Annotated in this window: 58 protein-coding genes and 2 riboswitches (1 of these 60 running past the window's edge); of the genes, 38 read left to right on the top strand and 20 right to left on the bottom strand. The window is 43.6% G+C overall.

The window, feature by feature from the left end:
• The 14 genes from ACQCT5_RS18215 to thiE all read left to right on the top strand — a co-directional run.
• On the top strand, positions 1-57 hold the end of the coding sequence (locus ACQCT5_RS18215; protein ID WP_499643880.1) for a quinone oxidoreductase family protein. 924 nt of this gene lie to the left of the window's left edge; the window shows 57 of its 981 coding nt (coding positions 925-981); the start codon falls outside the window, past its left edge; the stop codon is at positions 55-57.
• Between the two features lie 283 nt (positions 58-340).
• On the top strand, positions 341-1,621 hold the full coding sequence (locus tag ACQCT5_RS18210; RefSeq protein WP_499644058.1) for an MFS transporter: 1,281 nt from the start codon (positions 341-343) through the stop codon (positions 1,619-1,621).
• 214 nt (positions 1,622-1,835) lie between these two features.
• Positions 1,836-4,895 carry an efflux RND transporter permease subunit gene (locus ACQCT5_RS18205; RefSeq protein WP_499643878.1) on the top strand — a complete coding sequence of 1,020 codons (3,060 nt, stop codon included), beginning with the start codon at positions 1,836-1,838 and terminating at the stop codon, positions 4,893-4,895.
• Between the two features lie 82 nt (positions 4,896-4,977).
• Positions 4,978-5,084: riboswitch (TPP riboswitch) on the top strand.
• A gap of 118 nt (positions 5,085-5,202) precedes the next feature.
• Positions 5,203-5,886: a thiaminase II gene (gene tenA / locus ACQCT5_RS18200; RefSeq protein ID WP_499643876.1), complete on the top strand. Its 684-nt coding sequence runs from the start codon at positions 5,203-5,205 to the stop codon at positions 5,884-5,886.
• Between the two features lie 3 nt (positions 5,887-5,889).
• The gene (locus ACQCT5_RS18195; RefSeq protein ID WP_499643874.1) at positions 5,890-6,480 is read left to right on the top strand and encodes an ECF transporter S component; all 591 of its coding nucleotides are present in this window, start codon (positions 5,890-5,892) and stop codon (positions 6,478-6,480) included.
• Positions 6,481-6,493: 13 nt separating this feature from the next.
• Positions 6,494-7,972: an ABC transporter ATP-binding protein gene (locus ACQCT5_RS18190; protein WP_499643872.1), complete on the top strand. Its 1,479-nt coding sequence runs from the start codon at positions 6,494-6,496 to the stop codon at positions 7,970-7,972.
• Positions 7,953-8,753: an energy-coupling factor transporter transmembrane component T family protein gene (locus ACQCT5_RS18185; RefSeq protein WP_499643870.1), complete on the top strand. Its 801-nt coding sequence runs from the start codon at positions 7,953-7,955 to the stop codon at positions 8,751-8,753. The genes ACQCT5_RS18190 and ACQCT5_RS18185 overlap by 20 nt, the downstream gene beginning before the upstream one ends.
• A 63-nt stretch (positions 8,754-8,816) precedes the next feature.
• Positions 8,817-8,923: riboswitch (TPP riboswitch) on the top strand.
• 341 nt (positions 8,924-9,264) lie between these two features.
• Positions 9,265-9,885 (top strand): thiazole tautomerase TenI, encoded by a 621-nt coding sequence (gene tenI / locus ACQCT5_RS18180; protein ID WP_499643868.1) that lies wholly within the window; start codon positions 9,265-9,267, stop codon positions 9,883-9,885.
• Positions 9,869-10,996: a glycine oxidase ThiO gene (gene thiO / locus ACQCT5_RS18175; protein WP_499643866.1), complete on the top strand. Its 1,128-nt coding sequence runs from the start codon at positions 9,869-9,871 to the stop codon at positions 10,994-10,996. Before tenI ends, thiO begins: the two co-directional genes overlap by 17 nt.
• Positions 10,997-11,000: 4 nt before the next feature.
• Positions 11,001-11,204: a sulfur carrier protein ThiS gene (thiS, locus tag ACQCT5_RS18170; protein ID WP_499643864.1), complete on the top strand. Its 204-nt coding sequence runs from the start codon at positions 11,001-11,003 to the stop codon at positions 11,202-11,204.
• Between the two features lies 1 nt (position 11,205).
• Positions 11,206-11,973, top strand: a complete 768-nt coding sequence (locus tag ACQCT5_RS18165) for a thiazole synthase (RefSeq protein WP_499643862.1) — start codon at positions 11,206-11,208, stop codon at positions 11,971-11,973.
• Complete coding sequence (locus ACQCT5_RS18160) at positions 11,970-12,995, top strand: thiazole biosynthesis adenylyltransferase ThiF (protein WP_499644056.1); 1,026 nt, start codon at positions 11,970-11,972, stop codon at positions 12,993-12,995. Before ACQCT5_RS18165 ends, ACQCT5_RS18160 begins: the two co-directional genes overlap by 4 nt.
• A gap of 34 nt (positions 12,996-13,029) precedes the next feature.
• The gene (gene thiD, locus ACQCT5_RS18155) at positions 13,030-13,839 is read left to right on the top strand and encodes a bifunctional hydroxymethylpyrimidine kinase/phosphomethylpyrimidine kinase (RefSeq protein ID WP_499643860.1); all 810 of its coding nucleotides are present in this window, start codon (positions 13,030-13,032) and stop codon (positions 13,837-13,839) included.
• Between the two features lie 23 nt (positions 13,840-13,862).
• Positions 13,863-14,504, top strand: a complete 642-nt coding sequence (gene thiE, locus ACQCT5_RS18150; protein WP_499644054.1) for a thiamine phosphate synthase — start codon at positions 13,863-13,865, stop codon at positions 14,502-14,504.
• Between the two features lie 235 nt (positions 14,505-14,739).
• Here thiE and hmpA read toward each other — a convergent pair whose 3' ends face one another.
• On the bottom strand, positions 14,740-15,969 hold the full coding sequence (gene hmpA, locus ACQCT5_RS18145; protein WP_499643858.1) for an NO-inducible flavohemoprotein: 1,230 nt from the start codon (positions 15,967-15,969) through the stop codon (positions 14,740-14,742).
• A gap of 245 nt (positions 15,970-16,214) precedes the next feature.
• Positions 16,215-16,415: a cold-shock protein gene (locus ACQCT5_RS18140; protein ID WP_386636799.1), complete on the bottom strand. Its 201-nt coding sequence runs from the start codon at positions 16,413-16,415 to the stop codon at positions 16,215-16,217.
• Between the two features lie 784 nt (positions 16,416-17,199).
• Between ACQCT5_RS18140 and ACQCT5_RS18135 the strand changes: the two genes are divergently transcribed.
• The 5 genes from ACQCT5_RS18135 to ACQCT5_RS18115 all read left to right on the top strand — a co-directional run bounded on the left by ACQCT5_RS18135 (position 17,200) and on the right by ACQCT5_RS18115 (position 23,687).
• Entirely contained in the window at positions 17,200-18,957 is a 1,758-nt protein-coding gene (locus tag ACQCT5_RS18135; RefSeq protein ID WP_499643855.1) for an ABC transporter ATP-binding protein, read from the top strand.
• Positions 18,954-20,984 (top strand): ABC transporter ATP-binding protein, encoded by a 2,031-nt coding sequence (locus ACQCT5_RS18130; protein ID WP_499643853.1) that lies wholly within the window; start codon positions 18,954-18,956, stop codon positions 20,982-20,984. The genes ACQCT5_RS18135 and ACQCT5_RS18130 overlap by 4 nt, the downstream gene beginning before the upstream one ends.
• A gap of 246 nt (positions 20,985-21,230) precedes the next feature.
• A complete protein-coding gene (locus ACQCT5_RS18125; protein ID WP_499643851.1) occupies positions 21,231-22,052 on the top strand; it encodes an amino acid ABC transporter substrate-binding protein in 822 nt (273 codons plus the stop codon).
• Complete coding sequence (locus ACQCT5_RS18120; protein ID WP_318245848.1) at positions 22,039-22,740, top strand: amino acid ABC transporter permease; 702 nt, start codon at positions 22,039-22,041, stop codon at positions 22,738-22,740. The genes ACQCT5_RS18125 and ACQCT5_RS18120 overlap by 14 nt, the downstream gene beginning before the upstream one ends.
• 203 nt (positions 22,741-22,943) lie before the next feature.
• A complete protein-coding gene (locus ACQCT5_RS18115; protein WP_499644052.1) occupies positions 22,944-23,687 on the top strand; it encodes an amino acid ABC transporter ATP-binding protein in 744 nt (247 codons plus the stop codon).
• A 135-nt stretch (positions 23,688-23,822) separates the two neighbouring features.
• Here ACQCT5_RS18115 and ACQCT5_RS18110 read toward each other — a convergent pair whose 3' ends face one another.
• Positions 23,823-24,026: an alpha/beta-type small acid-soluble spore protein gene (locus tag ACQCT5_RS18110; protein WP_386636789.1), complete on the bottom strand. Its 204-nt coding sequence runs from the start codon at positions 24,024-24,026 to the stop codon at positions 23,823-23,825.
• 248 nt (positions 24,027-24,274) lie between these two features.
• On the opposite strand from ACQCT5_RS18110, the gene ACQCT5_RS18105 reads away from it, so the two are divergent.
• The gene (locus tag ACQCT5_RS18105; protein ID WP_499643848.1) at positions 24,275-24,517 is read left to right on the top strand and encodes a hypothetical protein; all 243 of its coding nucleotides are present in this window, start codon (positions 24,275-24,277) and stop codon (positions 24,515-24,517) included.
• A 45-nt stretch (positions 24,518-24,562) separates the two neighbouring features.
• Here ACQCT5_RS18105 and ACQCT5_RS18100 read toward each other — a convergent pair whose 3' ends face one another.
• The 8 genes from ACQCT5_RS18100 to ACQCT5_RS18065 form a co-directional block, all read right to left on the bottom strand.
• On the bottom strand, positions 24,563-25,666 hold the full coding sequence (locus tag ACQCT5_RS18100) for an ABC transporter ATP-binding protein (RefSeq protein ID WP_386636785.1): 1,104 nt from the start codon (positions 25,664-25,666) through the stop codon (positions 24,563-24,565).
• Between the two features lie 147 nt (positions 25,667-25,813).
• Positions 25,814-26,749: a PucR family transcriptional regulator gene (locus ACQCT5_RS18095; RefSeq protein ID WP_499643845.1), complete on the bottom strand. Its 936-nt coding sequence runs from the start codon at positions 26,747-26,749 to the stop codon at positions 25,814-25,816.
• Between the two features lie 68 nt (positions 26,750-26,817).
• Positions 26,818-27,003 (bottom strand): hypothetical protein, encoded by a 186-nt coding sequence (locus ACQCT5_RS18090; RefSeq protein WP_499643843.1) that lies wholly within the window; start codon positions 27,001-27,003, stop codon positions 26,818-26,820.
• A 55-nt stretch (positions 27,004-27,058) separates the two neighbouring features.
• Positions 27,059-27,271, bottom strand: coding sequence for a DUF5342 family protein (locus tag ACQCT5_RS18085; protein ID WP_499643841.1), 213 nt, complete (start codon positions 27,269-27,271; stop codon positions 27,059-27,061).
• Between the two features lie 46 nt (positions 27,272-27,317).
• The gene (locus ACQCT5_RS18080; protein WP_499643839.1) at positions 27,318-28,514 is read right to left on the bottom strand and encodes a YheC/YheD family protein; all 1,197 of its coding nucleotides are present in this window, start codon (positions 28,512-28,514) and stop codon (positions 27,318-27,320) included.
• Positions 28,511-29,869 carry a YheC/YheD family endospore coat-associated protein gene (locus tag ACQCT5_RS18075; RefSeq protein WP_499643837.1) on the bottom strand — a complete coding sequence of 453 codons (1,359 nt, stop codon included), beginning with the start codon at positions 29,867-29,869 and terminating at the stop codon, positions 28,511-28,513. Before ACQCT5_RS18075 ends, ACQCT5_RS18080 begins: the two co-directional genes overlap by 4 nt.
• A gap of 1 nt (position 29,870) precedes the next feature.
• A complete protein-coding gene (locus ACQCT5_RS18070; RefSeq protein WP_499643835.1) occupies positions 29,871-30,941 on the bottom strand; it encodes a YheC/YheD family endospore coat-associated protein in 1,071 nt (356 codons plus the stop codon).
• Between the two features lie 6 nt (positions 30,942-30,947).
• Positions 30,948-32,321 carry a YheC/YheD family endospore coat-associated protein gene (locus tag ACQCT5_RS18065; RefSeq protein ID WP_499643833.1) on the bottom strand — a complete coding sequence of 458 codons (1,374 nt, stop codon included), beginning with the start codon at positions 32,319-32,321 and terminating at the stop codon, positions 30,948-30,950.
• A gap of 224 nt (positions 32,322-32,545) precedes the next feature.
• On the opposite strand from ACQCT5_RS18065, the gene ACQCT5_RS18060 reads away from it, so the two are divergent.
• From ACQCT5_RS18060 to ACQCT5_RS18035, 6 genes are all read left to right on the top strand, one after another.
• Entirely contained in the window at positions 32,546-33,679 is a 1,134-nt protein-coding gene (locus tag ACQCT5_RS18060; RefSeq protein ID WP_499643831.1) for a DUF445 domain-containing protein, read from the top strand.
• Between the two features lie 98 nt (positions 33,680-33,777).
• Positions 33,778-34,134: a YlbF/YmcA family competence regulator gene (locus ACQCT5_RS18055; protein WP_499643829.1), complete on the top strand. Its 357-nt coding sequence runs from the start codon at positions 33,778-33,780 to the stop codon at positions 34,132-34,134.
• Positions 34,135-34,286: 152 nt separating this feature from the next.
• Positions 34,287-35,147 (top strand): Cof-type HAD-IIB family hydrolase, encoded by an 861-nt coding sequence (locus tag ACQCT5_RS18050; protein WP_499643827.1) that lies wholly within the window; start codon positions 34,287-34,289, stop codon positions 35,145-35,147.
• Positions 35,148-35,466: 319 nt separating this feature from the next.
• Positions 35,467-36,972 (top strand): coproporphyrinogen III oxidase, encoded by a 1,506-nt coding sequence (locus ACQCT5_RS18045; protein ID WP_499643825.1) that lies wholly within the window; start codon positions 35,467-35,469, stop codon positions 36,970-36,972.
• 546 nt (positions 36,973-37,518) lie between these two features.
• On the top strand, positions 37,519-38,286 hold the full coding sequence (locus tag ACQCT5_RS18040; RefSeq protein WP_499643824.1) for an enoyl-CoA hydratase: 768 nt from the start codon (positions 37,519-37,521) through the stop codon (positions 38,284-38,286).
• Between the two features lie 237 nt (positions 38,287-38,523).
• Positions 38,524-39,390, top strand: a complete 867-nt coding sequence (locus tag ACQCT5_RS18035; protein ID WP_499643823.1) for a TVP38/TMEM64 family protein — start codon at positions 38,524-38,526, stop codon at positions 39,388-39,390.
• 47 nt (positions 39,391-39,437) lie between these two features.
• Here ACQCT5_RS18035 and ACQCT5_RS18030 read toward each other — a convergent pair whose 3' ends face one another.
• Positions 39,438-39,623, bottom strand: a complete 186-nt coding sequence (locus ACQCT5_RS18030; protein WP_499643822.1) for a YhzD family protein — start codon at positions 39,621-39,623, stop codon at positions 39,438-39,440.
• A 136-nt stretch (positions 39,624-39,759) separates the two neighbouring features.
• Here ACQCT5_RS18030 and ACQCT5_RS18025 point away from each other — a divergent pair, with 136 nt between their 5' ends.
• The 7 genes from ACQCT5_RS18025 to ACQCT5_RS17995 all read left to right on the top strand — a co-directional run bounded on the left by ACQCT5_RS18025 (position 39,760) and on the right by ACQCT5_RS17995 (position 49,093).
• Complete coding sequence (locus tag ACQCT5_RS18025; protein ID WP_499643821.1) at positions 39,760-40,662, top strand: ABC transporter ATP-binding protein; 903 nt, start codon at positions 39,760-39,762, stop codon at positions 40,660-40,662.
• Positions 40,655-41,902 carry an ABC transporter permease gene (locus ACQCT5_RS18020; protein WP_499643820.1) on the top strand — a complete coding sequence of 416 codons (1,248 nt, stop codon included), beginning with the start codon at positions 40,655-40,657 and terminating at the stop codon, positions 41,900-41,902. The genes ACQCT5_RS18025 and ACQCT5_RS18020 overlap by 8 nt, the downstream gene beginning before the upstream one ends.
• 144 nt (positions 41,903-42,046) lie before the next feature.
• On the top strand, positions 42,047-43,279 hold the full coding sequence (locus tag ACQCT5_RS18015; RefSeq protein ID WP_499643818.1) for a metallophosphoesterase family protein: 1,233 nt from the start codon (positions 42,047-42,049) through the stop codon (positions 43,277-43,279).
• A 6-nt stretch (positions 43,280-43,285) separates the two neighbouring features.
• Positions 43,286-46,306 carry an ATP-binding protein gene (locus tag ACQCT5_RS18010; protein ID WP_499643816.1) on the top strand — a complete coding sequence of 1,007 codons (3,021 nt, stop codon included), beginning with the start codon at positions 43,286-43,288 and terminating at the stop codon, positions 46,304-46,306.
• 91 nt (positions 46,307-46,397) lie between these two features.
• On the top strand, positions 46,398-47,615 hold the full coding sequence (locus ACQCT5_RS18005; protein WP_499643815.1) for an MFS transporter: 1,218 nt from the start codon (positions 46,398-46,400) through the stop codon (positions 47,613-47,615).
• A 269-nt stretch (positions 47,616-47,884) separates the two neighbouring features.
• A complete protein-coding gene (gene yhaM / locus ACQCT5_RS18000; protein WP_499643814.1) occupies positions 47,885-48,829 on the top strand; it encodes a 3'-5' exoribonuclease YhaM in 945 nt (314 codons plus the stop codon).
• Positions 48,830-48,907: 78 nt separating this feature from the next.
• The gene (locus ACQCT5_RS17995; RefSeq protein ID WP_386636741.1) at positions 48,908-49,093 is read left to right on the top strand and encodes a sporulation YhaL family protein; all 186 of its coding nucleotides are present in this window, start codon (positions 48,908-48,910) and stop codon (positions 49,091-49,093) included.
• A 61-nt stretch (positions 49,094-49,154) separates the two neighbouring features.
• Here the strand turns inward: ACQCT5_RS17995 and ACQCT5_RS17990 are convergent, their stop codons facing one another.
• Positions 49,155-50,042, bottom strand: coding sequence for a peptidylprolyl isomerase (locus ACQCT5_RS17990; RefSeq protein WP_499643813.1), 888 nt, complete (start codon positions 50,040-50,042; stop codon positions 49,155-49,157).
• Positions 50,043-50,384: 342 nt separating this feature from the next.
• Between ACQCT5_RS17990 and ACQCT5_RS17985 the strand changes: the two genes are divergently transcribed.
• Both ACQCT5_RS17985 and ACQCT5_RS17980 read left to right on the top strand, forming a co-directional pair.
• Positions 50,385-50,471 carry a YjcZ family sporulation protein gene (locus ACQCT5_RS17985; RefSeq protein ID WP_223701000.1) on the top strand — a complete coding sequence of 29 codons (87 nt, stop codon included), beginning with the start codon at positions 50,385-50,387 and terminating at the stop codon, positions 50,469-50,471.
• Between the two features lie 139 nt (positions 50,472-50,610).
• The gene (locus tag ACQCT5_RS17980; protein ID WP_078381557.1) at positions 50,611-50,697 is read left to right on the top strand and encodes a YjcZ family sporulation protein; all 87 of its coding nucleotides are present in this window, start codon (positions 50,611-50,613) and stop codon (positions 50,695-50,697) included.
• A 118-nt stretch (positions 50,698-50,815) separates the two neighbouring features.
• On the opposite strand, the gene ACQCT5_RS17975 is transcribed toward ACQCT5_RS17980, so the two are convergent.
• Both ACQCT5_RS17975 and ACQCT5_RS17970 read right to left on the bottom strand, forming a co-directional pair.
• Positions 50,816-51,001: a hypothetical protein gene (locus ACQCT5_RS17975; RefSeq protein WP_078381556.1), complete on the bottom strand. Its 186-nt coding sequence runs from the start codon at positions 50,999-51,001 to the stop codon at positions 50,816-50,818.
• Positions 51,002-51,118: 117 nt separating this feature from the next.
• Entirely contained in the window at positions 51,119-51,673 is a 555-nt protein-coding gene (locus ACQCT5_RS17970) for a DUF3267 domain-containing protein (protein ID WP_499643812.1), read from the bottom strand.
• Positions 51,674-51,845: 172 nt separating this feature from the next.
• On the opposite strand from ACQCT5_RS17970, the gene ACQCT5_RS17965 reads away from it, so the two are divergent.
• A complete protein-coding gene (locus ACQCT5_RS17965; protein WP_499643810.1) occupies positions 51,846-52,187 on the top strand; it encodes a DUF1878 family protein in 342 nt (113 codons plus the stop codon).
• On the opposite strand, the gene ACQCT5_RS17960 is transcribed toward ACQCT5_RS17965, so the two are convergent.
• A complete protein-coding gene (locus ACQCT5_RS17960; protein WP_499643808.1) occupies positions 52,174-52,770 on the bottom strand; it encodes an HTH-type transcriptional regulator Hpr in 597 nt (198 codons plus the stop codon). The genes ACQCT5_RS17965 and ACQCT5_RS17960 overlap by 14 nt on opposite strands.
• A gap of 97 nt (positions 52,771-52,867) precedes the next feature.
• Positions 52,868-53,230 carry a YtxH domain-containing protein gene (locus ACQCT5_RS17955; RefSeq protein ID WP_499643806.1) on the bottom strand — a complete coding sequence of 121 codons (363 nt, stop codon included), beginning with the start codon at positions 53,228-53,230 and terminating at the stop codon, positions 52,868-52,870.
• A 220-nt stretch (positions 53,231-53,450) separates the two neighbouring features.
• On the opposite strand from ACQCT5_RS17955, the gene yhzF reads away from it, so the two are divergent.
• Positions 53,451-53,642, top strand: coding sequence for a membrane protein YhzF (yhzF, locus tag ACQCT5_RS17950; RefSeq protein WP_499643804.1), 192 nt, complete (start codon positions 53,451-53,453; stop codon positions 53,640-53,642).
• A gap of 242 nt (positions 53,643-53,884) precedes the next feature.
• Here yhzF and ACQCT5_RS17945 read toward each other — a convergent pair whose 3' ends face one another.
• On the bottom strand, positions 53,885-54,409 hold the full coding sequence (locus ACQCT5_RS17945; protein ID WP_499643802.1) for a tryptophan transporter: 525 nt from the start codon (positions 54,407-54,409) through the stop codon (positions 53,885-53,887).
• Positions 54,410-54,534: 125 nt separating this feature from the next.
• The gene (gene serC, locus ACQCT5_RS17940; protein WP_499643800.1) at positions 54,535-55,617 is read right to left on the bottom strand and encodes a 3-phosphoserine/phosphohydroxythreonine transaminase; all 1,083 of its coding nucleotides are present in this window, start codon (positions 55,615-55,617) and stop codon (positions 54,535-54,537) included.
• Between the two features lie 101 nt (positions 55,618-55,718).
• Between serC and ACQCT5_RS17935 the strand changes: the two genes are divergently transcribed.
• Complete coding sequence (locus tag ACQCT5_RS17935; protein WP_499643798.1) at positions 55,719-56,597, top strand: hypothetical protein; 879 nt, start codon at positions 55,719-55,721, stop codon at positions 56,595-56,597.
• Positions 56,598-56,647: 50 nt separating this feature from the next.
• Here ACQCT5_RS17935 and ACQCT5_RS17930 read toward each other — a convergent pair whose 3' ends face one another.
• A complete protein-coding gene (locus tag ACQCT5_RS17930; RefSeq protein WP_417897418.1) occupies positions 56,648-56,806 on the bottom strand; it encodes a DUF3934 family protein in 159 nt (52 codons plus the stop codon).
• Between the last annotated feature and the right edge of the window lie 478 nt (positions 56,807-57,284).

The following is a 57,284-nucleotide window of genomic DNA, read 5'->3' as shown; positions in this document are numbered from 1 at the left end:
GCCCACGAGCTTTTGGAGAGCAGAAAAAGTACCGGAAAAATATTGCTGACGCCTTAAGATGACGCTTGGTAATCCTTTTGGATTGCTGGGCGTTTTTTTGTTTGATGTAGCAGCGACTGAACGTGCCTCCTTTTTCTCGAACCGCCACCCAGTAAAATACTTGATGGTGACGGAACGAAACAATCCTGTCCACACCCGTCTAACCATTCAATTAAGCCTCCATCACTACCCATCCCTCCTCCTTGAGACCGATAGAAAATTACCCGTAAGTCCGTTACCCTTGTTTACTAATCGAGGTAAAATGATGCTAGATAACAAGATGATGGTGGGGGATAAACCGATGAAAAATATGGTGCAAATCTTTAAAAATCGCAATTACAGTCTTTTGTTTCTGGCAGCATTTACTTCTCAGATGGGGAATATAATTGGAATTGCCGCTTTTATGCTATACCTTTTGGATAGATTTTCAGAAAAGCCGTTTTACGCGGCCATTACGGAGCTTATGTACTCCTTGCCTACCCTGGCAGTATTTTTCCTGGTAGGGGTGCTGGCAGACAGGATGGACCGGCAGAAGATTGCTGCCAACAGCGATTGGATCTGTGCATTCCTGTCACTTGGATTGCTTGGTGCCATCTACATAGATTGGATGCCGCTGATTTTTGCCCTATTGTTTTTGCGCAGCGCGTTTTCAAAATTCTTCTATCCGGCGCAAGGAGCCATGATACAAGGCATTCTCTCCAAGGATGAATATACGGTGGCAGCAGGATTAAACCAGATGACCAGCAGTTTGTTCATGCTTTTTGGAAATGCACTCGGTATTTTCATCTACTGGACCATCGGGCTGCAAGGCGCCATCATAGTCGACTTCGCCACGTATATCGTCAGTGCACTATTAATCCGTGCTTGTGTGCTTTCCGAGACAGTGCGCCTTCCCAATGGAAGCCACAAGTGGAAGGAAATCAACATCAAATTTGTAGCCAAGGATTTTAAGGAGGGGCTCCTTTACATCCTGAAAAGTCCGCTGCTCGTCTATTTAATTATTGGATTTTTTGTATTCGGGATTGTGAACGGCGGGATGTCTGTCATGCCAGCATATATTTTGAAATATAAATTGGCGCCGGACAATTATGAAGAAATCATGGTTCTTGTAGGAATAGTATTTGGTATCTCGGTACTTTTAGGCAGTATCATAGCTTCCATGCTTGCCAAAAAGCTGAAGCTCTATCAAATGGTCATCATTGGTGTTGGGGTTTCAGGAGCTTTTGTTATCGCGTCGGGGTATAGCACGTCCGTATATTTCTACCTGGCATTCAGTGCACTTGTTGGATTAAGTCTGCCATTTGTGAATATCGGAATAGGGGGCTGGCTTCCAAGAATTGTAGACCCGAAAATGATGGGACGGGTGCAGGGATGGATTACGCCTGTAATGATGCTTTCGCAGTCAATCACTCTTGGAATTATTGCGTTGACGTTCCAGAAGGTTGTCAGCGTCGAAGGGATCTATGTGTTGGTAGGTGGATGTCTGCTTTTTGTTTCGTTTTTCTACATGGCCACCCTTCCAAAACATTCAGAGGAGGAAGAGGGGGCGCCGGAGTCTCTTGAAAAATCAGCCTCGGTTTGAGGGGATTGATAAAGGTGTTATCCACAGTTGGTTAACATCTTTTATTTTGAAAATAAATATTTCCATAATTTTCTTATTATGTTAAAATATCCAACGGGACACTCAGTCGGAATAGAAAGGATGATTTTACAAAATTTTTACAATAATGAACGTAATGCCACGATATAGTTAGAAAAGAAAGAAAAAACCAGTAAATTCTTAGGGGATATGTGAGATGAAAAAATTAATCGGCTTTTCATTGAAAAACACAGCGGCAATCATCATTATGGTATTTCTTATTTCGGTTATGGGGGTCTATTCCACTACGAAGCTGCCAGTTGAATTTTTGCCTAGCGTCGATAATCCTGTCATCACTGTTACGACGATTGCACAGGGGATGGATGCGGAAACGACGGGAGATACGATAACAGAACCGATAGAAAACAACTTGAAGCAACTTGCGAATGTGGAGCAGATGGTCTCCTCCACTAGCGAAGGACTCTCAAGGATAGATATATATTTTAATAACGAAGCAGATCTGAAAGAGTCAAATCAAGAGGTGGAGAGGATTGTCAATCAGCTGCCATTGCCACAGGAGGCAATGAAGCCCTTTATTGTCCTGTTGAACACTTCGATGATTCCGATTGCGCAGATCGGTGTTCAAACAGATGTGGGAATGACACTTGAAGACGAAAATGTAATCAAAGAGAAGGTCTTGCCTCAAATGGAAGATGTCGAAGGAGTATCCACTGTCTCCCTTTACGGTCAATCAAGCACGGAGCTTTTGATTGAAGTAGATCCGGCAAGCCTCGAGGAGAAACAATTGACTGCCATGCAGGTAATGATGGCGCTTCAAGGCAAAAGCATTTCAGTTCCATCCGGGCATTTGAATGTGGATGGCTCCTCTACCGCAGTGAGAGTGGTTGGGGAAATCAATGATGTGAGTGACATTGAAGCGATTTTGCTTGCTCCAAACGTTGAATTGGGTGATGTGGCATCTGTATCGATCAATCAGTATTATGAGGCGCTTACCCGTATCAACGGTAACGATGGATTGGCCTTTATTGTCACAAAAGAAACAAGTGCAAATGCTGTGAATGTAGGTAAGGCGCTGGATAAAAAAATGGTGGAGCTCGCAGAAACGTTTCCCGATTACACTATAAACATGCTCTTCTCCACTGCAGCCGAAGTGGAAAGTGCAGTATATGGAATGGCACGCGAAGTGGGAATCGGAGCGGTAGCGGCTACATTTGTCATCCTATTGTTCTTAAGAAATATCCGAACGACTTTTATCGCAATTGTCAGCATACCGCTTTCCATTTTTATCACGATGTTCCTTTTGAAACAATCAGGGGTAAGCTTGAACATTCTGACCCTTGGGGGATTGGCGGTGGCTGTTGGTAGACTTGTAGATGATAGTATCGTGGTCATGGAAAACATCTACCGGAGACTGCAGCTTGAAAAACTTTCGAAAGAGCTTGTCCTCGATTCGACCAGGGAGGTGGGAATGGCGATCACCGCGTCGACCCTTACCACTATTGCTGTGTTCCTTCCGGTAGGGTTTGTATCAGGCTCGCTTGGTGAGTTTGTCCTTCCGATGATCTTGGCCGTTGTGTATTCCATCATGGCTTCCTTGCTGGTTGCTTTGACAGTGGTACCGATGCTGAGCTTTATGCTGTTGAAGAAAGTAAAGCAGCAGGAGGAAAAACCAGCATTAAGATATAAGAGAGTCCTGCAATGGTCCCTGTCTCATAAATTCATTGTCCTTGCAGCTTCTTTCGTGATATTTCTTGCATCCATTGGCGGCTATTTCCTGATTCCGCAATCCAATGTGGAGTCCGAGGTGGAGTCGGCAGTAAGTGTCAATCTTACATTCCCTAAGGATATGGATCCTGAACTGGCAAGGGAGAACGCGCTTCTTTTTGAAAAGGAGCTCCTGAAGGAAGAAAAAGCGGACCAAGTGTTGCTTCGGATGGGGATGGCCCAGGAGGATGCGGAATTTGGCCAGGTAACACAATCGAATGTTGGAGCATTTTTCGTCATGTTTGAAAAAGGGAAAGATGTGGATGCTTTTATCGAGGAAACAAAAGAAAAGGCATTGACCTTTGACGCGGTAGAAGTGGAAGCCATGAAAAATTCCTTTGGTGGATTTGGCGGAAGCGGAATCCAAATCGATGTAACAGCTGAAAATGAAGAAGAGAGGGTAGCTGCAGCTGAAATGGTGCTGCAAGAACTAAAGGAAATAGAGGGATTGGATAAAGTCACTTCCAACTTTGAAGAGATGCAGTCCGAGTGGAAGGTGGAAGTAAAGCAGTCTGAAGCCGAAAAAGCGGGACTGTCTGCTCAGCAGATTGGGGAACAAGTGAAAATGGCGTTGGCAAAAACGCCGATGGGAAAAGTGACGGTGGCCGGGGAAAGACTCCCAGCAACTTTTCAATACAACCACAATGGACTGGATTCACAAGAAGAACTGCTTGCCTTGAAGCTTGCTTCCCCTGTGGCAGGGCTGGTGGAACTTAAGGATGTAGCAACCGTAAAAGAGCAGAATATTAAAACGCAGATTTTCCACAAGGATGGAGAAGAAACGATACAGGTTTCGGCAGAGATTGTGGGGGAGGATGTCCGGAAAATAGGTCTTGATGTAGAGACGATGATCAAGGATCTGGACCTTCCGAATGGAGCTGATGTCGCAGTTGCCGGTGTCACCGAATCGATGCAGGAAACCTTTATGGACATGTTCAAGATGATGGGGATCGCCATTCTGCTTGTGTATCTGATCATGGTCATTACATTTGGTGAAGCTCGTGCCCCATTTGCGATTTTGTTCTCGCTGCCGCTTGCAGTGGTAGGTGGAGTGATCGGATTGATCGTGACGGGAACTTCGCTTGATATGAATGCACTGATCGGCGCATTGATGCTGATTGGAATCGTGACAACCAATGCGATTGTACTATTGGAGAGAGTCATTCAAAACAAAAAACGTGAGCTTGCAACAAGAGAAGCGTTGCTTGAAGCAGGGGCAACCCGACTGCGTCCGATCGTGATGACAGCAGTTACGACTATCGCCGCGATGATGCCGCTTGTTTTCAGCCATGCAAGTGCCAGCAGCCTAGTATCAAAGAGCTTGGCCGTAGTCGTAATCGGAGGGCTGACCGTTTCAACCGCCCTGACCCTGATTGTTGTTCCGGTTGTCTATGAATTGCTGGATGGCTTCGGGAAGAACTCCAAGAAGAAACGTAGATGGTTTGGGCGTAAAAATAAGGATAAAAACCCAATCGAAGTCAGCGGTAATTAAAAAGTTTTTGACAAATCGGAGAAAGCTGATATAAGATGGGTATCAGAAAATGGTTTCCACCTTTTTCACTAACTTTATAGTTTTCTACCACTAGGGGTGCCTTCAAAAGGCTGAGATTAGAGTGAGACTCTAAGACTCTTAGAACCTGATCTGGTTAACACCAGCGTAGGGAAGTGGTCGGTCGAGCTCTCCATCTCCTAATTTCCGAGTGGCAGAGAATTGCGAAATATACTCAACCACCTTTCCTGCGTAATCGAGGAAGGTGGTTTTTTGTTTTCTAAAAAAGATTTGAACAGGAGGAAGAAGGATGAAATTTTCACAGGAATTACGCATGAAGGCAGATCAAATTTGGGAGGCTAGCTTTCACCATCCATTTGTAACGGGAATAGCGGATGGTACTTTGTCGTTGGACTCATTCAAATACTACGTGCTGCAGGATGCCTATTATTTAAGCCATTTTGCAAGAGTGCAGGCCTATGCAGGAGCAAAAGCTTTCGATCTACATACTACATCCAGAATGGCTGCCCACGCACAAGGTACGTATGAGGCGGAATTGTCCTTGCATGAAAATTTTTCAAAGAGATTGGGAGTGTCAGAGGAGGAAAAAAGAAGCTTTAAAGCGGCGCCTACTGCACACGCCTATACCTCCCATATGTACCGTGCCGTCCTTACCGGGGGTCTTGGGGAAGTCATTGCAGCCCTGCTTCCATGCTATTGGCTATATTACGAGATTGGAGAAAGGCTGAAGGATGCCACACCTGTGGAGCTGATCTATCAGGAATGGATTGCCGCCTATGGAGGGGAGTGGTTCCGGGAGCTTGTAGAGGAACAGATTAATAGATTGGATGAGCTTGCGGAAAAAGCGACGAAAGAAGAGCGGGAAAGAATGATGGAGTATTTTATCATCAGCAGCCAGTATGAATATTCATTCTGGGAGATGGCCTATACCTTGGAAAAGTGGCCTGTAGTGGAAATACAAATAAACGCGTAAGGGATGAGGAAAATGAAAAAGGGATTAAAATTGACGGATATTCTCGTCACTATTGTGATTGCATTGGTGTTTGGAATCGTCTATAAGATCTGGGGACCAATCTACAGCCTTTTAACGCCATTGGGACTGCAGATCCAGGAGCTATCCTATGGCATGTGGTTCATTGCAGCGTCTGTTGCCTATCTGCTAATCCGGAAAGCAGGTGTCGCATTCTTGGCGGAAGTGGCTGCTGCCTCGGGTGAATTTTTAGTCGGTTCCGAATATGGTTTGATGGTACTTGTTTATGGAGTGGTGCAGGGGCTTTTTGCAGAGGCTGTATTCATGGGCTTCCGCTATAAGCGTTTTGACATGATGGTTGTTTCACTTGCAGGTGTTGCTGCAGCAATAGGGTCCCTTTTGTTGGACTTGTTCAGAGGCTACTTGTTTGATTATGTGTGGTGGAACGTCACACTGTTGATTTCTTTCCGTATCATCGGAGCCATCCTTTTATCTGGAGTACTTGCCTATATCTTGGTAAAAGCGTTGGAAGCAACAGGTGTTACGAATTTATTGCGTCCTGCGAGCAAAGAGGACTACGATTCCTTGAGACAGTAATAAGGAGGCAAACATGAAGCCAATCATCAAATTGGAAGATTTACGGTTGAAGTATCCAGGGGGCAGGCAATTGTTCCATGACTTTTCCCTGTCTGTAAAAAGGTGCGAGAAAGTTCTGATCCTTGGACCATCAGGAAGTGGCAAATCGACCTTGCTTCAGGTGATGTCAGGCTTGATTCCAGAAGTGCTGGATGTCCCGATGGTTGCCAAGGAAACGGTGTCCCCAATTTCCTGGGGCTATGTTTTCCAGGATCCCGATTCCCAATTCTGCATGCCATACGTTGATGAAGAGCTCGCATTTGTTCTGGAAAATCTGGCCGTTCAAAGAGATGAAATGCCCGAGAGAATTCGTCGTCTCCTGGAACTGGTTGGACTGAATCTCGATGATATCCATACAAGCATCGGGAAGCTCTCAGGCGGTATGAAACAGCGCTTGGCGATTGCGTCCGTTCTTGCCATGGAGCCGGAAGTATTGTTTCTCGATGAGCCTACCGCCATGCTAGATCCAGTAGGAACGCAGCAGGTATGGGATACGATAAAGGGAATAGACGAAGAAAAAACGGTGATTATTGTGGAGCATAAGGTGGACCTCCTCCTTGATTATGTGGACCGGATTGTGGTGCTTGATGAGGAAGGGTATATCGTGGCGGACGGTCCAACAGCCAGCATCTTTCAGAATCATATACCACTTTTAAAGAAATATGGCATCTGGTATCCGGGAGTGTGGGAGGATTACCTCGAGGAAAGAGAGCAAGCTTGTGAAGAACTTTCCATAGACAGTAACCATATTCCCATTATTACTTTAGATGATTTCTCTGGTTATCGGGGAAGAGAGAAAAAAATCGAGGTAGAGGGAAAGGTTATCCATAGCGGAGAGTGGATAGCTATTATAGGAGAAAATGGCGCAGGCAAAAGCACCCTGCTGGAGTCGTTGATGCAGCTGGTAAAAACGGAAGGTTCATATTCCTTGGATGGAAAGCCTGTTAAAGGTATTCCTTCCAATCGGATCGGCTTTGTCTTTCAGAATCCCGAGTTCCAATTTGTTACCACCAGCGTATATGAGGAAATCGCATACTCATTACGTTTGAAAAAGCTGAAGGAAGAGGAGATTGCAGTGCGGGTCGGGGAATTGTTGCAAAGGTTCCGGCTTCAGCAACTGAAATCTCAGCATCCCTACCAGCTCTCAATGGGTCAAAAGCGGAGGTTAAGTGTCGCAGCTGCAGTCATCAACGAGCCTGATGTCCTTTTACTCGATGAACCGACTTTCGGCCAGGACAGCAAAAATACCTTTCAAATGCTGGAATGGCTGTCCGCAATGAAAGAGGCAGGAGTAGCCATTGTCATGGTCACTCATGATCTTCATATTGCAGAGAATTTTGCAGATAGGGTGTGGGTCGTGGAGAATGGGAAACTAAAAGAAGAAATCCAGGGTAGTGAACTTTGCAGTAAATCCGGGAGTAGGAGGGAAAAGCATGCAGTTAGCGTTACCTAGAAAAGAATCATGGATGCATGGGGTGAATCCAAGCCTGAAGCTCCTCATCATGCTGCTTGTTTTTATCGGCATCATGTTCATCCATAATGTGGATGTCATTGCTTATGTGACCCTGTTATTCCTGTTGGTTTTTATAGCTTCCATAAGGTACCGTGTAAAAACAAAAATGCTGCTGCTCCTGCCTTTTTTGTTCATCTTCCTGACGAGTTCCCTTGCCATGATCATGTTTGGAAAAGGGGATACGACACTGTTTCGTTTTGGACTCATACATGTGACCGAAGAAAGCTTTTTCAGGGGAGTGCATCTAGGTCTTCGTTCAATGGTATTTGCCTTTTGCGGCCTGCTTTTCGCGCTTACCACAAAGCCAGTGCTGTTATTCTACTCCTTGATGCAGCAGGGAAAGCTTCCTCCAAGGTTCGCCTATGGCTTCATGGCTGGAGTAAGGCTGCTGCCCATTATGGTGGAGGAATATCTTACATTAAGAAATGCTCTTTTGGTCAGAGGGGTGGAGCAAAAAAAAGGAGTGGCCGCACTCTTTTATAAGATTAAGCTTTTTAGCATCCCCCTTTTATCCCAGAGCATCAGGAGGGCCCATCGTGTAGCGGTCGCGATGGAGGCGAAACGATTTAGTAGGCAGAAGGAACGGACCTATTATTATAGAACGGGGTTTTCAAAAAAAGACATCTGGTTTGTCACTCTTTTTATCAGCATGTTTATGATAGGCTTTGCAGCAGCCGGCTACCTGCCGATTTTCTCGATTTCCGATGTTCGTTACAGGTAGGTCAAGATGAATTGCTTGAAGCTTCATAATATTATGTTAAAATGTAAGTATTAATTGAATATTTGTTATCACTAGGGGAGTCATAAGTGACTGAGATGGAAAGAACGATTTCCAGACCCTTCGAACCTGATCTGGTTAATACCAGCGTAGGGAAGTGGAGCCGTTCTATTTTGGATGAGGAAAGTACATACCATTGATAGACAAAACCACTCTTTACGCGAAGAGTGGTTTTTTTAATGGAAAAGTGGGAAGGCACAAATAAACGAGTGTTGTTCCTTATGTTTACTAGCTGTTGATTCGAGCAATAGGCGAAGACTCCTCGAAAATGCGAGCATTTTCTTCGTGCGATGTATCGCTGCCGCAGCCTTCCTTGTCCTGCGGGAGAAAGTGTTTAGCGGAGACCCCACAGGCGAAGCCGAGGAGGCTCCACAAAACGCCCCGCGGAAAGCGCAGCCTATTGCGGAAATCAACTGTGGTGTTTAACGGAGCCAATGGAAAAAGGGTGTTGAAAATGACGCTGCATGTTATTACAGATGGAAAAAGAACAGCTGATGATCTGGTATCCATTCTTTGTTCGATTCATCCCTATGTGGACCACATACATGTTAGGGAAAAGAATCGACCAGCAAAAGATTTATATCAAATAGTCGAAAGATTGATTCATGGTGGAATTCCTCATAAAAAGCTCATCATTAATGACCGGGTGGATGTGGCACATATACTCGGAGTTGGAGGCGTACAGCTGGCGTATCATAGCTTAGGAGTTTCGGAGGTTAGGAATTCATTCCCCGGTCTGCAAGTCGGAAAATCGATCCATTCCTATCAGGAGGCAGTAGAAGCGGAACAAGATGGAGCTTCGTTTTTGCTCTACGGTCACGTATACAGTACAAAGTCAAAGGATGGTATGAAGGCCAGAGGAATGGAGGAACTGGGGGCAATTGCCTCTACCATATCGGTTCCAGTGATTGCAATCGGTGGGATTACTCCAGACAAAATAGCTGAGCTTCAAGGTATTGGGATAAAAGGGATAGCCGTCATGTCCGGGATCATGAGTGCCAAGGAGCCGGTGGAGGCGGCAATTTCCTATCAAACTAGTTGGAGAAAGGAGGGATTGGATGGGCACGAGCTATGACGTCATTATCATAGGTGGGGGTGTCAATGGATGTGCATCCGCCTATTACTTAAGCAAATCCGGAAAAAAGGTACTTCTATTGGAAAAGGAGCGGATTGCCTCAAAGGCGTCCAGTGCCGCTGCAGGCATGCTTGGTGCTCAGGTGGAGGTCACCGAGGCAGGTCCTCTTTTTGAACTTGCAAAAGAAAGCAGGGCTATTTTTCCCCACCTGCAGCAAGACCTGAAGGAATTAACCGGTATAGATATTGAGCTGGTCCAAAAAGGAATGCTGAAGCTTGCGTATCACGAAGAGGAGGCTCTTTCTCTTAAAAAGACAATTGCTCTTCAACAGAAACTTGGAGAAAAGGCAGACTGGATCAGCAGGGAAGAGGTTTTGCGAAGAGAGCCCGCATTAGGGATGGAGATGCTTGGCGCAATGGATATTCCGAGGGATGGCCACGTCAATCCGGAAAAGCTGACACACGCATTTGCCAAGGCTGCCATCACGCTCGGGGCGGATATCAAAGAATATGTGGAAGTGTATTCGCTTCAGGAACTTCATCAAGAAACTGTAAAAGTGGAAACAAGTGAAGGAAGCTTTTCAGGGGCTTCCATTGTGGTAACCGCAGGTGCATGGAGTAAGAGGATCCTATCTGGGCTTGGTATAAATCTCCCGTCCTACCCGGTAAAAGGTGAATGCTTTTCAGTGCTGACAGATAAGCCGGTTTTGGAGAGTACTATTTTTACAGACTCCTGCTATATCGTACCCAAAAGCGGCAACCGGTTGGTGGTTGGTGCCACCATGGTGCCCCACACTTTCTCTGAAAAAGTTTCAATAGGAGGACTGGCCTCCCTTATGAAGGAAGCAATCAGGACTCTTCCGGCAATCGAGCATGCAAGCTTTGAACGGACATGGGCAGGTATCAGGCCACAAACCGGTGATGGGCTCCCATTTCTAGGGAAACACCCTACCATCCCCAATCTCTTTATTGCAACAGGCCACTACAGGAATGGAATCCTGCTTTCCCCAATCACTGGGAAGCTTGTTGCCTGCATGATTAATGGATGGAAGCTGCCGGATTATACTCGTGCATTTGGACTTAATAGAATACAAGAACCTTCAATGAGGTGAAAATATGAAAATTCGGATTAATGGCGATCATGTAGAAATTCCAAACGAAGTAACCAACGTTGCGGAATTATTATCACATTTTCAGCTTGATCAAAAGGTAGTTATTGTAGAAAAGAACAAAGAGATATTGCAAAAAGAGCTTCATGCAGCTGAAACAGTTGCAGAAGGTGACCAACTGGAACTAGTACATTTTGTAGGAGGCGGATGATATGTTGAAAATTGGTTCATACACATTTAATTCTCGTTTATTGCTTGGAACAGGAAAATATCCCGATTTTGATATTCAACAGAAGGCGGTGGATGTATCCGAATCGGAGATTCTGACTTTTGCCGTTAGAAGAATGAATATTTTTGAAGCGAGTCAGCCGAACTTTTTGGAAAAGTTGGATTTGGAGAAATACACCCTTCTGCCAAACACAGCAGGTGCCAAAACAGCAGAGGAGGCGGTAAGGATTGCAAAGCTTGCAAAAGCATCCGGGCTGTGTGACATGATCAAGGTCGAAGTGATCGGCTGTTGGAAGACGCTGCTACCAGATCCGGTGGAAACCTTGAAAGCAACAGAAGAATTGTTGAAAGAGGGATTTACTGTCCTGCCGTATACGTCTGATGATGTCGTCCTTGCCCGGAAACTAGAGGAGCTTGGGGCACATGCCATCATGCCGGGTGCATCCCCGATCGGCTCTGGCCAAGGGATCATCAACGAATTGAACCTTAGCTTCATCATCGAACAGGCAAAGGTTCCTGTCATTGTCGATGCAGGAATCGGATCCCCAGCTGATGCAGCCAAGGCGATGGAATTGGGGGCAGATGGGGTGCTATTGAACACCGCTGTTTCAGCCGCAAAAGATCCTGTGAAAATGGCCTATGCCATGAAACTTGCCATTGAAGCGGGACGACTGGGATATGAAGCCGGCCGAATGGATAAAAAGCGCTATGCGACAGCAAGCAGTCCGACCGAAGGAATGAGTGTGGGATAATGGAACGCTATTCACGTCAGACCCTATTTTCACCGATCGGGGAAGACGGACAAAAGCTTTTAGGGCAAAAGCATGTACTCCTGATCGGTGCAGGTGCACTGGGAACAGGAAATGCCGAAGCGCTGGTCCGTGCCGGTGTCGGCAGGCTGACCATTGTCGACCGTGATTATGTCGAGTGGAGCAATCTTCAGCGTCAGCAGCTCTACAGCGAAGAGGATGCAAGTGGAAAGCTTCCGAAGGCGATTGCCGCTAAAGATCGTTTGGAAAAAATCAATTCGGAAGTAGAGATAGTTGCGCTAGTAGACGATGTCACAGCTGAAAGTCTGGAGAATTTCGTGAAAAACGAACAGGTTTCCCTGCTCCTGGACGCCACAGATAATTTTGATATCCGTCTGATCATGAATGATATTTCGCAAAAATATGAGATACCCTGGATCTATGGGGCATGCGTAGGGAGTTATGGCATTTCTTTTACCATTTTACCGGGAGAAACTCCATGTCTGCAGTGTCTGTTGAATGCCGTTCCGCTAGGGGGAGCAACGTGCGATACGGTCGGCATCATTTCTCCTGCTGTTGGAATGGTGGTGGCGCATCAGGTGGCAGAAGCATTGAAAATGTTAACCGGTAACAAGAAAGCGTGCCGAAGAAAGCTCGTTTCTTTTGACCTCTGGAAAAACCACTATGTATCGATCGATGTGGCAAAAATGAAACAGGCAGGCTGCAAAAGCTGTGGAGAAAAGAGAACCTATCCGAATCTATCCTTTGAAAACCAAACAAAAACAGCGGTCCTATGTGGGCGCGACTCTATCCAGATCCGCCCTTCCAAAGCCGGGGAAAGGGATCTGACTGAGCTTAAGAGAGTGCTTGTCGAACGGGGGATAGCTGTGGAGGAAAATCCTTATCTGCTCTCCTTTGAAATTGAGGATCACCGCCTTGTGGCATTCAAGGATGGCAGGGTCCTCATCCACGGCACAAAGGATGTATTGGCAGCAAAGTCCTTGTATTATCGGTATTTTGGTTAGTTTTTTTACATAAAAAAGCACGGAGGTGACACCCATGATAGGAAAAGCATTAACCATCGCAGGCTCTGATAGCGGTGGAGGAGCAGGAATACAAGCCGACCTGAAAACCTTTCAGGAATTGAAAGTCTATGGGATGTCTGCGATTACTGCCCTAACCGCGCAGAATACAAAAGGCGTTCAAGCGGTTTATCCTATCCCTATTGATATGGTGCTTCAACAGCTTTCTTCCATTGAAGAAGATCTGAAGCCGGATGCTTTAAAAACAGGCATGCTTTTTAGCAGCGCTCTGATTGAAGCAGTCGCACAACAGATAAAAAGCTTTCAATGGGGAAATGTAGTGGTAGATCCGGTGATGATTGCAAAAGGGGGAGCCAAGCTCTTGCAGGAGGATGCAATTCGTTCCATGAGGGAATCGCTCATCCCACTTGCAACTGTCATCACCCCGAATATTCCGGAAGCGGAGGTGTTGACGGAGATTCCAATCCGTTCAATGGAGGACCGTCGGAAGGCAGCAAAGATCTTGAATAAGCTTGGAGGGGATTATGTTGTGATCAAAGGTGGACACGGTTTTGGAGACGACCTCATCGACCTGATCTATGATGGACATAGCTTCCATGAATTGAAGAGTATGAGGATTGCCACGAAAAACACACATGGAACGGGCTGTACCTTTGCCGCAGCCATTACGGCTCAGCTGGCAAAGGGTGAGTCTGTTTGGGATGCCATACAGGTAGCCAAGGAATTCATCCATGCTGCCATTGAAGAGGACCTACAGATAGGCAGTGGCCATGGCCCTACCAATCACTGGGCTTACCAAGAGAGAAGGGTGAGTGTCAATTCTTGATAAACGAAAAATTGAAAGATTTGATGCGGTTATATTTAGTGATGGGGAGCACCAATTGTCGTGAAATGGATCCCCTGACCGTTCTTGATGCGGCTTTAAAAGGAGGGGTTACCCTCTTCCAATACCGTGAAAAGGGGATAGGGGCCAAATCTGGGCAGGAAAAAATAGTGCTCGGTCAGGCGTTGATGAGCCGCTGTCATTCATACGGTATCCCGTTTATTGTGAATGATGATGTGGAACTTGCCTTGGAATTGGGGGCAGACGGTTTACATATCGGTCAGGAGGATGGACCAATTTCCGTAATAAGAGAAAAATTCGCCGGAAAACTACTCGGTGTCTCCGTCCATAATGTACAAGAGGCCCAAGAGGCAATGAAGTGTGGTGCCGATTACCTGGGCGTAGGTCCAATGTATTTTACCAGCACGAAAAGTGATCTTCATGAGGTGAAAGGGCCGGATATAATCAAAGAAATCCGAGCAGCCGGAATCACACTGCCAATTGTAGGGATCGGTGGGATAGACAAGGAAAGAGCTGCGAGTGTAGTGGAGGCCGGTGCGGATGGGGTTGCTGTCATTTCCGCGATTAGCCAAGCCCCTTGCCCCACTGATGCAGCAAGGGAATTGCTAAGCACGGTAGAAAAAGTTTTGCATGTTGCAAAAAAATAAATATCCATTTTTAAAAAATGATGCTATAATAATAGGACCATTTACTTTATTACATGTTTGTAACCACCCTGTTCCTTTTTGGAGCAGGTTTTTTTATGTGATTGGCGCTTTGTTTGAAGTGAACGACGTTAAGGGGCCTGACCCCCACCGCTTTAAAGCGATGGGGGTCAGGCCCCTTTTTAGTGCTTTAATGTAGTGAGGGTCAGGCCCCTTTTTAGCGCTTTAATGCAGTGGGTTAGACCTCTAAACTTTCCTTCTGTTTCAAATCCATCGCAGGGCCGAAAAATTCGTAGTTGATTTTTTCGGCTGGTACTCCGATGTTTTCGAGGTGGGTCAGGATGGCACGCATGAATGGAACCGGTCCACATACATAGAATATAGCTTCTGGTTCAGCATGCAGCTCTTTGATCATTTCTTCGGTTACATAACCATCGAAGTGGAACTTTTGGAAGCTGCGATCTTCTTCTGTTGGATTTTCATAGACAAAGATGGCTTCCCCTTTTTCCAGAGTTTCCATTGAATTCTTCACTTCATCATAAAATGCATGAACCGTTCCATTTTTTGAAGCATGCAGGAAGGTCGTTGGGCGTGTAGGCTCTGTTTGAGCGATTGCCTTCAACATACTTAGCATAGGGGTGATCCCGACTCCACCACTGATGAGGTAGACAGGTTCATAGCCTGTATCAAGAGTGAAGTCTCCTGCAGGTACAGTAAGCTCCAGCTTATCACCTACATTGACATGATCATGAAAGTAGTTGGAGACTTTCCCTTCAGGAGTGAATTCCGCTTCTCTTTTGACTGAAATCCGGTAAAATTCTTCAGTCGGCGCATCAGATAGACTGTACTGGCGGTTCAATAAGTATTCTTCACCTGGAATAGATACACGGATGGTGATATATTGCCCAGGCTTATGAAGAGAAACTTTGCTTCCGTCTGCCGGCTTCAAGTAGAAGGAAGTGATTACAGAGCTTTCCTCTTCTTTTCTTACTACTTCAAATTCTTTAAAGTCGGACCAGCCGGCATTCGCTTTTTCTGCTTCTTGATACATTTCCTGTTCCACATCAATGAATACTTGAGCAATGACGCCATAGGCTTCTCCCCATGCATGCAGGATTTCCTCGGTCGCTGCGTCCCCAAGCACTTCCTTGATCGCAAGTAGCAGATGCTCACCTACAATTGGATAGTGCTCCGGTTTTACTTGCAGGCTTCGATGCTTATGTGCGATCTGTTTAACCGCAGGGAGCAGAACTTCAAGCTGATCGATATAGGTTGCTGCTGCATAAACGGTGTTGGCCAAAGCAGTTTGCTGGCGTCCTTTGGATTGGTTAGCATGATTAAAGATATTTAATAATTCCGGATGGTTTTCGAAAAGTTTCTTATAGAAGAAAGTAGTAATTTCTACGCCCTTGTCTGCTAATACAGGTGCAGTGGACTTTACGATCTCAATTGTTTTCTGGATTAACATGATAAGATCTCCTTTAAAAGATATATTTTAAATACATCTTTATTATAAGGGGGTGTATAGTTAAAGATATATTTTAAATACATCTTTAACAAGTCTGTCACATTCTTATGGCTGAATTGTGAATAAGGCCTGAGTATGTGTATATGAATCGAACTGGAAATGAAGAGGCATATAGGTTTAATCTGGTGAAAAAGGGCAAAATAAAAAGGCCCCCATAAAGGGAGCCTTTTTTATCTTTTGAAAAATTATGCTTTATTTACGTTAGCTGCTTGGTCGCCACGGTTACCTTGAACGATTTCAAATGTAACTTGTTGACCTTCTTCTAAAGATTTGAAACCTTCGCCTTGGATAGCTGAGAAGTGTACGAATACGTCGTCTCCGTCTTGGCGCTCGATGAATCCGAATCCTTTTTCTGCGTTAAACCATTTTACTGTACCTTGTAACATGTTGTTACCTCCTATGTGCTTTACGCACAAATGTATTACTATTCTTGCTCAAACAATATCAAGGCGAAAGTTAAATCTTAACTTTGAATCCTTACATACCGAACAAAAATAATTCTTCTTAAGAATAACAGGAAAAACCGAAAATAGCAAGAGAAGATGATATTCCTCTAAGAATTCGAATGACCTTCGACATGGACGAGGATACTCCTGCCGGGGTCTGGCCCCTATTTTCAATTTATTTTTTCTGTTATGTGTTTCGTCTTAGGCTTATTAATTATCTTAAAATTAGTAATTGACAAAATCTTGTCCATGGTGATAAATTTAGAGGGTGGAAAATTTATGAATCAGAAATTTTAAAGGAAAAGGAGGGCTCGAGATGATTAATTTAATTGTTGTTTTTGGTGATGTTGCAGGTAAGCTTAATAACTTCATAGATCTCGTGACCTGCCCTAAGAGTGTTTTCAGTCTGAATTAATTCTGACTGTCACTTACCTTTACTATTTTTTATGTGGGATAATAGTATTGTGCAAACACAGGTCACTTCAAGAACGTGGCGTGTGCTTTTTTATTGGGAGAATTCTCAGGCATACCGGACTGACGTTCGGTGTGCCTTTTTTTGTTTGCTTGTATTACTATTTTTTTCCACAAAAGAATCCACTAACCAAACTAAAATGAGGAGGAAATGAAAATGGAAAAAGTAACGTTTCTTAGAATCACATACAGAGAGGCTTCAGATGATGGGTAGGTATCTTAGTTTTAGGAGAACGGAAAGGGGTTGGATCATATGCTTTCAGTTTTAGGCAAATTAGGTTGGTTTTTTAAGGAGCATTGGAGAAGATATGCTGTTGCCATAGGATTATTGATTTTTGCGGGGTTTTTGGAGATTATCCCGCCAAAGATGATAGGGATGGCCATTGATGATATACAGATTGGAGCGTTTACACCGGAAAGGCTTTTTCAGTATGTTGCCTTTTTATTTGTTCTTGCTTTTGTTATCTATGGCATTACGTATGTTTGGATGTATCAGCTTTTTGGCAGTTCATTCCTGGTGGAAAGATCTTTACGCTCAAAGCTGATGGGGCATCTTTTAAAGATGACACCGACTTTTTATGAAAAAAATCGTACAGGGGATTTGATGGCGCGTGCAACGAACGATCTGAAGGCGATTTCGACCACCGCCGGTTTCGGGGTGCTGACGCTTATCGACTCCAGTGCGTTCATGCTGGTCATCCTTGGAACGATGGGGTTCCTCATCAGCTGGAAACTGACAATCGCGGCCATTCTGCCGTTGCCTTTGATGGCCCTTGCGATGAATATATACGGGAAGAAAATTCATCAGCGCTTCACAGAAGCCCAAGATGCTTTCGGTGATATGAATGACAGGGTTCTCGAATCCATTGCAGGGGTACGCGTTATCCGAGCGTATGTGCAGGAACGGGCAGATCAGGGCAGATTCCATAATATGACGGATGATGTCTACAAAAAGAATGTGAAAGTGGCAATCATTGATTCTTTATTTGAACCTACTATAAAACTGCTTGTAGGTGCAAGCTACCTGATCGGGTTGGGCTACGGGGCATACCTTGTGTTCCATAAGGAGATCACACTCGGGGAACTTGTCAGCTTTAACGTATACTTAGGGATGCTGATCTGGCCGATGTTCGCAATTGGTGAGCTGATCAACGTCATGCAACGCGGGAACGCTTCTTTGGACCGTGTCAATGAGACACTCGCCTATGAAGCGGATGTTGCGGACCATACTTCACCGGTAACGGTAAATGATCCGTCAACCATTGATTTCGACGAGGTGACATTCCGTTATCCTTCCTCTACAGTGGACAATTTAAAGAAGGTTTCCTTCCATATAAAGAAGGGGCAGACACTTGGTATTGTCGGGAAGACGGGAAGCGGGAAAACAACCATCATCAAGCAATTGCTGAGAGAGTACCCAATCGGCAAAGGTAAAATCACGATTGATGGCGTACCATTGGAAAGAATCACCCTCGAGCAGATACAAGGCTGGATCGGCTATGTGCCACAGGATCACGTGTTGTTTTCCAGAACGGTAAAAGAGAACATCCTATTCGGAAAGCATGATGCTACAAAAAAAGAGATTGCAAGGGCAATCGAATCCTCAGCATTTACAAAAGATCTGGAGATGCTTCCAGAAGGTTTGCAGACGCTGGTGGGAGAGAAAGGTGTTTCTTTATCAGGCGGGCAAAAACAAAGGATTTCTATTGCGAGAGCTCTGATCGCCAATCCGAAAATTTTGATTCTTGATGATAGTTTATCGGCAGTGGATGCGAAAACGGAAGCAGCCATTATTGAAAATATCAGAAATGAACGTTCAGGTAAAACGACCATCATCTCCACTCACCGTTTATCCGCAGTACAGCATGCAGATTGGATCATCGTGCTTGAGAACGGAGAAATTGTTGAGTCCGGGATGCATGAGCAGCTAATGGCAGCTGGAGGATGGTACAAAGAACAGTTTGAACGACAGCAAGTTCAGTCGCCAAAAGGAGGCGAGGTGTTGACATGAAAGAAGTAAAATCAGGAAAGCGGCTATTCCGCTATGCCTTAACACAAAAGAAAATTATCATTTTTGCGCTAATCATGCTTTCCATAGCAGTTGCAGCAGAGCTTACGGGTCCGTTTATTGCGAAGCGTATGATCGACAATCACATTTTAGGGATAGAGAAAACGTGGATTGCGACAGAGGAGGACGGAAAGGATAAGGTCTTCTACGATGGATCGTACTATATACGGGAGGACCGTGCAAAAGGAACAGAAGCCACCGGAGAAGAAACAGCGAGGGTTCTCCAGGTTGGCAGAGAGTATTATTTTGTCCCATCAGAAAATGCTTTTGATGGCGAGAGAAATGCTTCCAATGGCGAAATCACCATTACCCGAGGTGAGGAATCAGCTACGTATGAGGCAACATTACTCACTAGCGGCGAGCTGATCGACTTTTATCAGCCTGAGGTAAAATATATCGGGTATCTGGTTGCGATGTACTTTGGACTGTTGGTCGTTTCATCCTTTTTCCAGTATGGGCAAAGCTATTACCTTCAGACATCGGCAAACCGCATCATCCAAAAGATGAGGGAGGATGTTTTCGGTCAGATCCAAAAGCTTCCGATCCAGTATTTTGATCATCTTCCTGCTGGTAAGGTTGTATCACGGATCACCAATGACACGGAAACAATCAAGGAATTGTACGTAACGGTCCTTGCGACGTTCTTTTCCGGACTCATCTATATTACAGGGATTTATATTGCTTTATTCCTGTTGGATGCCAAGCTTGCAGCCATAAGCTTGCTGCTCATTCCGATCCTTGTGATCTGGTTTATTTTCTACAGAAAGTATGCATCGGTATACAATCATAAGATTAGAGCATTGTTAAGCGATATTAATGGAAACATCAATGAATCCATTCAGGGGATGACGATCATTCAAGCGTTTCGCCGTCAAAAGAAGGCGAAGGAAGAATTCGAAACGTGGAACGAGGAGCATTTCACTTATCAGAACAAATTGTTGAGCTTGAATGCGTTGACCTCCCATAACCTTGTTGGGGTATTACGTAACATTTCGTTTGTGGTTGTCATCTGGTATTTCGGTGGAGCCTCATTGGGTGTTGGATCGATGATTTCCTTGGGTGTCCTGTATGCCTATGTGGACTATCTTGGAAGAATGTTCGGACCGATTACAGGGATGGTCAATCAATTGGCCAACCTGGAGCAGGCCCGTGTATCCGCAGCCCGCGTATTTGAATTGATGGATGAAGCAGGGGTGGAAGTATCGGATGAAAAGCATCCCCGCTATGAAGGGAATGTCTCCTTCGAATCGGTCTGGTTTGGCTACAAAGAAAATGAATATGTCCTGAAGGATATCAGCTTTCAGGCGCAAAAAGGGGAAACGGTGGCACTTGTCGGTCACACAGGTTCAGGAAAGAGTTCGATTATGAACCTTCTTTTCCGCTTCTATGATATTGAAAAAGGAAAAATCCTTATTGATGGCAAAGATATTCAGCAGCTTTCCAAGCAGGAAATCAGACAGCACATGGGCATTGTTCTGCAGGATCCTTTCCTTTTCTCTGGTACGATCGCTTCCAATGTGAGCTTGGAGGATCCTTCGATTTCCATGGAGAAGGTAAAAAAGGCGTTGCAGGATGTGGGCGCAATGGACTTCATCTCCGCTCTGCCAAAAGGGTTGGAGGAGCCTGTTATCGAAAAGGGAAGCACGCTTTCCTCCGGTCAAAGACAGCTCATCTCGTTTGCAAGAGCCTTGGCCTTTGATCCGGCAATCCTGATTTTGGATGAAGCCACAGCGAGCATTGATACGGAAACGGAGGCAGTCATCCAAAAAGCACTTGAAGTCCTGAAAAAAGGAAGAACGACCTTTATCATCGCTCACCGACTTTCTACCATTAAGAGTGCAGATCAGATCCTGGTATTGGATCGCGGCGCAATTGTGGAAAGAGGAAACCATGATGAACTGATGGAGCGTAAGGGAAAATACTATCAAATGTATGAGCTGCAACAGGGTGGCCAGCATTTGGCAGGTTAATAAAATCAACAGGAGTCCGGGATAATCCGGGCTCTTTTTTATGGTGCAAAAAGATCAGTTATTCTTATCAAGTGCATGGTATAGTTTCAGTAACGGATGATACTAGGTGATCTGTTGAAACATGTTTCTCGTGGAAATAGGAAATGATAAAGTTGAAACAAAATTCTTTACATCAGACGAAACTTTATATACTATACAATATGTTAATAAAACAATTCTGATAAGATTACTGGGGGTTTAAAAAGGATGAAGAAATATTTAACACTCTTTACACTATTGTTCACATTCGCACTGGTTCTGGTGGCATGTGGAACTACAAATAATGATGAAACGACAGGCGAGGGCGACAAAGCGGAAGAAAAGGAAAATCTGCTAAGCAAGGTGGAGGAAGAAGGAACACTTCTGATTGGAACGGAAGGTACATACCCTCCATTCACATTTCATGATGATTCAGGCAAGCTGACTGGTTTTGATGTGGAAGTGGCAGAAGAAGTGGCAAAGCGCTTAGGCGTAGAAGCGAAGTTCATGGAAACGCAATGGGATGCCATGTTTGCCGGGCTTGATGCAAAACGTTTTGATATGATTGCAAACCAGGTTGGGATCAGAGAAGATCGTCTGGAAAAGTATGATTTCTCTGAGCATTATATTACATCCACAGCTGTGGTTGTAGCAAATAAAGACAATGATGACATCAAGGAATTTGCAGACATTGAAGGCAAAAAATCTGCACAGTCCCTGACAAGCAACTACGCGGATCTTGCACGCGAGCACAAAGCGGAGATTGTTGGAGTAAACGGTTTTAATGAAGCGATTGAGCTTTTATCATCCAATCGTGTAGAGGTAACCATCAATGATAATTTGTCTGTCCTTGATTTCCAGAAAAACCGCCCGAATGCACCAATCAAAATCGTAGCAGAGCATGAAGATGCTGCACAAAGCGGATTTATGTTCCGAAAAGGCAGTGACGAGCTTGTCGAAGCAGTCAACGGTGCATTGGCAGAAATGATCGAAGACGGCACCTACGCAAAAATATCAGAGAAATGGTTTGGTGAAGATGTACTTAACTAGTATTTTTTCAGACCCTGAAAGACTGGACCGGATGATGAGCATTGCCCAGAGTTCCCTTCTCCCATTGGTGAAGGGAGCTCTCACTTATACGATACCATTGACATTGATTTCTTTCAGCATTGGTCTTGTGATTGCGGTGTTAACGGCATTGGCAAGGATTTCTTCGGTTAAGCCGCTCCAGATCATAGCCAGAATCTATGTCTCCATCATCAGGGGAACGCCGCTTTTAGTGCAATTATTTATCATTTTCTATGGTTTACCGTCCATAGGTGTTACCATTGATTCATTTCCGGCTGCCGTTATCGGATTTTCACTTAATCTTGGGGCATATGCTTCCGAAATTATCCGTGCAGCCATTCTATCCACGCCAAAAGGGCAGTGGGAGGCGGCATATTCCATGGGAATGACATACCCTCAGGCGTTAAAGCGGATCATTTTACCGCAGGCATCCAGGGTGTCCATACCTCCGTTGTCGAATTCCTTTATCAGCCTTGTCAAAGATACTTCATTGGCGTCGTTGATATTGGTGACGGAAATGTTCAGGAAAGCACAGGAAATTGCAGCCACCAATTATGAATTTCTACTATTATATACACAGGCAGCTGCCTTGTATTGGATTATCTGTTTCCTTCTCTCACTAGTTCAAGGGCAGCTTGAGAGACGCCTTGACAGATATGTAGCAAAATAAAAAGGCTCTTTTCACATCAATGTTGCTTTCTGTCGCTAGTAAAAAATCGGCAGTTGGATTTTTTACATCCTTATGAAAAAGATGTTGTTCTCACTTCGTATGATCTTTAGGAAAAGAGCACGATGGTACGTTTACTACGGGTGGATATCCATACGAAAAGCAACAGACTATGCGAAACCGGCCATGAAAAAGGAGCTCGAGATATGATTGCAGTAGAGAGCTTATACAAGCAGTTCGGAGATTTAGAAGTTTTAAAAGGAATAGATTTGAATGTGGAGCAGGGAAAAGTGGTGGTTGTCATTGGCCCATCAGGTTCAGGGAAGACGACACTTTTACGCTGCTTGAACATTTTGGAGACACCAACCTCCGGAAAAGTGTCCATTGACAGTCAGGTACTGGACTTTTCCTCGAAGGTTCCTTCCGGGAAAATTGCCAGCTTCAGAAGATTGACGGGTATGGTGTTCCAAAGCTATAATCTTTTTCCGCATATGACAGCCCTCCAAAATGTAATGGAAGGGCCGATAACGGTGAAAAAGGAACAGAAAGCAAAGGTCGAAGAAAAAGCAAGACGTCTTCTGGAGAAGGTTGGCCTCGGCGATAAAGCGGACTTTTATCCATTCCAGCTTTCAGGAGGACAACAGCAGCGTGTCGGTATTGCAAGAGCGTTGGCGATGGAGCCGAAAGTGATGCTCTTTGATGAGGCGACTTCCGCGTTGGATCCCGAACTTGTCGGCGAAGTTCTTCGAGTCATGAAGGAGCTTGCCCAGGAGGGGATGACCATGGTTGTGGTCACCCATGAAATGCAGTTTGCCCGGGAAGTGGCAGATGAAGTGATCTTCATGGACAAAGGCGTGATAATCGAAAAAGGGAAGCCGGAGGAGATTTTTGAGTCTCCAAAGGCAGAGAGAACGAAACAATTCCTGCGCTTGATCAGCAGTGGAGTTTGATAAAAGTATTTCTTTGAGACTTCGGATTTTTTCGAGGTCTCTTTATTTTATCCTCATAAAGGAAGGCACCCCAAAGTTTGTTTGAGGTGCCCATAGCCATACATATAAAATTATGTGTTACATAAAAACTGAAACTTATCTTCCGCCTAGGGATTGCTCAGCCATTTGAACTAGGCGCTTTGTGATTTCTCCACCAACAGATCCGTTAGAGCGAGAAGTTGTGTCAGCACCAAGGTTAACTCCGAACTCAGAAGCGATTTCATACTTCATTTGATCGATAGCTGCTTGTGCTCCAGGTGCTACTAATTGATTAGACGAATTTCTTGATTGGTTTGCCATGTTGATTCATCTCCTCGAAATATAGTTTTGGTTGGACCCACTGGGTTTGCACCAGTTCAGCAGAAATTTTCTGCCGCGCTCTCGGCTGGTCCATTTGTTAGTAAGATGTTACTTGTATTATAGGAATTTCTTAAAATCCTTATTCTTTTTTCTATCAGGTAATTATTGGATATTACAGAGGCGTCTACAAAGCATAATTCCATCAGTTTGAGAAAAAAATAACCCTAATCAGGAATGGAGGGACAAGGATGGCAATGTGTCCTTTATGCAATGGATTTGAGGCGTATGAAAGCCGATGCTCATCTTGTGGAGGCATGATGTTGGACCTTGGTAAGGCAACAGATTTTTTGGATGATTATAGCGCTTATATGGATATTGATGTGTTAAAGCTTGTCGATGGGGATTTGACAAGTCTGACGGAAAATGTCTGCATACATGTTATTAGTTGCACTAGTTGCCAGCAGGACCTCATCTTGGCAGTAAATGAATAAAAGCCAGGCCACTCATGAAAGAGACGGCCTGGCTTGGAAGATTTATTATTTTGTACGAATGCGAGATTCTGTTTCGAAATCAAAGAAGTGAGCTTTGTTCATATCAAGTGCAAGCTGCAGCGTTTGCTGGGGCTTCACGTCAGAACGGGAGTCAACACGTGCTACGAAATCCTGGCCGTGGATCTGGGAGTAAAGCATGGATTCAGCACCAAGTAATTCTGCAACTTCGATTACTGCAGTGATGGTAGAACCAACAGCAGATTCGATGAAAACAGGCTCATCATGGATATCCTCTGGTCGAATTCCAAGAATAACTTCTTTCCCAACATAACCTTGGTCACGTAGAACTTTCATTTTTCCTTCTGGAACAGAGATTTTTTGCTCTCCTAGTAAGAATGCCCCTTCCTCCAATTTACCATTGAAGAAGTTCATTGCAGGAGATCCGATGAATCCGCCAACAAATACGTTTTCTGGATTTTCGTAGACTTCTTTTGGAGAACCAAGCTGTTGAATGATACCGTCCTTCATTACAACAAGGCGAGTTGCCATTGTCATTGCTTCTGTCTGATCATGCGTTACGTAGATAGTAGTTGTTTGCAGACGTTGGTGAAGCTTGGAGATTTCTGCACGCATCGCTACACGCAGCTTCGCATCAAGGTTGGATAAAGGCTCATCCATCAAGAATACTTTTGCATCACGGACGATTGCACGACCTAGCGCAACACGCTGACGCTGACCACCAGATAATGCTTTGGGTTTACGGTCTAAATATTGCTCTAACCCCAGGATTGCCGCTGCTTCTTTTACGCGGCGGTCGATTTCTTCTTTCGGGAACTTACGAAGCTTTAATCCGAAAGCCATGTTGTCATATACATTCATATGCGGGTAAAGCGCATAGTTTTGGAATACCATCGCGATGTCGCGGTCCTTTGGAGCTACATCGTTCATTCTTTTTCCGTCGATTTCAAAGTCTCCCTTGGAAATTTCCTCAAGACCTGCAATCATACGTAAAGTTGTAGATTTACCGCAACCTGATGGACCTACGAATACGATAAACTCTTTATCCTTGATGTGTAAGTTGAAATCTTTAACGGCAGTAACGTCGCCTTCGTATACTTTATAAATATGATCTAATTTTAATTCAGCCATTGTTCATTTCCTCCTGTGAAATCGTTTTCTTAACTAGTATCAGTGTAACGAAAACGGATACATTTCGTAAATGTACAAGTTGCACAAAGATGGAGGCGGGGGTTTGTGCATGTTGACATGAGCCCAACAAAAATACAATTGCAATCACTACTTCTCCGTCTCTAAAATAATGAGTGCAAGGTACGCCGCCAATGCCCCCTGGAAGTTTTTGATGTCTATTCCTGTCCGCTCAGAGAACTTATCTATTCGATATTGCAGGCTATTGCGGTGCATGAAAAGTTTTTTTGCAGTCAACGAGACATTGAGATTATTTTCAATGTAGACCTTGATGCTTTGCAGCAATTCCTGGTCTTCTTCGAGCACAGGTCCGAACTGCTGCTTAAACTGTATGACCAGCTCTGCTTCCAATTGGCCTGTCACCAAGTAGGGTATGGCCTGTTCAAATGTATGGATCATCATTTTCTTTTGTGAGTGGCGGGAGAGGTCAAAGCATTTCTTTTCCCAGTCAAAGGCATACTTCGCTTTTTCGTCTATAGGTCTTGCGGAGCCGGTGAACAGCTTTACGTTTGTATAAAAGTCGCTTGCAGTCGTATCGATAATATCGGAATAGGGAGGGCTGTCTTCCGGTTTATGGTTTTTTGGAAAGACTTCAATCAGGACCCCGCTTGTTGCATTTTCCCATATCAGCTCGATGGGAGTTTCAAAGAAGGCAGCCAATGCTTCCTTCCATTCTTCCTTGAGCGGGAAGGCCTCCCCGAAATGAAACTGGATAAAACGGCAATGCATTTGAGGTGGATAGGGATGGTCTGGTGCACTATATTCATTTAGATATAAGAAGGAATGCCACCAATTTTCCGTTGATGTCATTTCGAATTGGACTTGTGATACCCTCTCCAAAAATGCAGCCAGCAATAGTCTATCCTTTTCCGCTAATACGCTCTTCTCAATACCGATATATTCATTGGTTGGACCATAGAACCATTCATATTGGTCAAAATCATCAGGCATGGATCTTCTGACAAGAGAATCTCCGTATATTTTTTTCAGTTGATTGTACATGAGGATCCCTTTCTTTCTGTACATGCTTTGCTTCTATTATAGCAAAAGAACAAATAAAAAAACTCTTCCCATAAAAGGAAGAGTCAGTGGTGCTATTCATTCGGCGGCGTTTCCTTCTCGAGCTCGCGCGCCTCTTCGATATTCGTATACTTGTCCCTGGAAAAAACACTTCCTCCAGCCATGCCTTCATTGATATAGCGATCCACGTCCATGAAGTATTCATCACGGCCCTCATAGCTTGGTTCATTCCTGGTCTGATCCTTCTTTTTCTCCGACAAAAAAAATCCCTCCTTTTACTCGTAGTTTGTGTGAAGGAGGGAAGAACCATACCATTTATTCATAGACGTGAAACAGCATCAGTTCGTGGATTTGTTTCTCCACCTGCACTATTTCTTCAGGAGAGAAGGGGGCAGACTCGTCAAATTCAATTTTCCCATCTTTATGATAGGTGGCTTTTATGCTCTGGCCTTTGAAAAAGAAGGATAGGTGCCACCCGGGCAACTGGCTGTTTTTATAGAAAGATTTTATTTGAAAATGTGATATCATGCTGATACCTCCTAATCATTATTTCTCAATAATGATTAGTTCTTCATCAAACGGAAAAATCCTTTATTTTATTTGATTTTCCGATAAAAAGGTCGGTCAATTTTTCTGTTGAAGCTTCCTTGATTGCCGGTTCATCAAAGTCCATCGGCTTTGCATTCAGCTCAAAAAGAAAAAGTTCCCCTTCAGGTGTAATTCCTATATCAGCAGAGAACTCACTCAGATTGTCATAAAAGGTGGAGAGGTGTTTACCGCATAGGTTGATTAGATTTCTAACAGCAGGAATGTCGAGCTCAAAGGGAAGGTCCTCCAAGGATACAATACTACCCCCTGCAGGAATATGGGTAGTGACCTGCTGCGTATTGGCAACACGTACTCCGATTCCTGTGACGTCAAAACCTAAGCTCAAACCTTTTGCATGGGAAAGAATCCTGTAATCGAACTTTTTTCCTTCAAAAGGAAGGGTGGTGATGGCTTCCTGGACAATGTAGGAGTGTAATGAGTCGGTGTTGCCGAAATATTGGATCAGCTTTTTAATGCTCGGGAACAGAAAAGTTTTGGCTGAAGTGGTTTTTAGTATATAACTATGACCATTGCTATAAATATAGGCAAGACCGATTCCCTTCTTACTTTTTCTTTTTTTAATGTAGACGGCTCCAAATTTGGCCAGGAATTCCGCCAGATTCTCTTCTGATAAAAGAGCAGTCCCAGGGAGGTGCCGTACTATTTCATCATGGCTTTTCAGCTGCAGATAGAGCTCCCATTTATCAAAAAAACATGGGTTGAAAATAGGGATATGGTAAAGGTCGGCAAGATTCTGCACTTGTTCCAGTTGACCCGCTTCATCTTCATGGGAATAGAGCCTGTTATAGATGATATCAGGGAGAGGTGCCTTCATTTTTATCCAGTTCCGGTGGACCGGCAGAAAACAGAATCCTTCCATTCCATCCTCTGAAAGCTGATCTGGAGTGAAGACGATCGAATTCCCGCCTTTTCGGGCCAAGGAGAGCTGCAGCCGTTTGAACAAACCGATATTCCCGATAAAACCCTCTTTATTCGGGCTCGCCAGGATTCCGACAAGCGGACCTGCTTTTGACTCCTCGAAATGGAAGTGAAAGGACTGATAGCTCTTTGGATGGGAGTCCCTATAGGGGACAGTAAAGTATTTACCCAGGAATATTTTCTCTTTCCCTTGATTGAGATGATACCAGGATTCTCCTGACAAATCGTAGAAAAGCTGCTTCATGAGAATATACCATCCGGATACTTGATGCTTTTCTCTGTGAGATAGACGGCATATTCTATGGAAAGCTTTCTTGTCAAGATATCTTCATTTCTAAGTTTTGGATGATAGAAAATCGATCTTCCAGGCTTTGAATTTGCTTCAAACAGCCAGATCCTTTTTTCCTTATCCATCCCAAAGTCAAAACCGATTTCCCCGATAAAACCGGGCAAATGGGTATCAATGGCCTCACTGATCAGAAGGGAAGCCTGGGTGAGCTTTTGCGTGACATCCACATGATCCACCTCGTCAGGAAATAACTCAGAGAGGGTTTTTACCACACCGCCGCTATTCATATGGGTGGTCACACTCCCTTTGCCGCTAAGCTTAGCAGCCATTGCGCTTACCATCCATTTGCCGTTATCATCCTTATTCGTGTGTACCCGGAAGTCCACATGAGAATCATTCTTTTTCAGTAAAGGAATGCCCTGCTGAATAATGAAGCCTGATAAATCTTTGTTTTTCATGACGGTTCCGAGCAAGGTTTCCAAAGAGGAGAAGCGCATCAGCTTGTTGTGAAGTTCTGCATTTTTGAATCGGACATAATAGAGACCTTTCTCACGGTCATAGATGATTTTATAAACACCATGGCCAAGGCTTCCGTTCATCGGTTTTACATAAATGAAAGGATAATGGGCCAGATATTCCTCCATTTTCTCAATGGTCACATTATTGCTCGTCTCAGGCAGATAGGGGACAATGCTCTCTTCGATCTTCAATTTCTGATGGATATCCCACTTGTTGAAGAAACCTGGGTTGAACCAGGGAATGGCATAATCTTTTTGGATTTTCTCTCTCGTTTCCGAGAGAAGCTTGTGTTTTTCTGTTCGTCGATTTGGAAGCCTATCGTACACAACATGAGGGAAGGGTAGTTTTTTCCTGCACCAGCCCTCGTCTGAAAACATATATCCTTCCATTGTTCCCTCTTCCCAATTGATATGGTTTGCACCAAAAAGAAATACATACGCACCAACCTTTTTCTCAGTGGCCAAAAGCTTGGAAAAGAAGAGTGTCCGCTCACCGATCGGTCTGACGATGGAGTTGGTAAAACCGGCTGTGAAAATACCGATCAATGGACCGAGATGGAGCACATCCTCATGGACGAACAGATGGATTTTCCCTTCATATGGAAGCATAAGCTCCTCATAGATCTTCTTTGATACGTATAAAGTTCCTCCTGCATGGTAGGAGGGCTTGCAGCTGTATTGCAATGTTCCAAAAGCAATCGAGGAGACAGGCCATTCCTTCAATGTGTCAGGGATGGAAATGGCAACATCCTTTAATGAAACCTTACACTTTACAGGTAAAAGAGCTTTCATATCATTCAACTCCCATTTTGTTTCCTTGTGAAAAAGCAAGATACTCGCAATATTTGCTTGGAGCTTCATACATTTCCTTTTGAATTTGTTTTGCTGTCATTGTTACTATCTTATGACCTGGCTTGGAATTAATATCTAATATCCATAAATTCTGACGGCTATCCAATCCGAGATCTACGCCCAATTCAAATAGGGGCTGAAATGCTCTTTCCAGTAATACAGGAAGGTGAATAACTATTTTTCGAATGTTCTCTTCCAGCTTTCTTTTTTGCAAGGAGGTGAGGCTTTTAGTCAGTGAGGAGTAGGTATGCATCCTTCCTCCCCCAGCCAGATTGGAGGTAATGTGATGGGGAATGCCTGTACGAATGACCCTGATACGCTCCTGCCATTCACCCTTTTCATCCTTTTGCAGCAAGAGCCGGATATCAAAAGGCGTGCCTTCCTTATTTTGAAGGGATAAAAAGGGCTGGAAGATATAGAGTGTTTTTTTCATGCGTGTATGTAGCCATTGCTGAAAAAGATTTGAGGAAGGAAAAGTGAAATGCTGCTCCCCCGGCTGCTTCACTTCTTTAGCTACAAAATGCCCATTGGAGGCTTCCACCTTGATCAGACCTTTTCCTTGTGAGCCTTGAATCGGTTTCAGCACCCACTTTTTTTGAAGCTGCAAATTTGCCAATAGAAAGCTGAATGTAGTGAGTCTAAAAGTCCTTGGGAAAAAATGCGCAAGAGATGGGTCTGTTGAAACAGCCTGATAAACCATCCATTTGTTTGGCAGGCCATATCCCAAAAAACGGCGCTGCTCCCCCAGCTTCAACCTTTCCACTCTACCGGACAGTTCACGAGACAATTGGGAGGAGTAAAAGCAGCGGTCATAAATAAAAGAAGGAATAGGAAAGCTGTCACTTACCCATTCCATTTTTTCACGACAATACCGCAGACCATTTATTTTTTTCTCCCCGTTCAATGCTTGAGGAGAAAAGTGATATACCATTGTACTGCTGACGGCATGCTGTGCTATTTTCGTCATATATGGTGTCGGCTTCAAAAAAGAAAGTATTCCTAGTGCTATCATGCTTGATCAGGCCTCCTTGATTGTTTCATGTATCAGATATAGACAGTAGAGGATAATCGCTTTTGCAGAAGGGCGGACGGTAGCGGAGCTTAGAGTACTATCCAAATTTTTGGAGGGCTTGGTGTTCACTTCGATAATCCAAGGACGTCCGGTTTGATCGATAGCCAGGTCAACTCCAAGCTCTCCATAGATCCCCTCCGAAACCATTCCCACCACATCCGCTACCTCAAGCGCTATCTCCTTCAGATGCTGACGCAGATGTAAAAGTTCCTCCCTTTCATACCGTGATCGCAATGCTTTTGAAACTGTCAGCATTTCGCCGCCCTGTGCAAGGTTGGAAACAAAATATCCCTCCTTGGACGCTCTAGCGGTGGAGGAGGTCACACGCCAGCGGTGGTTTTCCCCGCGGTGGCAGAGGTAGCGGAAATCCACCGGTCGGCCATCGAGGTCCAACAGATCAAGACCCTGTTGGATAATATAGTGCTTTTTTTTGATATGCGAGGAGAGTCGCTTGTACAATTCAGCAAAATTACTGTATGTTGAAGATACTTCCTGCTGAATGGATGAGTAGCTTAATGCAAAACCATCAGGCACCTTGCAGACCTTGAAAATCTGCTTTCCCTGACTGCCATTGATGGGTTTAATAAAAATGGTGGAGTATTGTTCCAGCCAAATTTTCAGCGATTCCTTCGAGTAGAATGCCGTATCCGGCAAAAAGGGATGAAGATGCTCTGCTTCCTGCAACTGCTTATAGACTGTCCACTTATCAAGAAAATGGTCATTGAAATAAGGTATTTTCCATTCCTGCAATTGCTTGGTGAAATCCTGAAACATTTGCCGTCTTTCATTCGTACGTTTATGGAGCCGATTATGGATCACCTGCGGAAAAGGGAGGGTGTATCGTTTCCAGGCATCATTTTCGAAAAAATAGCCCTCAATCGATGGTGCTGCCCACTGATCCGGTGTGGAAAACACATAAAAAATGGCTCCTATCTCATAGGAGTACTTCGCCAGCTCCTGGCAGTATTCATGTATGGACTTCAAATCGATACCTTCTTCTTTTAAGGTGATTTCAGTCAGAAGCCCGATAACAGGTCCGATCAGAAGTCTTTGTCTTGCGTGATCAAAGGAAATCAAATAATTTTTTTCTTCCTCAAAGAGCAGCAGGGAATGTAAAATAGAGGGATCGAGTCTTATGGTGCATTCCTCTCCCTTGATACATACGACCGGAGCCGAAATTGTATTCCGACTGCATTGCAATTCAAGCAAAGATATATTCTGTGGAAGCTTCAATTTTTTTGCCAACGCTTCACTAATTTGTATAATTGGAACTGAATGCATGCTTTCAAAAGGCACTACTCTTACAATATGAAAGTTCATGATATTCCCTCATTTATTACCTGGAGCGGCAAAGTGTAGGTGTTACAGTGTGTGGATAGTAAGAAGGTGCCAGGATCTATCCTCATCGATGGGAGGAAGGTCGCTAACACCCTGATTGGTTCAACTAACTCTGGTTGGAAGCCTGGAGCTCCTAACCGAGTAGAAGGTTCCTTTTATTGTATGAAAGCACAAGTAATAGGTGATAAAAGAAAGGTTGTTTATAGATGAAAATAGTGTATGTCATATCTGTGATGGTTATTGTAGGTGCATTGATCGGGGGAGTCACGAACTCCCTTGCAATACGGATGTTGTTTCGTCCTTACAAACCCATTTATCTTTTCGGGAAAAGGGTTCCGTTCACCCCGGGTCTTATTCCTAAACGAAGAGGGGAACTGGCAGACCAGCTCGGAAAGCTTGTGATGGAGCACCTGCTCACTGCAGACAGCATGAAGCGAAAACTGGAAAACAGCCAGTTCCAGGAGAAGATGGAGGTATGGGTCAAAGCGGAGCTGCAAAACTATTTGGAAAGCGGGATTACCGTCCAGGAGTTTTTGTCCAGATTCGGAATTGAAAATGCGGATGAAAAGTTGAAGGGGAACCTTGTGCGCGTTGTGGAATCAAAATATGAAGAAATCATGATAGGTCTGCGCTCTAAGCCACTACAGCAAGTGTTGCCCGCTTCAATAGTTCATTCCGTCCAGAGCAATATACCGTTTGCAGCGGAATATGTATTATCAAAAGCTGTCCATTATTTTGAAAGTCCTGAAGGAAAAATACAGCTCAACAAGATGATCCAGGATTTTATCGCTACACGAGGCAAGCTCGGAAGTGTGGTCCAAATGTTTATGGGCAACTACAATATCGTGGATAAAGTGCAGCCAGAGGTTGTCAAGTTCCTGAAGCATGATGGAACAAAGGATGTACTGATGAAGGTGCTGTATGGAGAATGGGAGAAAATTAAGAAGATGGAAATCGGGGAAGTCGAAGAGAAGCTTTCAAAAGAGACCATCCTTTCCACTATCCACAAAGCGCTTGACCGCACCTTGAACATTCCAGGCTGGATGGAGAAGAGCCTGCTTGAGGCTATTGGGCCCATACATCCATGGATGATGGAAAAGCTTGTACCATCGATTCTTTTGACAGGAAGTCATCTTGTACTGGAAAAACTCGAAGAACTTCTTGCGAAATTAGAGCTTGAGGATGTGGTCCGGGATCAGGTCGAATCCTTCTCATTGGAGCAATTGGAGGAAATGGTCCTCTCGGTATCCAAAAAGGAACTGAAGATGATCACCTATCTTGGAGCCCTGCTCGGCGGGCTTATCGGACTTTTTCAGGGGATATTTGTTCTATTCGTTTAAACGCCACATAGTGAATTGTTTGAATGAGATTGACAGGTTTGTTATACTGGTCACTAGCATACCTGATAGTTGGGTAAAAAAGGAAGGAATGATTTATCTTGTCTAATAACGTTTATGATGTAGCATATGGTTTGGAAAAAGCGGTTAGAGAAAGCGACGACTTTAAAAATCTTCAAAATTTATATAAAGAGGTTTTTGCTGACGAGTCCACTAAAAGAATGTTCGAGAATTTCCGAAACATCCAATTGGAGCTTCAGCAGAAGCAAATGAGCGGTCAGGAAATCACTCAGGAGGAAGTGGAGCAGGCGCAACAAACGGTGACACTGGTTCAGCAGAACGAAAGCATCGCCAAGCTGATGGAAGCCGAGCAGCGCATGAGCATGATGGTAAGCGAACTGAACAAAATCATCATGAAGCCTCTTGAAGAATTGTATAGCGAAGAGAACCAGAACTAATAAAAAGCGTACTTCGGTACGCTTTTTGTTTTGGGATCATTTGCATACAAGCATAAACCTCGCCTGCAACCGCACCTTACCTGTTCTATTTTCCCCTCATTCCTCATACTCATATCAGTAAGTACAAACATCTTAGATAAGGAGGCCTCTCCATGATATACCGCTTACTAGCCATAAACATCGATGGCACTTTGTTGAAATCGAATGGAAGATTAGCAAAGGAAACGAAGGAAGCCATCGAATATGTGAAGAATAAAGGGGTCTATGTGACGTTAGTGACCGGCAGGAACTTTGCATTTGCGAAGAAGGTTGCCAAATCGATGAAGCTTGATACATTCCTGATCACTCATGGGGGAGCATTCATCGCCTCCAAGCTGGATCAGCCCCTGCAAGCTAAAAGGATTTCTGAGGATAAAACGTTCAATCTAGTTCAGGTATTGGAAAACTATGATTGTACAGTGAGGATATTGCATGAACGCTACTCGATCGGTAACAGATTGAGGGGGGCAAATAACCTGATGGCAAGGGCGGTTCTCGGTTCGAGTGATCCGTTGATCTATCCGATGCAGTTTGTGGAATCGCTGGGAGATACTTTAATAGATAATCCGATAGCGCCGCCGAAGATCGAGGTCTATTTTACGGAGCCGGAAGAAAGGGAGCGGGTCATCGACACCTTGAAGTCCGCCTTTAAAGATATTGAAATCCTCGTACATGCCGATGGGAAAGTGGATATTCTTCCGGATGGGGGAACGAAGCTGGATGGGCTGTTGATGCTTGGGGATGTTCTTAAGATTCCCCCGCAGGAAATGGTCGTCATCGGAGACACGATGGAGGATCTGCCAATCATCGAGGTGGCAGGTCTTGGTGTAGCAATGGGCAACGCACCAAAAGAAGTGAAGCAGGCGGCCGATTGGATTACGCGGACCAATGACGAGTCAGGCGTTGCTTATATGATAAAAGAGCATTTCCGCAAGCAGCAGCGAATTGCATTTTTAAATAAGCTCTTTTCGTAAAGTCTATTGTTTATGTCCGTCAAAAATCGGCTTTTAGATTTTTTATAGCATTTCTCCTCGTATTTTTCAAAGAGTAAATAAATCTATTTTTCGGGAAAAGAGCACGAAGGCAAGTAAAGTGACGAGTTTACGTTTACTACGTCAAAAGCAACAATCTATACGAAAGCCCCTGTAAATAAAATGAAAATATAGATGAATAGGGAGGCGGACGCATACTTTGGTCCGCCTCTTTTTCCTTAGCCTGATGCTTGATATTGGCTCACCTGTTCCGTTACACTAGAAAGAGTGAAATGGAGAGCAACATTGAAGGGTGATTATAATGAAAATAGCGATTAAAGGGCTTCATGATGATAGATACCACCGTCCGTTATCCTTGATTTCGGACTTGTTTTTTGAAGAAACTGAAGTGCTATTTGAGAATAGCGAAAAGGACATGGCTGATATCCATATCACTTTTTCTGTTGAAGAAGTGGCTGATACGTTCCATGTAAAAGGAATGCTTGACGGAGATAAAGTCCAACATGACAAGGAATTGACGTCTACCGATGAGAAGGAAAGGTTCCGATTGAAAAAGCAGGCAGTTTCCTACGTTTATCTGACGCTGTTGCAGAATAAGACGGAAATCATCCAGAAGTGGGGCATATTGACAGGTATACGTCCTACCAAGCTGCTACATTCAAAGCTGCAAAAGGGCGAGGAAAAGGAAAAGGTCCACCAGCAGCTGCGTGAGGACTATTTGATCACTGACGAAAAAATTGCACTGATGCAAGAGATTGTCGATCGTCAGCTTTCAGTCGTGCCTGATCTTTATGAGCTTGGGAACGAGGTCAGTATCTATATCGGGATACCATTCTGTCCGACGAAATGTGCCTACTGTACGTTCCCAGCCTATGCAATCAACGGGAAGCAGGGCAAGGTGGATTCCTTCCTCGGCGGACTGCATCATGAAATCAAGGAAATAGGTGCCTGGCTGAAGGAAAAAGGAATCAAGATCACGACTGTCTATTATGGCGGCGGAACACCGACAAGCATCACGGCCCAGGAAATGGACATGCTGTATGAGGAGATGTATGAGGCATTTCCTGACATGGACCGTGTCCGAGAAGTAACGGTGGAGGCTGGCCGTCCTGATACGATTACGCCGGAGAAGCTAGAAGTTCTGAAAAAATGGAACATCGACCGTATCAGCATCAATCCTCAATCTTATACGCAGGAAACCTTAAAGGCGATCGGGCGCCACCATACGGTCGAGGAGACCATTGAAAAATTCCATCTCGCACGTGGTATGGGGATGAACAATATCAATATGGACCTTATTATCGGTTTGCCTGGGGAAGGAGTCGAGGAATTCGACCATACCCTGCAGGAGACGGAAAAACTGATGCCGGAATCCTTGACGGTGCATACCCTTTCTTTTAAACGTGCCTCCGAGATGACGCAAAATAAGCGTAAATACAAGGTGGCCGACCGCAATGAAATCAGCCGGATGATGGATATGGCAACAGAATGGACCCGGGAGCATGACTATGTGCCATATTATCTGTACCGCCAGAAGAACATCCTTGGCAATCTTGAGAATGTCGGCTACGCACTGCCAGGACAGGACAGCATCTACAACATCATGATCATGGAAGAAAAGCAGACAATCATCGGGTTGGGCTGTGGGGCTTCCAGTAAGTTTGTCCATCCGACAACCGGGAAAATTACGAGATTCGCAAACCCGAAAGACCCGAAATCGTATAACGACGGGTTCCTGCATTATACGAAGGAGAAAATCCGCATCCTGGATGAGCTGTTCTTTTCGGATGATAAGCTGGAGGTATGATAGGGTGAATGGGGTTTTTACTGAGAGGTTTTCACGGGGAGTGTAGTCCAAAGGAAGGGAAAGAACGTATGAGCTTTTGGGCTGTACGTTCTTTTTTGTGCTTTGTGCTTGGCTGTTTATGGTGCTTAACGGAGTGTAGGCGGATGTTGCATATGCTCGTGGGTGCTTGCTGTCGCTATTTTCCTATAAATTGGAAAGTTGATAGAATATTAAGTGTTTTGGATAGATGAAGCCGCAAAGTCGATAGATTATGGTACGATTTGGATAGAATAAGTGGGATTTTGGATAGAATAATCTCGATTTCCGATAGATTATAAAAATGGCCATGTCGGAAACCTTAAAACTCCCCATAAACCTGTTATTGACCCGCCACCAGCAGCGGAATCGTTCGCGATTGATCGGTGAATTCCTGCCGGGGTCTGGCCCCTAAAAGGCCCAAAACACAATTTAATATTTCTGAAAATTCTATCAACCACAAAGTATTTAATGTATAATAAAGAAATGAATAGTCATTCATATTTGGTTTGATAATGGGGAGGGTTTTGAATGAGTACGGTGAAGGTGACGGATCAAGGACAGGTTGTTATGGTGGAGTTGAATAGACCGGAGTCGTTAAATGCCATGAATGTGGAGATGCTGGAGACTTTGGCGGAGGAACTGAAAAATATCGCAAAAGGAGATGCGAAGGTAGTAGTGTTGAAGGGAAGCGGGAATGCCTTTAGTGCTGGGGGAGACATCAAGATGATGTTGCAGGAGGATGAGGGCAACTTTGATAGAGTCATGGATTCCATTGCTTCGATGATCACGACACTATACACGATGCCGAAGATTACGATCAGCGCCATCCACGGGGCTGCCGCAGGTCTTGGGCTGAGTCTGGCTCTTGCAAGTGATTTTGTTGTAGCTCATTCTTCTACGAAATTGGCAATGAATTTTATCAAGATTGGCCTTATCCCCGATGGCGGCGGGCACTTCTTTATGGAAAAGCGCCTAGGGGAAACGAAAGCGAAACAAATGATATGGGAAGGCAAAACCATATCCGCGGCTGCTGCGCTGGAACTGGGATTGGTAGATCGTGTAGAGGAAGACGGGATGGAGGAAATGATCATGAAGAAAGTATCCATGCTTCTACATGCTCCACTCCAGGCGATGCTCGAGACAAAAGAGATCTACATCAAAACTTCCCTTCCTCGTTTGCAACAGATTCTGGAGCTAGAAAAAAATGCACAAGGCAGAATGAGAAAGTCCGAGGATCACAAAGAGGGCATCAAGGCTTTTGTGGAAAAGAGGATGCCTGTTTTTACAGGGAAATGAGAAGGATATTTTTTGCTGCTACTATTTCGGGTAGCAGCCTTTTTTAGTAAGGACCAAATAATTGCTTGTGTTAAAAATAGACAGAGCTCCCCCAATGGTGATACTATTTTTTCAACTAAGACTCAAGGCTTATCTAAACTTAATGCTTTGGTGCGTTTTATCATATTTGGAGGTAAACTATAATAAGAGTGGAATATCAGTTAGAAAATTACGGTTCACATTGGAGATGTTACTGCCTTGATAAATAATAGAAAACAGTTGCCGCTCGAGGTCTTTTTGCACATTCTTTTAGCGGTCACATCCACTTATTTGCTCTGTACAGTTTTCCCGACCTTGCTTTTATCGTATAAAATGATTTTCCTATTCATCATCATCGGAATCGCTGTGGTGGACTTTTTCCTCTTGTTGGGGAAACGCTATGAATATCTGAAAATCACAAAAATCGCCCACTTTACCGTTCTCATCTTTGTACTTCTTTTATTTCTTGTATACTATTTAACCAAATTCCTGGTTTTAACGGATATGTATGGCATGGAAAATATGCTGCGTGAACATGAATCGACAGCCCAGCTGATATTTTTCTTTGTTTGTATGGCACAGCCTATTATTCTCCCGATTCCCGAAGCAGTGACGCTCCCGGCTGGAAGTGCGGTTTTCGGTCCTTTTACAGCAGCATACTTAGGGTTCCTTGGAACGATGGTAGGTATTGTCCTCATGTTTTTCATTGCGCGTATCGGCGGAAATAAGCTGGTATCCAAATTGGTGAAGGAGAAACATCTACGCAAGTATCAGGATTACATGGGGAAGAATGAGACAGTGATACTGGCGCTCCTTTTTATCATTCCAATCCTACCTGATGAAATCATTTGCGTAGGGGCGGGTATCGGGGCGGTTTCGTTCAAAAGGTTTTTTATCATCGCGGCCATCTCCAAGCTGTTCACTACCACTCTATTAGCCTATTCGGTTTATTTTGCCACAGCACTTTCATTGACCAACACCCAGCTGGTGGTTGCGGGTTCTATTATCCTGCTTGTCATCTTCGGTTCTAGCATCGCTATAAAAAGAATGTTGGAAAAAAGCAAAAGACGCTTACGATCACAATGAATGATCGAAGCGTCTTTTATTATCCTGGCGTTTATCGAAAACAGCCTTTATCTATGAAACAATACTAATTTCCCGCTTGCATTTGTACAGCGGTGGGTGGAATCCAAGTAGTTCAGTTCGGCCAATCTTTTTTCCCCGGTTTCCTTTGCTTCTTTTTCGGTGGCAGCTTCAAAGCTTTCATCAAGAAGCGTTTCCCCTGATTTACTGAATACAGTCAGTGTATATTTCCCCATCGTTATCCCTCCATCAAAGAATGAATACGCATTCATTGCTTTTATTTTACTATTAGAATCCTATTTTGTAAAAAGAATATGAAACTATTTGTTTTATGCATCGTATAGTTAAGGAGAGTTTAGGAGGGATATAGTTATGGCGTTGCAAATAGAAGGTGTAACAAAAAAATTCGCGAAACATGTGGCAGTGGATGATTTAACCCTGGAAATCCCTGAAAGCCAGATGTTCGGCTTTCTTGGGGCAAATGGTGCAGGTAAGACAACGACGTTCCGTATGGTCCTTGGGTTGCTCGAGCCTACTGCAGGCAAGATTTCCTGGGCAGGGAAGCCGATTACATACAAGGAGAGCCAGATTGTTGGATATCTTCCGGAAGAGAGAGGGCTGTATCCAAAGCTGACAGTAAAAGACCAGATGATTTATTTAGGACGCCTGAGAGGGATGGGTAAGTCCGAAATATTGAAGGAGCTTGACTATTGGCTAGAACGATTCAGAGTCCCGGAATACTTGAATAAAAAGGTGGAGGAGCTCTCCAAGGGAAATCAGCAAAAGATACAGTTCATCGCTTCCACCATTCATAGACCAAAGCTCCTGATCCTCGATGAGCCGTTCAGTGGACTCGATCCATTGAATGTGGAGCTATTGAAGGAAGCGGTGGTGGATCTGAAAAATCAGGGTACTTCGATCGTGTTCTCCTCGCATCGGATGGAGCATGTAGAGGAGCTTTGTGAGCATCTTTGTATCATGCATCACGGGAAGCCGGTAGTGCATGGGCCGCTGAGGGATATTAAACGCTCTTTCGGAAGAAAAAATGTCATTATTCACGCAGACTTTGATTTGGAGTTTCTAGGGAAGTTGCCTGGAGTGACAAACACAAAGAAAACAGCTGAGGGCATGATTGTTCAGGTGAACGATGAAGAAGTCTCCCAGGATATCCTGCAGCAGATAACCGGAAAAGGCTATGTAAGGAAATTCATCCTTGAAGAGCCGTCATTGAATGATATTTTCATTGAAAAGGTAGGTGCTTCCTACCATGAATAAGTTTTTAGTCATTCTTTTTCATACGTATATGAGTAAATTGAAATCCAAATCATTCATTATTACAACGATCATCAGTACCATTTTCATCCTGGGCATCACCAATATCCAGTCGATCATTGATATGTTTGATAAAGAGGAAGAAAAGATTGTGGCTGTCTATGATGAACAGAATGCTGCCATTCCTATACTTGAACAGCAGTTGGCTGCCACCGGCGATTCCTTGAAAGTGGAACGGGTGGACAATACGGAAGGAATCGAGGAAAAGATTGAGTCCGGTGAGTATGAAGGGCTGTTGGTCGTATCCTTTAATGAGGAAGGACTCCCCTCAGGAGAATACAAGGCATCGTCCATCACGGATAACGAAACCATTTCCCAGCTTGAGCAGGCCCTCCAGCAAATCAAGGTGGGCATTGCGACCAGTCAGATAGGGCTTACCCAGGAGCAGATCGCCACCCTTTATGAGCCGATACAGTTCGATGTCACAGCTTTGCAGGAATCGGCAAAATCGGAGGAAGAACTGAATCAGGCACGAGGATTGGTGTATATTCTTCTATTTGTCATCTATTTTTCAGTAATCTTGTATGCTAGTATGATTGCTACAGATGTGGCAGTGGAAAAATCGTCCCGGGTCATGGAAATTCTGATTTCCTCAGCATCACCGATCATGCATATGTTCGGGAAAATCCTCGGAATTGCCCTGCTGAGTTTAACACAATTGACTTTCTGGATTGTGGTTGCCTTCATCTCGTTAAGCGGGAATCTGGAGGGCATGACAGGTGGCATGTTTGAATACTTCGGTGTGGGGGATATCGCGGTTTCTACCTTTATCTTTGCAGTTGTATTCTTCCTGCTCGGATATTTCCTCTATGCAACGTTTGCAGCATTCCTGGGATCTTTAGTAAGCAGAATCGAGGAAATTCAGCAGATCATCCTGCCTATGACCCTGTTGATTGTTGCTGGCTTCATGATTGCGATGTTCGGCTTGAACAATCCGGACAATTCATTTATTCAGGTAACTTCATTCATTCCGTTCTTTGCCCCAATGATCATGTTCCTGAGAGTCGGGATGCTGGAAGTTCCATTCTGGGAAATCGGATTATCCGTTGGAATTTTGATTGCCACCATTGTGCTGCTTGCGATATTTGGAGCCAAGGTATATCGTGGCGGAGTTCTCATGTATGGAAAGAGCGCGTCCCTGAAGGATATCAAAAAGGCATTGCAACTTTCAAAAGATAAATAATGCACTCACCCCCAAATGAATTCAATTGGGGGTTTCTTTTTTGAAAAGGGTTGGCCAAAACCGAAACTTTCTCCTAGTGCGAACGTGCATTCGCATTTCAATCGTGGTAAAATAAAGAAAAAGAGTGAAAAATGAGGTATACCAATGAATGCTATTCGATTTATACACGCAGCAGACTTGCATTTGGATAGCCCATTTAAAGGGCTGAACTATCTGCCGCAGGAAATTTTTGAGCAGGTGCGAGCGAGCACGTTTACAGCACTCGCCAATCTGGTTGATATTGCTATAGAAGAGAAGGTTGATTTTCTTGTTTTGGCAGGAGATCTTTTTGACATGGAAATACGAAGTCTAATGGCTCAGGCAAAGCTGAGAGAGGAATTCCTGCGTCTGGAGAAGGCGAACATCTCGGTCTATGTTATTCACGGAAACCATGATTTCATTGGTGCTGGCTCTCTGCAATTCAGGTATCCGGAAAATGTCCATATTTTTAATGAGAAGGTAGATAGTAAAAAGTTCATCAAGAATGGAGAGCACATTGCCAATATCTATGGATTCAGCTATGACAGACGGCATGTACTTCAGAACAGAACAAGTGAATATATAAAGAAGGACCATAACATCCCTTTTCATATCGGAGTGTTGCATGGAAACCTGGCAGGTAGGGAGGATCACGACCCATATGCGCCATTTTCCCTTTCGGAACTATTGGAAAAGGAATTCCAATACTGGGCGCTTGGACATATACATAAACGCGAGATCCTATATGAGAATCCCCCTGTTATCTATTCGGGAAATATCCAAGGCAGAAATAAAAAAGAAACCGGTGAGAAAGGCTGTTATCTAGTGGAACTCGATCAGCATGGGGCAAAAACCACCTTTAAGGAGACAGCCACCATTCTATGGAAGGACCTCAGGCTTTCCATTGAATCGATTGAGACGATGGATGAACTGTTGCAGGAAGCAAAGAATCTACTGGATAAAAGCAGGCAGGAGGAGAAAGCCTCTCTTATACGTATTGTATTGACAGGGAGCGGCCCATTATTTGTGCATCTTCATGATGAAAGTCTCTTGGAGGATCTTTTGCAATTTTTAAATGAAGGCGAATCAGATCAGCCCATTTTTCAATTTGTATATAGTGCAGCAAATCAAACCACCCCTTCGTTCACAAAGGAAGAGTTAAAAAAGAAAGCCTTTTATGAAGACTTCTATAAGGTAGTAGAGGAAACAGCGGATATCACACCATTCCTGGGATCGCTATTCAAGCATTCCGATGCAAGGGGTTTTTTGGAACCGTTTAAGCAGGAGGATAAAAAAGCCATCTTGGAGGAAGCGGAGCAATGGCTCGTGACAAAATTTCTGGAATCGGAAAAGAGGTGATAGAACTTGAAAATAAAATCTCTTGAAATCTATGGTTTTGGTAAATTGGAAAATGTGAAAATCGATGAGTTTTCCCCAGGCATTCAAGTATTCTATGGAAGAAACGAGGCTGGAAAGTCCACACTGATGGCATTTATCCATGCCATTCTATTTGGGTTTCCTTTGAAAAATCAGACTGAATTACGTTATGAGCCCAAAAAGGGGTACAAGTATGGCGGTAGGCTTATCATGGAAACGAAGGAAGGCAAACTACTAACCATTGAAAGAATTGCAGGGAAATCAGCGGGAGATGTTACGGTAACTGATGAGAAGGGGATAAACCTTTCCATCGACTCTGTATTGGCAGGTATTGACAGGAATATCTATAAAGGGATTTTCTCCTTCAATATAATGGATGTTCAAAATCTGAAGCTTATAGACTTAGAGCAGCTTGGAGGCTATTTGTTCTCCTCGGGTCTGATCGGGTCAGATAAGCTGCAGAGGATTTCGGATCAGTTGAATAAATCCATGGAGGAATTGTTCAAGCCTGGCGGTCGGAAGCCTGTATTGAATAAACTTTTGGGGGATTTAAAGGAAGAGGAAAAGACGGTGCTTCAATGGAAGCAAAAGCTCGAGCAGTATGAATCTCTCCAGAAAGATATACAACATGCAGCAGACAAGCTTGATTCTTTGAAGGCCGAAAAGGAAGAGCTCTCCGCAAAGCTGAGAAATATAGATGCGATGGTAGCCATCCAGCCCATTGAGGATCAATTATCACAAGTGAAAAGCGAGCTATCTAAGCTTGGGGACTACTCAACTTTTCCTCTTGATGGGATAGCAAGGTTGGAAAAGCTCCTGATTGAACAGTCCAACTACAATTCCAGATTGGAAAAGCTAGGGCAGGACAGATTTACGCTCGATAATAAAATGGACCAGCTCAAAGTGGATGAAGCGCTGCTAGAGAAACGGGAACGCATCGAAATCCTTTTAACTCAATTCCCTAAGTATCAGGAATCGATGGAGAGAATAGCGTTTCTATCTACCGAAGAGCAGCGACTGGAAAAACAGATTCAGGTTTTGAAAATGGAGCTTAAATGGAAAGAAAAACACGGAGAACAGGTAGAGGGCATCGATACAAGCCTTGCCGCGAAAGCGGAGCTGAAGGGCCTTCTGCAACAACAGAATAAGCTGTCCCTTCAGAAAGAGCACTTGGATGAAGAATTCCAGCAAGCGAAAGATGAACTTGAAAAGCAGGAAGATCGCATAGCCTCCCTTGTAAAGGAACAGTTACCACGAGAAGACTTTCAACAGCTGCAAGAAAAGGTGCAAGGCCTTGGGGTCGAACGCCTGGAAACTGATATAGCTATCCAGGAGCAGTTGCTTCATCAAATGGATGGTCAAATTCAACAGCAGGAGCATGACTACGTCCAAAAACAAAAGAAGAAAGGCTTGGCTGCAGTGATTAGTATTGCAGCAGGTATAGCAGGGGCTGCTGTCCTATACATGCTGGACAACACTTTGTTAGGCTTATTCTTATTCATTTTCTCACTGGGCATCGGAGGATATCTTTTCTTTGCAAAGCCATCCACATCCATTTTGATTCGATTGCAAAAGGATCGGGACGCCCAGAAAGAGAAGCTCAGCAAGATCAAGGAAACTCTCTACTCAAAACGTGAGCGAACCGGTCTCGAAAAGTATAGGTTGATGCTGGCAAAAGAAAAGCAAATAGAAGAGCTTCTTCAAAAAGAAAGGCTACTTCTTTCCCAAAGCGAAAGAACCTATGACAGAATCATCCTTCAATTTGAGGATTGGGAAAAACACCATTTTTCCTTTGAGGAGAAGTGGAAGGAATGGACAGAGAATCGAGGGTTGGAATCTATTCCTGCTAGTCATATGGAAGAGGCTTTTGCCAAGGCAATAGAATTAAAAAAGGTATTCATGGAAAGTCAGAATATCCATAAGAGGATCGAACTGAGCGAAAGCATGGTTAATCAATTCAAGGATGAAGCCTACAAGGTCATGAATCAACTTGGCTTGACTCAATCATCCTTAGAGGAAGTTATCTATTATCTTAAGGCGGAACTCGAGAAGAATGAGAGGAATAAGCAAAAACTTGAGGACCTTCATATTAAAAGACAAGAAATCGAGGAAGAAGTCACATTCTTAAGCATTCAAGAGAAGGGTGTCATTGAAAAAATCGATAAATTGATGAAACAAGTGGACGTTTCAACAGAAGAGGAATTTCGCCTCAAACATCAGCAGTTCCAAAAAGGGACTGAATATGAGCAGAATATATCGCTGCTAGAGTTACAGCTTGAGCAAGTGCAGAAATCCTATGGCATCATTCCGGAAACAGGAAAGACCCTTTCGATGTGGAATTCGGATAAAACGGAAACGGAAGAACGGCTTCGCCTTTTATCGGAGGAGCAAACCCATTTCTATCAATTGAAATCAAAAAAAGAAGAAGCCGTTCGCACGTTGGAAGAGAGAGGAACCTATTCAGATGCGGTCCAGAAATTCGAAATGGCAAAAAGCAATCTCCAGGAGCAGGCCAGGAAGTGGGCTGTCCTTGCAACCTCCCAGCAATTACTCAATAGAACAATGGACTATTATCGCACCGTAAAACTCCCTGAGGTCCTGAGTAAGGCATCCGAGTATTTCCGTTTTTTGACCAAAGAGGAGTATAGCCAAGTTTACGATCCAACCAATGAGACAAAACTGATGGTAAAACATAAAAACGGACTTACTTTCGAGCCGAAGGAACTCAGCCAGGCGACTGTTGAACAGCTTTACATCTCGATAAGGTTTGCAGTTGCCAGCGTCTGGAGCAAGGAACAGCGCTTTCCATTTATGATGGATGACAGTTTTGTCAACTTCGACCATATCCGTACGGTTCAAGCCCTGGATCTCATGAAGAAGATGACTGAGGAGGGAGAACAGCTGTTATTTTTTACTTGCCATGAGCATATGAAAGCACTCTTTGAAAAAGTAGAACACACCAAGATCATAGAATTGGAACGAATCGGCCTACCAATCACGGTAAGCTGAGGCTTATTGTCTATATTTGATTGCTACCTGGATAAGACAAGTGCTATGCTTATATAGACAAAAAAGAGGAACGACTGAAAGGATCAAATGAATGAAAGAAAGACTTGTATCTAAAACAAAAGCTCCCTTGATTCTATTGAGCTTCAACTTATTTATCATCATGGTGGGAATCGGATTGGTAATCCCCATCCTTCCCTTTTATATTGACCTTTTCGGTGCAAATGCAAGGACCCTTGGGCTGCTTGTAGCTGTTTTTGCCTTTATGCAATTTCTGTTTGCACCAATCTGGGGTAGACTTTCCGATAGAATAGGGAGAAAGCCACTGATTACAATCGGACTTTTCGGGTTTGCCGTAGCTGAATTCATCTTTGCTTTTGCCAATGGACTGTGGATGCTGTTTCTGTCACGCATACTGGCAGGAATTTTCGGTTCAGCTCTCATGCCGACCGCGATGGCTTACGTATCGGATGTCACCACATCAGAAAAACGTGGTCAGGGAATGGGGATTCTTGGAGCAGCCATGGGGCTTGGAATAGTAGTAGGCCCTGGCCTTGGTGGATGGCTCGGAGAGATAAATCTTTCCTTCCCATTTATCGTAGCCGGTGCAGCTGCGAGCTTAGCAGGAGTATTATCCATTCTTATTCTGCCGGAATCCTATCCAAAGGAAAAACGGGAACAGGATGCGCTTTTAGAAGCAGGGGAAAAAAGGGACAACCAATTTGTACAGATGTGGAAGGCATTAAAAAGTCCGGTAGGATTCCTGCTGATTTTAGTATTTATTATGAGTTTCGGATTGGCAAATTTCCAGTCCATTTTCGGGTACTATACCATGCAGCGCTACCATTATGACCCGAGTGAAGTGGGACTGATCATCCTTTTGGTGGGAATTGTTGGCACCGTGGTCCAGGGAGTGCTGGTTGGAAGGCTTACCAAAAGATTCGGAGAAGAACGGGTCGTGACAGGGTCGCTCTTGATCAGTGCGCTTGGCTTTGTCTTGATGACACTGGCAACGAATTTCCTGCTCGTTCTAGTGACGACAAGCATTTTCTTCCTGGGGAACTCCCTGCTTCGCCCATCACTTAATTCATTCATTTCCAAGCTTGCCGGAAATAAACAAGGCTTGGTCATGGGGCTGAATAATTCCTTCTTAAGCCTCGGAAATGTAGCCGGTCCCATTTTGGCAGGTATTTTCTTCGAAGTCAATATTCATATTCCGTATCTGTTTGGTGCATTTGTCATGCTGTTCGGACTAGCCGCTACAAAACTGTGGCTTTCCAAAAAAAGCAGATCCGTGGAAGTTTCTTCATAAATGAAAGTGCATCTTTTCAAACTATAAGTTATTTTATAGAAATAAGTAGATATTACCCGTATTCAGCTGGTGATTGGAGCAAAAGGCGAAGACTCCTACGGGAGTTAGCGGTAGGCTTGAGACCCCGCAGGGCGGAGCCCGAGGAGGCTCAAGCACCGCCCCGTGGGTCGCTGTGCCTTTTGCGGAAATCACCAGCGGCATTCATACCATCAAACTAAATAATATAATACTATCCTACAATTGCTAGATGTAGACAGGGGGAAATATACATGAAAAAAGGAATTCTCCACTTTGAGGTTGGCGAACAGGTGGATGTTCATTTATTGATTAAAAACTCGACAAAAGGGATTGCCAGTAATGGAAAACCCTTTTTGACGCTTATCTTCCAAGATAAAAGCGGGGAAATAGAAGCTAAGCTTTGGGATGCTTCACCTGATGACGAGCATCTATATGCTCCTCAAAGCATCGTCCGGGTCCAAGGTGATATTCACCATTACCGTGGTCGAAATCAGTTAAAAATACGCAAGATCAAGCCGAAGGAAGAGCATGAAAAAGTTTCCGTTGCTGATTTGATAGAGATCGCTCCACTTTCCCAAGATCAGATGATGGAAAAGATCACTCAGGCTATTTTTGAAATGAAAAATCCCAGTATCCAACGCATTACCCGACATTTGTTAAAAAAGCATCAGCAGGACTTTCTGCAATATCCTGCTGCAACGAAAAACCATCATGAATTTGTCTCAGGCTTAGCCTATCATGTCGTTTCCATGCTGGATCTCGCAAAAGCAATCAGCAGCTTGTATCCAACACTTGATAAGGACCTGCTTTACGCAGGCGTCATCCTGCATGACCTGGGTAAAGTGACAGAGCTTTCAGGATCTGTTTCTACGAGCTATACGATTGAAGGGAACCTGATCGGCCATATCTCCATTATGGTGAATGAGATCGGCAAAGCCGCAGAGGAACTGGGGATAGCCGGTGAAGAAGTGATGGTGCTTCAGCATCTTGTATTAAGTCACCATGGGAAGTTGGAATGGGGAAGCCCTAAAATGCCTCTGATTAAGGAAGCAGAGATGTTGCACTATATTGATAATATTGATGCGAAGATGAATATGCTTGATCGTGCACTTGAACGAGTAAAGCCAGGAGAGTATACAGAGAGAATTTTTGCGATGGACAACCGGAACTTCTATAAGCCTACTTTTCATGAATAAAAAGTAATAGGCTATCATTCTCTCTCATATAAATAGACTAGCTAGTAAGTGTAAGCTAGATTTAAAGGAGGAATGAACATGCCTTGGTGGATGTTGCTTGTGGTTATTGGCATCTGTTTCAGTGCGTATATGACGCTTCGGACTGCAAAAGAGGAGAAAGAAGTGGAAAGTGCCATCATCGAAAAAGAAGGACAAGTCTATATGGATCGGATCCAGGAAGCAAGGGAGAAGAGAAGACAGGTCATGTCTTCCAATGCCTCTTAAAGTCTGGAGTAACATGGTCAATAAAAAAGCTGGAGCATGGATGCTCCAGCTTTTTTGTATATTATTGTTCGTCTTTTGCTTCTTCTTTGGGCTCCTCTTTCTTGAACGTATCCTTTAAGGAGGATTCCTTCACTTCTACCTTTGCGTTTTCCAGCTCTTTTTCCACAGCCGCATCGACAGACTCTTGTCCAATCTTGGAGCGGTGCAGCTCATCTTCCACGTCTGCACGAATTTCTTCCAATGGCTGCTTTTCTTTGTTATCGGTCACCTTGATAATGTGGTAGCCGTACATGCTTTGTACAGGTTCGCTGATCTGGTCCACTTCAAGGCTGTAAGCTGCTTCTTCAAATTCTGGTAGCATTTTGCCTGCACCAAACCAATCCAGGTCGCCGCCGTTTGCAGCAGATGCAGTATCAGTGGAGTATTCTGTGGCCAATTCAGCAAAGTCTCCACCTTCCTCAAGCTTCTTCTTTACTTCCTGGGCAGTTGCTTCATCTTCAACCAGAATGTGGCTGGCACGAATTTCAGCTTTCATGCTATCGTAATATTGCTGTACTTCCTCGTCCGTAAGCTCTATATCTGCAATCGCAGCTTTTTCCTGAAGCATGGAAATGCGGAGAGTCTGTTTCAATTGCTCTTCGTCTTTAAATCCGCTTTGCATCAGTGCAGCTTCGAACTGTGGTCCAAGCTGCTGCTTCAGTTCATTTAAGCGATCATCCAGTTCTTCGCTCGTTACCTCGTATGTATCTCCCAGAACTTTTTCATACACAAGCTCACGAAGGACTTCCTCGCCGAAACGCTCCTTCAAAGCAGTATACAGTTCCTCTTGCGTAATGTTTCCTGCTGCTGTTTCTGCCACAACTTCGGAATTGTCCCCTTTATCGTTGTTACAGGCGGACAGTGCAAAGATTGTTGTTGTCGCAGTAAAAGCAATCATCCATTTTTTCATTCTAAACAACTCCCATATGTATTAAAGGTACAAAGTCTACTATAGCATAATCTCCTAAATTAATGAAAAAATTATCGGATTTATACAGAAAGATAAGGAATTTGTAGCATATGGGTGAAGAGCTGTTTATTTAGGCGAAGTACGTTCTTCCTAAAAAAATGGGTAAAAGTCCAATCCAATTCTGACTGCCCTACATATGATAAACAGAATCATGAAATACACCAGCTGTCCAGACAGCACAAGGATTTCATGGAAAAAAGCTTAGAGGCAGGATAAACGCCTATGCCTCCTAAGAAATGCAGCATAAGATATCGTAACAACTCAAGAAGGAGGTGTTACTAGATGGGTACTCCATATGCAGGTGGCTTCGCGTTGATCGTTGTATTGTTTATCTTGTTGGTAATCGTAGGTGCAGCTTGGTTGTACTAAGTACATTCTAATCCAGGTTATCCGGTCAACTTGTATACAGTGGCCGGAAATTAACACCCCGATTGGTTCAACTAATTTGTAATGGATGAAAACATCCATTACTGGAAGTTTCATTTATAAAACAAAAGGAGGAAAAAAGATGTCAGGTGGATATGCAGGCGGTTTCGCTTTAATCGTAGTACTATTTATTTTGCTAGTAATCGTAGGTGCAGCTTGGTTATACTAATATAACCAGAAAGGGTGGGGAAGAATTTCCCCACCCTTTGCTTTTGGAATGGAAAAAGCATCCCCTTAGCAAAAGGAGATGCTTTTTCAATATGGCTGATAGTAAACGAGTTGACTAGTTACAGAGATTTTAACAGGATATCTACATAAGAAGAAATTAAAAGAATGGTAATGAGTACATTGATGGTTCGGAAAACCTTTGGTTGACGTTCTTCAGGGATTTCCTTCTGAACACACAATGCATTAGTTAATTTGTTTATGTAGAAGAGTATAAATACAGCCACCACGATAAATAAGATAGCCATATAAGATCCCTCCTTTGGCTTCCGGTTATACATAATACATTACCAAAGTTTGAGTAAAAAAGATACCTAGACGTTCCAAAACTTTTACAGAAATAAGAAAAAGCCTCCTAATATATGTTAGGAGGCTACTTCTGTCTCATTTCTTATTAAAATATCATAACCGCTTTCCAGTTCTTCAATCTGACATGCGCTCGGGGCGCCCTGGATGTGTTTGACATACAGGAAGTCAGGAAAACACAAGCCGATGTTCAAAGAGGCAAGCATCGCAAAATAATGGTAATAGCTTGGAAAAATGCTCGCCAATAAAAGTATGGCAAACGTAATGATAAAGAATGGTGACAAAAATACAATGTATGATTGGAATTTTGAAAAAGGTTTTTTTGTTTTTATAATCATATAAGGCATAAAGCTTTTCAGTCTCCAGCGAAACTTCACTTGTTTTCTAGTAGCAAGTAGCGGCAAAGCATGACATAGCTTATGCATGGTAAACATGGAAGCTATTGATAAGCAGAACCAACCAAAGTTATTGGATGAAACCTTAACGTCATGAAAGACGAGGCTAAAAGATAAAAACAACAAGATAAATGAAAGTAAGGCGATGATAAAGGAAACGAGCATTATGCGATGGAGTCCATATTGTTTAACGATATTAATGGATTTCCAGCAGTTCATGGTTGATTCACCTTCCGTTATTACAAGTTCAAATTACTAAACTACTGTAAGCCTTTTTGTATTGAAAAGCAATAGGTGTTTTTCACTTATTTTAAAAGAAGAGAATCTAAATATTGGTAAGCGGCAAATTATAGGGTAAAATAGAGGGAAATGACGAAAAAGGAAGAAAAAAATGAGTAGTGTAGAAGAAAGATTGGCGAAGTTGGAATACCATATGGAACTATTATTAAAACAGATTCGAATGGATCAATATCCATTTGATGCCCTGGTAATCCAGAGTAAACTCGGAAGAAAAGAAGTCCTGGAACTGATGAATTTTTGTGAAAAACTGAGCATAGAAATGGAAAAGCAAAAAGCGGAAGGGTTTGTGACGTTTGCTCCGCTTCTTACTGAGTTTCATCAAAAATTACATCCTGATCTGCCATTGGAAAAAACGATACATGCCATGAAGGCCCAAAGGTTGTATGAACCACTGATGGATGTCTTTATGAAGCTCTTTATTAAGAAGAAGTAACGCTTTCATTTTTCTCTGCAGCTTCTTCTTTTTTAGAAAGTCTTCCATCGATCTCCTCAAAATCTTCTTCAATATTATTAAAAGAACGTTCAAAGATTTTCATGAAATCATCTCCGTAAATATTACGGATGACACACATCACATCCAATAGCTCCGGGAATTTCCCATATAAATCATGCATAGGCAGGGCACCGCTGAAAACAGAATTTTTGCTAGGATCATAGCTTTCCATTAGATCGAGCAGAATTTTTTCCCCTTTGTCCGTTAATTCAATATAGGTATTCCTCTTATCATTCTCTTTTTTGGAGAATTGTAGTAATTCACGTTCTTCTAGCTTCTTGGAAAAATTGAAGGCGGTAGATACATGCATGACTCCGAATTTAGCAATCTCTGAAATGCTTGCACCTTTCAAATGATATGCAATCCACAAAATATGGTGTTCATTGATATTCAAGTCATAGGGCTTGATCCACGCTTGCCAATCCTTCTCAATTGTTTTCCATAGAGCTTTACTTAGCTGAGCGACACGCTGGCTAAATAGCATAGCTTCTTTTAATGAATACTGACCATTCTGTGTATTCACAAACTCACCTACTTTTTTCTAATATATTACTATCTATTATGACAATAAAATAATAATTAATAAAGGTCAAAATTTACAAAAAATTAAAATTTTTTCGTCATTCGGCTTTTTTACCTATTTTTTTCTCTAATTTTTCCAATTCCTGTTGCACTAGCGCAATGCTATGCTGGATTGAATCCTGATGAGGTTTGATGGAATTCTGCCAAAGCTCCACGGAAGTTTTCAAATCATTTGAAAGGTTTGTGACAACGGATTTGCTCTCTTCTACAGCCTGTGAAACCTGATCTTTTATTCCCATTGCCTCGTCTTTGAGCTCATTTATACTCAATTGGATTTGCTGCTTTGTGGATCGTAGGCGGTTTCGCATTTTCTCTCCGGAACTGGGAGTCGCAAGCAAAGTGGATACACCTGCCACTGCGCCACCAATAATTACACCATAGATGAATGATTTGCCATTCATTAAAATCACCTCATTATTAAAATTATGTAAGTATAGTTCAATACCCTAAGATTATTATATAATTCAACATTTATTGAAAAATTCCTTTTTTTATTCTTTACGAGTTGGGATAAAAATATTTATCCCAGAATTGAAGATTGGAAAATATGGTGTCGGAAAAAGAACATGTACATAAGAAAGAGGGGGATTGCATAGATATGAAGAAAGGGGGCGGCATGATATGGCAGGGATAACATTTGGATTGTTTACCATAAGCATCTTGCTATTGTTGGGAGGAGTTAATTTTTTATTAGCTTCCCAAAGAGCAGGTGTCTACCCGCCCAAGAGAGTATTGCAGCAAAAAGGCCTTGTCATTTGCGGTGGTGGCGGGGCAGTATTTATACTAGCGTTGCTTGCTTTATGGATTTCTTAAATAACAATAAGGCTCTTTTCGTAAAGTTTATTGCTTTTGCCCGTAAAAAATCGGCTTTTGGATTTTTTACAGCATTTCTCCCCCTATTATTCAAAGAAAAAATATATCTATTTCACGGGAAAAGAGCACGAAGGCAAAGTGTATTACGTGTTTACGTTGGATACGTCAATAGCAACCATGTATGCGAAAACAGAAGCAATAAAAAGAGGGGATGACTCCATTTGGAGCATCCCCTCTGTTGTTTAAGCAGTAGCTATAATATTTGATCGTTTGGCAATGGAGGTTACAATTGGATAAATGATTACCATCAGCACGGTATTTAAGGCTGTTGCCGGTAAAATGGCCGTAACAAGGAAAAAGGTGAAAGATTCTCCTCCGGGCAATCCGACAAGCACAAGTGCAGACGATAGAAAAATAGCTCCTGATATTATGGTACCAATTGCGGTTAACACTCCAGCTTTCACTAAAGGTTTATTTATCTTTTTCACTGCAAGAAGCAGGAAGAAGAATAGAAACGCGGTAATCGGTTTGTCAATGATGTTTGGGATTTGACCTCCAGGGAACCCTGTGGTCAAAGCGGAAATTAATCCTGAAACAATGCCAACCAACAATACGTTCTTCTTTTCCGGGAACAGCATGATCGCAAGGAACATCATGGTCAAGCCCAGATCTGGCTTCATGCCAAGGATGACCCCGGGAACAACGGTATGTAATACCGCACCGATTCCCACCATTAAAGATAGTGCAACTAACGTTTTTGTATTCATTTCTCAACTCTCCTCATCTCTACTACTCTATATTTATAATCCCATCAGTACACTCGTTGTCTAATGCGGATTATAGTGACCATTATACAAACTATTTCCGTGTTTGGAAAGGGGAATGCTCTTTATTACATAAAATTGGTACGGAAATTCTTCATGAATTGCGCCAGTTTTTCGCAATGATCCAGTGGGACCGCATTATAGATGGAAGCGCGGCAGCCTCCTATCAGGCGATGTCCGGAGAGGCCGACAAAGCCATTCTCGCTTGCCTGCTGCAGGAACTTTTTCGTGAGCTCCTCTGATGGCAGTGTAAAGGTGACATTCATGTTTGATCGGCTATCGTTTCGTGCCGGCCCCTTGTAGAAGCTGTCACTGGAATCGATTACATGATAGAGCAGGTTTGCTTTTTCAGTATTTATGGCTTCGATTTGCCCGACTCCACCCTGATCTGCTACCCAATCCAGTACAAGGGACAGCATGTAGATGGAAAAGGTGGGAGGGGTGTTATATAAACTGCTGTTTTTTGCATATGTCTGATAGTTAAGCATAGTTGGAAGGTTATCCGGGCATCGCTCGAGCAGTTCCTTTTTCACGATGACAACGGTCACGCCGGATGGTCCGAGATTTTTCTGGGCCCCGGCATAAATTAGAGAATAGTTATCTATGGGTATGGGCCTGCTTAGAATATCACTGGACATATCCGCGATCAAAGGTATATGAGCAGGCAGTTCGGGTGTGGTTCTCCACTGCGTACCAAAAATGGTGTTATTGCTGGTAATATGCACATAGGCAGGGTTTTCTGAAAGTTCCAGGGAGTCTGGTATGTGGGAATAGTTTGCCTCCTTTGTGGAGGATGCAATATGGGTGGTGCCGACTTTCTTCGCCTCTCTCAGCGCCTTTTCAGACCAGGAACCGGTCAGGCAGTAATTGGCGGTTTTGCCTTCTGTGAGAAAATTCATGGGAACAGCAGAAAACTGAAGACTGGCACCGCCCTGCATGTAGAGGATGTCATAATCATCCGGAATATTCATCAATGTCCGAAGTCGCTCTGTGGCATGATTCTGGATGCTTTCATACTGTTTGCTGCGATGACTGAGTTCCATGACGGAAAGGCTTGAATCTTGATAGTTTAATAGTTCCTCTTGCGCTTTTTGCAATACTTCTTTGGGTAATGCTGCAGGACCAGCATTGAAATTGAACACTTGTTTCATGGAAGGTTCCTCCTTGGCTTTGGTTCAAAATATTAATATATATCCTACCACGAATTATGTTAGAATACATAAAAGATTTTGAAAACGAAGGAGATCCTTTCATGTATAGAGATAACAAACCATTTGATTTAAGTCCTTATGACCATCCCGATATCTATCCTGGACCAAGGCCACATTCCTCATTTGTCTTTTGGCAAGGAAAAGCACACCGAATAGAAGCGGTCAAAGGATTGCCTCTTGAGCACCAATGTGTCCATCTATCCAATAGTGATCATATTCTCGGCAGCCTTGCCTTCAATAGCTTTGAGACAAGGAAGGTGGCAGATTTCTTAGGCGAGGATCTGATGAAGGAAAAAGTGCCTGTTGTTGCCTATGGATCGAACGTCTGCTTAGCGCAGCTCCGTTATAAATTCAATCTCCGTCCATCTGTGGATGACTTCATGCTTTGTGTAAAGGGTGAAATTACGGATTCGGAAATTGTGTATGGTCCATTTCTTGCACCATATGGCTCGCTACCAGCAGTAATAGCACCAATGAAGGGAGCAAAAACCGAGGTCTGGATCACGTTTATGGATAAAAAACAGCTCGAATTGATAAACGCGACAGAAAAGGGCTACGAACTAAGGGAACATAGCGGTCAGAAAGTGGTTCTGGAATCAGGTGAGGTTTTTGAAAAAGTATATGCCTACTTTGTTCCAGAGGCATTGTTATGGGAAGGACATATGATAAGGTTTCCTGATATCCCGGGTACGAGCCCGCTTCCGGCCATTTGGCAAGCAGATATGCTGAACGAGGTGAGAGAGAGGATCGATTTTCTGGGAACTAGAGAAGAGTTTATTCATTTATTAAGATGGGATTTCGCATTCAGGGAGCAGGTGGAGTTTTACTTGAAGAAGCATACATGTGAATTTCATCATGAGGATTGGAAGCCGCTCGATTCGATTGCAAGCATCGGGGAGATGAATCGATCGTTTAGATGAAAAAAAAGTACAGTGCGGTGGTTTTTGACCTCGCACTGTACAGGTATCTATCAGTTATCGGAACTATCAGGATTGTCTTTGCTGCCGTGCTTTACACCCTTGCTTTTATAGGGCTTTGCGCTTTTTGCTTTATTGGCTCCGGCTTTCCAGCGATTCCAGCCTTTTTTTCCTGTTCCTCGGCCTGTTCCGCCACCTTTGCTCTTACTCATACTATCAACTCCATCATTCTTGTACGCGTTCGTTGGATTTGAAAAAGAAAGGAACGCATGACAACAAGCATACCATGTTTTTTGTTGATATGTAAAAGGTGCTTTTAAAAAGTGGGTGATGAAGGGATGTCTTTGTCGCGTTTTTTTAGATGTAGGACTTTTTGGGCGCTGATCTTAATGGAAAACTTCATCATCGGGTTTATGAAGGACGTTTTGGGGTGTGATGGTATGTGAAAAGTCACTCATCGGGTTTATGAAGGACGTTTTGAGGTGTGATGGTATGTGAAACGTCCATCATAGTGGTTATGAAGGACGTTTTTGGGTGTGATGGTATGTGAAAAGTCCATTATCGGATTAAGTCCATATAATTGTGTAAAATGAAAGAGTCATTTTATTCACTCTTGGCAACACTGTTTTCAACCACGATAAACAATGAAAAGAGGAATAAAGATGACTCAATTACAGTTTAACCTTAATG

The sequence above is a fragment of the Sutcliffiella halmapala genome, assembly GCF_050107295.1.
In the GTDB taxonomy this organism is placed as follows: Bacteria; Bacillota; Bacilli; order Bacillales; family Bacillaceae_I; genus Sutcliffiella_A; species Sutcliffiella_A halmapala_A.
This window is presented reverse-complemented; position numbering and strand designations above follow the sequence as displayed.

Bases quoted from the DNA above. Each gene is read 5' to 3' on its own strand.
- ACQCT5_RS18210 (WP_499644058.1), top strand. From the start codon at position 341: ATGAAAAATATGGTGCAAATCTTTAAAAATCGCAATTACAGTCTTTTG.
- ACQCT5_RS18205 (WP_499643878.1), top strand. From the start codon at position 1,836: ATGAAAAAATTAATCGGCTTTTCATTGAAAAACACAGCGGCAATCATC.
- tenA (WP_499643876.1), top strand. From the start codon at position 5,203: ATGAAATTTTCACAGGAATTACGCATGAAGGCAGATCAAATTTGGGAG.
- ACQCT5_RS18195 (WP_499643874.1), top strand. From the start codon at position 5,890: ATGAGGAAAATGAAAAAGGGATTAAAATTGACGGATATTCTCGTCACT.
- ACQCT5_RS18190 (WP_499643872.1), top strand. From the start codon at position 6,494: ATGAAGCCAATCATCAAATTGGAAGATTTACGGTTGAAGTATCCAGGG.
- ACQCT5_RS18185 (WP_499643870.1), top strand. From the start codon at position 7,953: ATGCAGTTAGCGTTACCTAGAAAAGAATCATGGATGCATGGGGTGAAT.
- tenI (WP_499643868.1), top strand. From the start codon at position 9,265: ATGACGCTGCATGTTATTACAGATGGAAAAAGAACAGCTGATGATCTG.
- thiO (WP_499643866.1), top strand. From the start codon at position 9,869: ATGGGCACGAGCTATGACGTCATTATCATAGGTGGGGGTGTCAATGGA.
- thiS (WP_499643864.1), top strand. From the start codon at position 11,001: ATGAAAATTCGGATTAATGGCGATCATGTAGAAATTCCAAACGAAGTA.
- ACQCT5_RS18165 (WP_499643862.1), top strand. From the start codon at position 11,206: ATGTTGAAAATTGGTTCATACACATTTAATTCTCGTTTATTGCTTGGA.
- thiD (WP_499643860.1), top strand. From the start codon at position 13,030: ATGATAGGAAAAGCATTAACCATCGCAGGCTCTGATAGCGGTGGAGGA.
- thiE (WP_499644054.1), top strand. From the start codon at position 13,863: ATGCGGTTATATTTAGTGATGGGGAGCACCAATTGTCGTGAAATGGAT.
- hmpA (WP_499643858.1), bottom strand. From the start codon at position 15,969: ATGTTAATCCAGAAAACAATTGAGATCGTAAAGTCCACTGCACCTGTA.
- ACQCT5_RS18140 (WP_386636799.1), bottom strand. From the start codon at position 16,415: ATGTTACAAGGTACAGTAAAATGGTTTAACGCAGAAAAAGGATTCGGA.
- ACQCT5_RS18135 (WP_499643855.1), top strand. From the start codon at position 17,200: ATGCTTTCAGTTTTAGGCAAATTAGGTTGGTTTTTTAAGGAGCATTGG.
- ACQCT5_RS18130 (WP_499643853.1), top strand. From the start codon at position 18,954: ATGAAAGAAGTAAAATCAGGAAAGCGGCTATTCCGCTATGCCTTAACA.
- ACQCT5_RS18125 (WP_499643851.1), top strand. From the start codon at position 21,231: ATGAAGAAATATTTAACACTCTTTACACTATTGTTCACATTCGCACTG.
- ACQCT5_RS18120 (WP_318245848.1), top strand. From the start codon at position 22,039: ATGTACTTAACTAGTATTTTTTCAGACCCTGAAAGACTGGACCGGATG.
- ACQCT5_RS18115 (WP_499644052.1), top strand. From the start codon at position 22,944: ATGATTGCAGTAGAGAGCTTATACAAGCAGTTCGGAGATTTAGAAGTT.
- ACQCT5_RS18110 (WP_386636789.1), bottom strand. From the start codon at position 24,026: ATGGCAAACCAATCAAGAAATTCGTCTAATCAATTAGTAGCACCTGGA.
- ACQCT5_RS18105 (WP_499643848.1), top strand. From the start codon at position 24,275: ATGGCAATGTGTCCTTTATGCAATGGATTTGAGGCGTATGAAAGCCGA.
- ACQCT5_RS18100 (WP_386636785.1), bottom strand. From the start codon at position 25,666: ATGGCTGAATTAAAATTAGATCATATTTATAAAGTATACGAAGGCGAC.
- ACQCT5_RS18095 (WP_499643845.1), bottom strand. From the start codon at position 26,749: ATGTACAGAAAGAAAGGGATCCTCATGTACAATCAACTGAAAAAAATA.
- ACQCT5_RS18085 (WP_499643841.1), bottom strand. From the start codon at position 27,271: ATGATATCACATTTTCAAATAAAATCTTTCTATAAAAACAGCCAGTTG.
- ACQCT5_RS18080 (WP_499643839.1), bottom strand. From the start codon at position 28,514: ATGAAGCAGCTTTTCTACGATTTGTCAGGAGAATCCTGGTATCATCTC.
- ACQCT5_RS18075 (WP_499643837.1), bottom strand. From the start codon at position 29,869: ATGAAAGCTCTTTTACCTGTAAAGTGTAAGGTTTCATTAAAGGATGTT.
- ACQCT5_RS18070 (WP_499643835.1), bottom strand. From the start codon at position 30,941: ATGATAGCACTAGGAATACTTTCTTTTTTGAAGCCGACACCATATATG.
- ACQCT5_RS18065 (WP_499643833.1), bottom strand. From the start codon at position 32,321: ATGAACTTTCATATTGTAAGAGTAGTGCCTTTTGAAAGCATGCATTCA.
- ACQCT5_RS18060 (WP_499643831.1), top strand. From the start codon at position 32,546: ATGAAAATAGTGTATGTCATATCTGTGATGGTTATTGTAGGTGCATTG.
- ACQCT5_RS18050 (WP_499643827.1), top strand. From the start codon at position 34,287: ATGATATACCGCTTACTAGCCATAAACATCGATGGCACTTTGTTGAAA.
- ACQCT5_RS18045 (WP_499643825.1), top strand. From the start codon at position 35,467: ATGAAAATAGCGATTAAAGGGCTTCATGATGATAGATACCACCGTCCG.
- ACQCT5_RS18040 (WP_499643824.1), top strand. From the start codon at position 37,519: ATGAGTACGGTGAAGGTGACGGATCAAGGACAGGTTGTTATGGTGGAG.
- ACQCT5_RS18030 (WP_499643822.1), bottom strand. From the start codon at position 39,623: ATGGGGAAATATACACTGACTGTATTCAGTAAATCAGGGGAAACGCTT.
- ACQCT5_RS18025 (WP_499643821.1), top strand. From the start codon at position 39,760: ATGGCGTTGCAAATAGAAGGTGTAACAAAAAAATTCGCGAAACATGTG.
- ACQCT5_RS18020 (WP_499643820.1), top strand. From the start codon at position 40,655: ATGAATAAGTTTTTAGTCATTCTTTTTCATACGTATATGAGTAAATTG.
- ACQCT5_RS18015 (WP_499643818.1), top strand. From the start codon at position 42,047: ATGAATGCTATTCGATTTATACACGCAGCAGACTTGCATTTGGATAGC.
- ACQCT5_RS18005 (WP_499643815.1), top strand. From the start codon at position 46,398: ATGAAAGAAAGACTTGTATCTAAAACAAAAGCTCCCTTGATTCTATTG.
- yhaM (WP_499643814.1), top strand. From the start codon at position 47,885: ATGAAAAAAGGAATTCTCCACTTTGAGGTTGGCGAACAGGTGGATGTT.
- ACQCT5_RS17995 (WP_386636741.1), top strand. From the start codon at position 48,908: ATGCCTTGGTGGATGTTGCTTGTGGTTATTGGCATCTGTTTCAGTGCG.
- ACQCT5_RS17990 (WP_499643813.1), bottom strand. From the start codon at position 50,042: ATGAAAAAATGGATGATTGCTTTTACTGCGACAACAACAATCTTTGCA.
- ACQCT5_RS17985 (WP_223701000.1), top strand. From the start codon at position 50,385: ATGGGTACTCCATATGCAGGTGGCTTCGCGTTGATCGTTGTATTGTTT.
- ACQCT5_RS17980 (WP_078381557.1), top strand. From the start codon at position 50,611: ATGTCAGGTGGATATGCAGGCGGTTTCGCTTTAATCGTAGTACTATTT.
- ACQCT5_RS17975 (WP_078381556.1), bottom strand. From the start codon at position 51,001: ATGGCTATCTTATTTATCGTGGTGGCTGTATTTATACTCTTCTACATA.
- ACQCT5_RS17970 (WP_499643812.1), bottom strand. From the start codon at position 51,673: ATGAACTGCTGGAAATCCATTAATATCGTTAAACAATATGGACTCCAT.
- ACQCT5_RS17965 (WP_499643810.1), top strand. From the start codon at position 51,846: ATGAGTAGTGTAGAAGAAAGATTGGCGAAGTTGGAATACCATATGGAA.
- ACQCT5_RS17955 (WP_499643806.1), bottom strand. From the start codon at position 53,230: ATGAATGGCAAATCATTCATCTATGGTGTAATTATTGGTGGCGCAGTG.
- yhzF (WP_499643804.1), top strand. From the start codon at position 53,451: ATGGCAGGGATAACATTTGGATTGTTTACCATAAGCATCTTGCTATTG.
- ACQCT5_RS17945 (WP_499643802.1), bottom strand. From the start codon at position 54,409: ATGAATACAAAAACGTTAGTTGCACTATCTTTAATGGTGGGAATCGGT.
- serC (WP_499643800.1), bottom strand. From the start codon at position 55,617: ATGAAACAAGTGTTCAATTTCAATGCTGGTCCTGCAGCATTACCCAAA.
- ACQCT5_RS17935 (WP_499643798.1), top strand. From the start codon at position 55,719: ATGTATAGAGATAACAAACCATTTGATTTAAGTCCTTATGACCATCCC.
- ACQCT5_RS17930 (WP_417897418.1), bottom strand. From the start codon at position 56,806: ATGAGTAAGAGCAAAGGTGGCGGAACAGGCCGAGGAACAGGAAAAAAA.